Source organism: Paenibacillus sp. A3 (assembly GCF_001399685.1).
In the GTDB taxonomy this organism is placed as follows: Bacteria; Bacillota; Bacilli; order Paenibacillales; family NBRC-103111; genus Paenibacillus_G.
Genome location: NZ_JTHN01000142.1, coordinates 1 through 57,671, shown reverse-complemented (window position 1 = coordinate 57,671; position 57,671 = coordinate 1). Strand labels below are relative to the sequence as shown.

The window sequence follows — 57,671 nt, the reverse complement described above, 5'->3', positions numbered from 1 at the left end:
GCCGTTTTTCAGCGAGCGCTGCACCTGCTTCAATACCGGCCCGGCCGCCTGCAGGTCGGGATCTTGGGTGAAGGTGGCCGTCCGGCACAGCGCGTAGAAAATATGCCGCGCCATCGGCTCGCGGATTTCCTTCTCCGCCCAGTCCCGGAGGCTTGCCGTCTCCAGCGTATCCGTTGCGATCCGGCCCAGCTTGAACAGCAGACGCACCAGCTCCGTTTTCCCGCGCCACGAGAGCAGTGGGGAGGCCAGCAGCTTCACCGGGTCGGCCGGCATAGGAAAAACCCGGTTATGCCAGATGGCGAACGGGCTGGACGAAGCGCGGCCCCCTTCGAGCTGCACGCCCCATTCCTGCAGCACGGCGTGCAGCTCTCCGCCGAGATACAGCGCATGACCGCCGAGATTGAACAGCACGCCGCGTTTGTCCGCGGTTCTTGCCCGGCCGCCCATCCGGTTCGATTTTTCCAATAGAACGACCGATTTGCCCGCCCGTGCCAGCTCGATGGCGGCGATCCATCCTGCAAGTCCTCCGCCAATGACGGCGGCATCGTACCGTTTCCGATTCATCTTATCCCCTCCATTTTTACCTTTCTGCCAATTAAGGCGGGCGGGGGGCCGCTTTTGTGACAGAAGACGGAGGTCAAAGAAAAATTTTTTGGCCGGAGAGAAAGTTTTCCAGTTCGGCAGCGTCATACATAGTGTAACTGCCGCAAAAGGCAGATGCTGCGCAGCGAACCTTTTGGGACAGGGAGGGCCAGGATGGACAATGACATCGAAATCGTTGAGCGGATACTGAATGGAGACAAGCAGGCGTTCGCTCAAATTATCGATAAATACAAGGGAAGGGTATTTGCCCTGCTTCGGCGCATGCTGGGTCATTCGCCGGATACGCAGGACATTGCCCAAGAAGTGTTCATCAAAGCGTATAATCATTTGAGCGAGTATACGCCGGGGCACAGCTTTTCCGCGTGGCTGTACCGGATTGCGGCTAACCGCTGTATTGACGAGCTGCGCAAGCGCAAGCGCAGACCCGACATCACCGGCTTCGACGCCGAGTTCATGCAGGGGGACACTCCGGAAACCGCCTATCTGGAAAAGGAACGGAGACAGGCGTTGGAGCAGCGGATTATGGAGCTCGATCAGAGCCAGCGCGCGGTGTTTGTGATGAGATATGTGCAACATTTAAGTTATCAGGAAATGGCGGAACGGCTTTCGGTTCCCGTAAGCACGGTGCAAATGCGTCTGTACCGTGCCAGGCAGAAGCTGCGGGAGAGCATGTCCAATTCCGGAGTAGAGGGGGAGTTCATCTATGAAGTGCGTCAGAGCTGATCGGCTGGCCGCGGAACTGAACCATGAATTTTCTCCGTTGGAAACCAGGCAATGGGAGCGCCATTTGGAGAACTGCGCCGATTGCCGGAACGAAATGGAACGGCTGCTGACTTCGCTGGACGACTTTGATCGGGCACTCGAAGAAGTGCAGCCTGACGATGGATTTACCCAGGCCATATTGGACCGCTTGGACCCTTACGTGCCGGGCGAGCAGCCGCAAGCGACCGAAACGCCGGGCTCCGCACCCAAACGTATCGATTGGAAAAAGAGGAGTGTGGACATTTTGAAAAAAGTAACCATTGTTGTGGCCGGATTGGCCGTGGCTATATCGCTAGGCACCTTCGTATCGCCGACGTTCGCGGATTATGTGAAAAGCATTTTCAACAGCAGCAAAGACGCGGATCAAGGGATCAAGGAGGCCGTCAAGCAAGGCTTCGCGAAGCAGTTGGATCTCGGCGTAACGGAACAAGGCATCACGTTAAAGATCAAAGAGGTATTGGCGGATACGCTGCGTATTGCGGTCATGTGCGAAGCGATAGACCAGAACGGCAACAAAATCGATTTCGATATGTTAAAGCCCGGAGAACGGAAAAACAGATTACAAGAGTTCGTCCTTAGGGACAAAAACGGAACGCCTCTCTTCAAGCCTGAAGAAGGGGGATGGACGATGAGCAAAGAAGGCGATTATATGATGATTCGCCGGGAATTGACCGAGCTGACCGCCAAGGGAAGGACGCTGCCGGACGAATTGACCGCCGAGGTGCATTGGGCGAAGCTCGACGGGAAAGAAGGAAGCTGGAAGCTGACGGTTCCGATCGATTTGGCCGAAGCAAAGCGGGCGACGAAATCGGTAGCGGTTAACCAGCAGTATACGTCCCCGCAAGGGCTGAAGATCGACTTCAAGAAGGTCGATTTCGCACCTAGCGCTACGCTGGTGTCACTGGAGACCCAGCTCACTCCCGAAGTCCGCGAGCGGCAGAAGCAGATCATGAAGCAGAACGGTCTGTCCGAGGAGATGAATCCGGGCCCGGGCGGGTTCCAGACTTTCCGGCTTAAACAAGCCGTTCGGGAGTACAAAGTGGCATACGAGCTTGTCGACGAGCAAGGAAAGGTTGTGGCGGCGCAAGACGAAGGTTTGATGCTTGATAAAGACTTGAGCATTGACAAAAATACGATTGTGAACGGGATTACGGGCAGGGGGACGGACGAGGTCATGCAACTGTGGCATACGTTTGTGCCGATGAGCGGCGACCGGAAGCTGACGTTCAGGCTGCACTCCGTTTATACGAACGAGCTGGCCGATTTCAGCACGAAGCTGAAGCCTGCCCAATTGCAGCAAAAGCCGGTTCAGGCGGAGGACCAAGGAAACCGGCTAACCTTCAGCAATTTTGTCATGAAGACGGACCCGGCGGAAACCAAAATCGGGAATCAGACCGTCAGCGGCACAGGCGGGGTGATCGAGCTTCAAGCGGAGCTGGCGAAGGATATCGTCGCACTGGATATTTGGCAGGTCAAGGACGAGAACGGCAATGCGTACGATGCTTTGCTGCAAAAAACGTCAACCCGTAATCCGGACGGCACCGTCAGCCAGCAGGGCGTGCTGGTGATCCCGCAGCTTCAAAAGGAGCCGAAGGAATTAACGGTGACGTATAAGACAATGCAAAAGCAGCACCGTGATGTGAAGTGGGAAGTGCCGATCGTCGCGAACCCTTAACTTGGTAGTTGCCAATACAAAGCAATACAGAAGCTCGCCTCCGGCTCGACCGGGAGCGAGCTTTTTGACGTTGTCATGCGTTCAGGTTGCTTGAAAATAAAACGTTAGGTTTTTAATCGATAAGGCGTTAAGGATAATGAATCGAATATTAAGGGGGAATCCGTGTTGAGACCATTCGCTGCAAAAATTGTAATCATGGCCGTGCTTGCGATTGCCCTGGCAATTCCCGGACAAGCTATGGCAGCTCGAACGCCGCCACCGCCGGAAGTTGTCACTTCATTTACCCCGTTTGATCCCAATTTTAATTACCTCGAAAACGGTTCTGCCTACATAAGTTATAGCGGCAATGGGAAGGCAGGTCTATGGGGGGAAAGCATTGCGACCCGTAGAGTGGATACGGTCGGGATACAGTTGGTTTTACAGCGTTGGACGGGAAGTGAATGGATTGACGTATACACAGGGGGGAGAGCGGAGATGAGCAATGCATCGCGCATGAATGAGACCATCGACAATTTGTCCGTTTCGAGCGGCTATTATTATCGGGTGAAATCGTTCCATTGGATTACTTACGGTAGTACAAAGGAAGACGGTACTCGTTATTCCTCAACCCTGCTTATTCCAGATTAAAGAAAAAAGCGAACAGGGGGGGGGAGTCTTCCCCCTTAAGCTTGTTGAGAAAGTGAGCTTTTACAAAAATAGAGAAGCATACGGAGGTGGGGTATCTACTGGAGAAGCGATAGCGGCCGCCTTTGTCTTCGGGAAATGTCCGCTGATAAGCGGCTTCCAATCAAAATTTCCCGATGACAACAGCGGTCGGAAGTGGATACCCCACCCCATCGTAACCTCTATAATCCCGTTTGACCACTTTCTCAACAAGGGGGCCCCCTTGTTCGCTATTCACTGTAACGATGTTCCAATCTTTAACATGTCCTCTTTGGCGATTGGCCCGGATATATAGATTTTAACTCGGTCCTTCGTCAGCCATTCCAAGCTCGTTATACTGCCGTTACGATCCACGAATAAGACCGCCGGATGTTCTCCCACAAAAACGTCAATAAATTCGCCTGAATCGCTATGAATATCGGTTTTGATTGCCCCCGTTTTTCCTTCGATTTTTCGTTGACTGATCTTTAACAGCTCTCCACGTTCATCGAGGTATTCCAAGTAGACATCTTGATACGTTCCGTTCGGTTCCTTTGTTACGAATACGGCATCTAACCTGAATGTTTCAGGTACATAGGATGGAGTCAGGAGAGGGAAGGCCAATTTATTTTTTGCTTCTTCCAAACTCGTTTTCTCGGGAGCGAAGCTGCTGCCAGGGTGATTCGAAGCGGGCAGCTCTTCTTCCGGAGGCGGAGTTGTTTTCGCGTGTGTAGAGTCCCGAGCCGGCGGCGCTTCATAAAAAATTTCAATTATATTGCCCTGAACCTTTTTAAGCAGCGAGGCAATATTCGCGTAGGTTGTAGGGAAATTATCATTCATCAAAAAGTTGATGATCAGGGAGCAGGCAATAATCGCAGCCGTTAGCTTGATACGTCGGACGAACAGATTACGGCGGCCGATCTTTTTTAGCCTGTGCCGTACTTGCTGCCAGGAAGCCGCGCCATCGGGGATTTCGACACGGGCATGGTTACGTTTCAACAATTCCTTCAGCTTGTGATCATCATGCTCTATATGATTCATTTTGATCAACCCATTTTCTTGAGAAATAATAAAACAATTTCTTGCGGGCCCTTGTTAGGATTTGAGCGAGGGCTTGTTCCGATATCTGTAATTCTTGGGCGATTTCACGGTATGATTTTTCTTCGATATAAAATAAAAGCAACACATGCCTGTATTTGAAATTCAATTGATTAAGGGCTTCATGAAGCATTTCGTCACGGATTTTTTCCTCCACCTGATCGGCTACTGTGCGTTCTTCGGTTGGAGAAAAGTATTCACTGTCCTTAACGAGCTGCAGGTCGGATACATGCCGGTATTTTTTGTTTTTTTTAAAACAATCGTAAGCGGTATTCCGGGCCACTTTTTTGAGCCAAGCTTTCATATTTGAAGTGTTTTCCAGCTTTGGCGCTTTCTCTACCACTTTTAAAAATGATTCTTGTACAACATCTTCGGCTAAGGCGTGATCCCTGAACAAAAAGTATATGTCGTGATAGATCAGTTCCCGAAAAGAATGATAGATCAATTCTTGAGATGAGTTGTCCAGGTGATGGAAATTGTTACGCAAGAACGTGAGCCATTGCTCCATGTATATTCCTCCAACACCATTTCTCTTATATACAATTGTTTGAACGATCATTTTATGTAATAAGTTTCTTGTTTTTGTAAATTTTTTTCGTCAAATTTGCTCGGGATAGATCGTTATATGTAGTAGAAAGCGTGAAGTATCTGAAATTAGGGTAATGATACGGTGCGCGCCCAGAGAGAAGGCGGTCCATCACTTCTATAACGGAATGGAACTCCAAAAGCTGACGGTGGCATTTTTATCCTTTTCTCTACGGGGATTCGCACGACGAAGCTTATTCTAGGTTATGGGAGTTCGGGAAAATGAAAAAAACAGGCATTGTCCGACATTTGGATCATCTTGGACGGATTAATCTGCCAATTGAACTGCAGCGAACTTTGAATATAGACTTTGGCGATGCTATTGAGTTTTTCGCCGATGACGAAAAAAGGCAGGTGCTGATCCGGAAGTACCGCGCAGAGGAATGTATTTTTTGTTCCACCACCGAGCAGCTTGTCTTTTATCGTGGACGGTTTATCTGTAGGGCCTGCTTAAAGGAGCTAGACGGGAATAACGAACAAGTACCCGGAACGAAACGAAAACGGAATAAGGACACGATGCTCCGCCTGGCCGAAGTGAAGGAACAGTATCCATCTGCTTCGCAAACCGAATGGGGTAATTTGATTGGCATATCGCAGGGCAGGGTTAGCCAATTGCTCAAGCAATTGAAATAAGCTTCCCCATACGGGAAGCTCGTTTCAACACCCTTACGCCTAACGCCGTCCGGCATCCAGCTCCGCCCGGCTGGATACGTATGGCGCCGTCCGCGGCACACACGGCAGACGGATCGTCACCGACGTTCCGATGCCCAGCTTGCTGTAGATGCTCACGCCGTACGGCTTGCCGTAATGCAGCTCGATCCGTTGATGAACGTTGCGGATGCCGTACCCGGCTTCTTCGCCGTCGTCGAACTGCGAGATGCGCCGCAGTGTGTCCGGCGTCATTCCGACGCCGTCATCGATGATGCGGAACTCGATATCGTCGCCGATCCGGCGGCCGGCAACCCGGATATGCACCCGGTCGCCCGTCCAGGCATGCTTCAGCACATTTTCCAGGAACGGCTGCAGCACCAGCTTGACCATCTCGTAGCGCAGCAGCTCCGGCTCAATCTCGAACAAAACGTCCAGACGGTCGGTATATTTCACCTTTTGAATATCGAGATAGGCTTTCGCTTGCTCCAGCTCGTTCGCTACCGGAATTATGGTGCGCCCTTCGTTGAGCGAAAGCCGGTAGAACAGCGCCAGATTGCTGACCATCCGGTGCAACTGGTCGACTTGCCCGAACTTGGCCAACAAGCTGATCGAGGACAGCGTATTGTATAGAAAATGCGGATTGATCTGGGCCTGCAGCGATTCCAGCTCGGCTTCTTTCTTCTTGATGCCGGCGACGTACACCTGTTGAATCAGCCCGTCGATATGCTCCGCCATCGCGTTGATGGATTGCGAGATCGTCGAGAACTCGTCCTTTCCCTTGAAGCGTATCCGCTTATGGAAGCTGCCGTGACGGAACGAATCAAGCACCCTCACAATGCGCGACACGCGCTTGGAGAAGTAGCGGGACAGGAAGCCGCCTACACCCAGAAAGAGCAGAAAACTGGCCGATCCGATGACGGCGGTCAGCACTTTCACTTTCTTCGCATCCTTCTCGACCGATTCCTTCGGGATGCTGGCTACAAGCTTCCAGTCCAAGTCTTGGAACGGCTCGGTAATCGTCAAGTAATTGCTTTCCCCGACCTGGGCAATCCGGCCGGTCGTCCAAGCGCCCCGCTCGAACAAAATCTGCCCTTTCCCGTCCTCGATCCGAACCGACGTGCCTTCCCCGAAATCCGGAGAGACGGTTTCGAACATCTCCGTCAGCTTGACGGTGAGCCGCATGAAGCCGAAATCCAATTGGCGGCCGAAGGAAGCCGTATCCACGAGCCGCCGCAGGAGCGAAATATTGCCGAACTCGGCATCCCGGTCGATCTGCTGCCACTGCATGGTCACCCCGTAACGCTCCGGGGGAAAATCCTGATACCACGAATTGTCGGCGATCCGCTTCAGATACAGCATGTTGTAGCTTTTGCCGGCATAAGTCAGCGGGTCCGAATCATTATAAAACGAGTAGATTTCGGGCAAGGTTTCGTTTCGCAAGTAAACGACGAGCCAGATGCGGTGGTTCGTCGCCTTGATGACGCTATCGAACTTGGGCTCCAAATATTGCGTGACCGATTCGTAGCCGTAGTAGCCTTCGTTCAATCTCCTCAGCCGGGAAGCCACCGTCTCGTCGTAGTAGATCATGTCCGACAGGCGAACCGTATCCTTCATCCGGTACTCGATATTGTCCTTCATTTGGCGCAGCGCCGCCTGAACGTTCTCACTCGTCTGCTTGCGTACGGAATCCACAAATATCCAATTGGCAAAATAACCGAACAAGATCACATGAACCAAGGTAAGGAGCATATAGGACAGCATCAGCTTGTACCCGAAGGGCATATATCTTGCTTCCGCCTCGGAAGCGGCAGCGCTGCTTCGCCGGAGTGAACGGAGGGCAGACCGGATTCGACTATTGGCCATTGCGGAATTCCAGCGGGGTCATCCGGTACGTTTCTTTGAATTGCTTGCTGAAATAGGGCATATAGCGGTAGCCGACCCGATAAGCCACCTCATAAATGCGCAGCTTCGGATCGCGCAGCAGCTCTCCGGCTTTTTCCATGCGCAGCGCGACAAGATATTCATGGAACGTCTGGCCCGTCGCTTCCTTGAACATTTGTCCGAGGTAATTCGGCGAAAAGGAGAATTGATCGGCCACTTCCTTTAGCGTGAGCGGCCGCTCCAGTTCGCTGCGCATCATATCGATCATTTCTTGAATCAGCTTCCCGTTTTTGCCCATCCCGTCCGCGGTCTTGCCATCAACAGCTGGGGATGGGGCGGACTGTGCGCCGCCCGACAGCATCTGCCGGACCTCATGCTCCGCTTGCTCGCGCTTGCGGGCGTCATCCAGATCGCGCCGAATGCGTTCGAGCGATTGAATGAGCTCGTCCTCGTTCATCGGTTTCAGCACGTAGCTGTAAGCTTGCAAGGTCAGGGCTTCCTTCACATATTGAAAGTCTCTGTAACCGCTGACAAAAATGATCCGCACGTCGTGGAACCGTTCCTTCGCGCGTTTCGCCAGCTCGAGGCCGGACATGTTGGGCATATTGACGTCGGTGACCAGCACATCGATCTTCTGGGTCTCGATCAGCTCGCAAGCGGAGAACCCGTTCGTCACGGCGCCCACAATTTCCATCCCGAGCGACTCCCAGGGAATAAATGTCTTCATTCCTTCCAGATCCAGCGTCTCATCGTCTGCGATCAGCACTTTGTACATGTCGGTCCTCCTCTGCCTTGGATCTTCGAATGAAATGGGAAGCAGGTGCGCCGATAGCGCACCTATAGAATGTCGAGAACGTGGTCAATGGAGATTAGAGGTGCAACGAGGGGGTGGGGTATTCACTTCCGGTCGCTGCTCCACCCCGCAAAGTGAAGTTGAATCAGGGTAGCTTAGTCCGAGTACTTTGCAGGGACCCCGGGTCAGCGGGAAATATTGATTGGAAGCCGCTTAACAGCGGACATTTCCCGCAGACAAAGGCGAACGCTGGCGCTCCTCCAGTGAATACCCCACCTCCGTATGTATCTCTATTTTTGTACAGACCACTTTCTCGACAAGCTCAGGGTGCGCCGATAGCGCACCCTGCCTTGTCCGCATGGACTATTTCTTCTTCATTTTCTCTTCGTTTTCCTTCCAGCGTTTTGTCAAATAGTCGTTAAGCTTCTCGATGCCGAGCGTCTGCGCGTCCTTCTCGCCTTTATCGATGATCTCAATCACTTCTTGCTCGCTTTTGGCGAGAATCGCTTGGGCACGGACTTTCTTATACAATTCGGTCCAGCGCTCGCGAATGATCCCTTCCGGGCTGTCCTGCGGCGGCTCGATCCCGCGCATCGCCGTCAAGTCCATATGCGTCTTCCAGGTAATGGCGTCCTGGTATTTCGTTTCCCAGGAACGCTTCTCTTCCGGCAAGGAGAGCTCGGCCTTCACTTTGATTTTGTCGTTGTACGTCGAGTTGCCGACGAATTGCAGGTCGTTCGTCGCGTTCATATTCTTTGTGCGCTCTGCAGGCTCGCTGAAAAATTTGTCCGTCAAGTTCGGCAAACCTTCGCTGTCCAGACCTTTCCAATACATCCCTTCCGGACCCCATACGATTTGACGCATGCCGTCCGGGCTGGTCATCCAGTCCAGCACCGCAAAAATTTTCTCGGGGTCCTTGGCCGTCGCCGTGATCGCGGCGGCGTTCCAGCCCAGACGGTCGTAGTGGGCCACCATAATTTTGTTCTTGTCCAGTCCCGGCTTGTGGATCGGCCAGATCATGAAGTAGCCGGCATTCGGATCGGACTTGGAAAGCTCGGCATCCGCTTTGGAAGCATAGTCGGTGGCGGTAATATCGGCATACACGGCGACTCGGCCGGTGTTAAGCCTCTCACGTACTTGATCGACCGTTTGCGTCAGCGCGTCCTGCGTCATGAGCTTCTCGCGGTGCAACTTGTTGACGAAGATCATCGCTTCCTTGTACACCGGATCGGCGAAGAGCGACGTAAATTTGCCGTCCTTCGGCAAGGCGCGCAGCGTTCCCGCGTAGCTCGCCGGATTGTTCTCGGCGAAGGCGGAGAACAGCAGGTCGACGCCTTTGCCTTCCTTGGCCTGGCCCGGCTCGAACGGGATAATGTTCGGATATTTCTCCTTGACGAGCTTCAGGTAGTTGTACAGGTCATCGGTCGTTTCCAGCTTCGGCTTGCCGAGCTCTTCGTAAATTTTCTTGTTGACGACGTAGCCGGCGTTGCCTGTCGGCTTGTTCGTGTACCAGTTCGGGAACATGTACAGCTTGCCGTCTTTGGAGCGCAGCATGTTCAAAATTTCGTCGCCCGCCCACTTTTTCAGGTTCGGGTATTTGTCCAAATAAGGGTCAAGCGGCACGAGGACACCGTTCTCGCGCAGCCGCTCGAACTTGTCGCGGTCGCCCCAGATGACGTCGGGCAAGTCCTTGCTAACGATCATCGTGCTCAGCTTGGCTTCCGCGTTGCCCCCGGCGTTAATGGCGGTAATGTTGATTTTGTACTGCTCTTGTACGTGCTTGGAGAATACGTCTTTGCCCCAAGGAGGCATCGTGTACCAGCCGTAGTTGCCGAAGAGCGTGAAGCTGACCGGCTCGCTGCCGATTTTCCACGGCTCCGACGACGAGGCGGCCGGCGTCTGCGTCCCGGACGGCGCCGCCGCTTTGTTGTCGGCGGGAGCGCTGCCCCCGCCGGAGCATCCGGAAATAACCGTCCCCAGAGCCATGACGGCTGCCAGCGGACCCATTCCTTTTTTGACCCAATTGTTCATTGTCTGTATAGCCCCTTTCCCATTGTCATTTCAAGCTATGCTTAAAGCGGTGCGCTTTGAAGCCCGGACTATTCTTTCAGGGAACCGACAAGCACGCCCTTGACGAAAAACCGCTGCAAGAACGGATAGACAAGAATGATCGGAACCGTCGTAACCATCATAGTAGCCATCGTCAGCGACTTGGTCGTGTACGATTGCCGCTTGGCGAGGAAGCTTTGAGCCGCCGAGTCCTGAGTCAGCTCGGAAGCGATATTGGAATCGAGCGTCTGCTTCAGCAGCGCCTGAACCGGCAGCAGGTCCTGATTGTTGATATAGATGGAAGCGACGAACCAGTCGTTCCAGTGGGCGATCGCCGTGAACAGCGAGAGCGTGGCGACGACCGGGCCGGACAACGGCAGCACGACGCGCAGGAACGTGCCCCAGTAGCCGCAGCCGTCAATCCGCGCCGCATCTTCGAGACCGGCTGGAATTTGGCGGAAGAACGTCCGGAAGATGATCATGCTCCATACGCTGATGATCGACGGAATGACGAATACCCAGAACGAATCGAACAGGCCGAGACCGCGAATGAGCAGGTAGGTCGGAATCAAACCGCCGCCGAAATAAAGCGTGATAATGCAGAAGGTCATATAATAGCCCCGGCCGATCAGCTCCTTGCGGGACATGCCGTAAGCGAAGATGGACGTCGCCGCAATCGTCAGAAAGGTACCGACGAGCGTACGGGCGATGGAAACGCCGAAGCCTTTCAATATTTTAACGTCCTTTAACACAACTTGGTAATTTTCCAACGTGAAAACTCTGGGCCAGAACGTGATGCCGCCGAGACTGGTGTCCGAACCGAGGTTGAACGAGATGACCGCGGAGTTCCAGAACGGATAAAACGTTACGAAGGCCAGAAAGAGCAGCGCAATATGGATAACGATGCTAAAGACGCGATCTTCCAATGCCAGCTTCATCAATACATCCTCCTTACCACAAGCTGTTGCCGGTTTTTCTCGCGAGATAGTTCGCAAGAGTCAGCAGGCCGACGCTGACGATGGCCTTAAACAAGCCGACGGCTGTCGCGAACGAATAGCGGTTTAATGTAATCCCCATCCGGTACACGTACGTGTCCAGAACCTCCGATACGTCGCGCAGCGCCGGGTTGACGCCCAGCAGCAGCAAGTCTTCGAAGCCCGCATTCAGCAAGTTGCCGATGGCCAGAATGGAGAAGATCATCACGACCGGCAAAATGCATGGAAACGTTATCAAATAAGTCATGCGAAAACGGCTCGCCCCGTCGATGGCGGCGGATTCGTACAGATGAGGGTCGATGGAAGCGATTGCAGCCAAGTATACGATGGAGGCAAAGCCAATCTCTTTCCATACGTTCGTCGTGACGAGAATGGTCCAGAAATATTCCGTGACCGACAAGTAGGGAATCGGTTCGTCGATGACCCCGATGTTTTGGAGAAAAATGTTTACGCTTCCATTATCGGTCGAAAGCAGAGAGATCACGAAGTTGGCGACGATGACCCAAGACAGGAAATACGGCAAGTAGCTGACCGTCTGCACGACGCGTTTGAAAAACATATTTTTCACTTCGTTCAGCAGGATTGCAAGAATGATAGGCGCCGGAAAGCCGATGGCAAGCTTCAGGAAGCTGATGACGATCGTGTTTCGCATCACGACGCCAAGCTCGGGCGCTTGGAAGAAATCGACGAAATGCTTGAAGCCTACCCACGGGCTAGCCGCGAATCCTTTAAACACCGAGTAATCCTGAAATGCGATGATCACGCCGTACATCGGGAAATAGCTGAAAATCAAAATCAAGACGAGCGCGGGCAGCACCATAAGCTGCAAATCCCATTGCTTGAGCCAGGCCGCGACCTTCGTCTTCCCCGGCTTTGCCGCCGGACGATCCTCAGGGACCGCTGCCGCGGTTTGTTTCAAAAGGACCACCCTTTCCTGTGTATTGTCGATCTGTCTTTATCTTAAAAGGGATACGATGCGCGCGGCTACTTGCCTAATCAATGAAATGTTATATAAATCAATGATCAGGACAAAAAACAGCGGTCTCCCCGGGAAACGAATCGTCCCGGTTGGAGACCGCTGTTTTGACGTCGTATGTGGTATGTGGTGTTACTTGCTGCCGGTAAACGTAATGCCTTTAGATGAAGAAACGCTTGAAAAAGGCGTAAATGAGTAGCGCCGGCAGCGTGAACACCATCGACGCGGCCATGATGTTATTCCAGTAGCTGATGTACTGGCCCTTAAAGGTGTTCAAGCCGAGCGTCAGCGTAAACATCGACTTGTCGGAAACGAACATGAGCGGCTTCAGGAACTCGTTCCAGGCGCCCATGAACACGAAGATCATCTGCGCGGCGAGCGCCGGAACGGCCAGCGGCAGCGCGATGCGGAAGAAGATGCCGAACCGGCTCAGCCCGTCAAGCTGCGACGCTTCCTCCAGCTCCTTCGGGAAGTTGATGAAGAACTGGCGCATCATGAACGTGAACGTCGGGGGAGTCGCTCGTCATAGACGGCTCTTTCTCCGAAGCGGGAGCCAAAGAAGCGGTGTACAGGCTGCTTGCGCAGCAGCCGGACATCACGGCACTGTTCTGCATCAGCGACCTGATGGCGCTCGGGGCGTTGCAGGCCGTCCGCGGTAAGGCATGGCGATTCTTCGCGGAACCAAGCGGGTAAGGTCATCCAAACCTGGGTGGGCCCCATAGCTAGCGCGCAATCGGCAAAGGCCCGAATTACTTGGCAGCCCCTCTTCGAGCATAGAGGAATTACGATGCGCAAAGCGGCGTTTTTGAACCCGTTATCGAAGCATAGCGGAACAAAAAGTGACTTAATCGTGTCGAAAAATGTTCATGCTGCCTCGGGGGACGTGATCAGCGCACCTCAGATCCTCTATGGTCCGAGCAAACGGCTGATTGGCTGCGTTAGCGCATCGCAGTTCCTCTAATTTTTCGGCGCTCCCGGTAATCACACCGCTTCCGCGCAAACGGGCAGGCATCGTCGTTCACGCAGCAAAAGAACCTCCGAATCCACCGATATCGTGGAAACGGAGGTTCTTTTCATGTCCGAGTCCGGCTCGTGCTCATCCTTTGTCCCGTAAGGCATTCCACGAGATGGCGAACCCTTTCCGCCAGACCACGGCATTCAGCACGACCAGCAGCGCCATATACGCGTAGACCCCGCCGGTGACGAATGTGCTGGCCAGATGAACGCCCGCGAACAGAGCGAGGAGCAGCAGAAGCAGCAAGACAACGAGGCCGTCATTCTGCTTCACCGCCTCGAAGGACTCCGAGAACGGCAGCGCCTTGCGGAAGGTAAGGAAGCAAATGACCGTGTACAGCAGCACGCTTAGAGCAACGACGATTAAATCCGGAACGATGCGCGCCCCGAACAGCGCGATAAAAATAACGCTCTCGATCAGGTACACGGGCATAAACAGCCGGACGAGGAACGCTTTGATCGTCCCCCGGAAAATAGGCGCCGGACTCGACAGCGGCATCGTTTTGTAGAGCCAGGCGCCCTTGTGCTTGCCTGAGTAGCGAAGCATCATGACGACAGTAGGAATCAGCAGCGCGCAGAAATAAATGTTCAGATACCATTTGCTCGCTGCGATCTCGCTGAAAGGCTGGGTCCGCAGCACGTTGAAAAAGAAAATGAACGGAAACACGATCGAGAAGCCCAGCGAAGGATATACCTTGAGCTTGAACTCCCTTTCGTTGCCCATCATCAGCGAGCCGAACCGGAAAAAGGTGCGCTCCTCCCGTCCTGAACAAACAAACCTGGAAACGAAATTCAGCCACCGGCTGTGCTCCCTACCTTTTTTCGCGCTGTCGTTCGCCAGCTTCTGCAAGCTGCGCTCGAAGAAGGGCATCAGTCTAATGTAGATCAGAATCGAAACGATCGGCGTGGCGAGCGCCAGCAGCGTAAAGACGATGAAATGCGGGGTCGCCTGACCGCGAAGCAGCCATTCGAACGTTGCCCCGTACCACAGGGGAGGAATCAACGCCTGCCACCATTTTGGCTCGAATACGATCTGAAGCTGCATGAGGTCGAACGACCTTCCGATAAATTGATAGCCGACGGTAATTGCGATGGACAGGATGATTTGCACGTTATTGATCATGTCCTTCAGCTTTTCCCCGTCGAAAAACTTCAGAATCAGCATATACAAAAAGGCCGTCACAACGACGATCAGCACATCCGTCAGCACGATTTCGACCACAAACAAGAGAAAAAACAAAACGCCATGCTTGACCATGGCCGCAATCATCGGCGCAGCGCAGAGCGCCCCAGTCAAAAAGAATAAATAAATCAAAATATGCAGCGTCTTCGCCATGCCGATCGTCCGCCGGTTGACCGGCTTCGAGGCGATAATGTGCCGGTCCCGGATATCGAGCAGAACGGTAGAAAAGTCCGAAATCAAGGAAGTCATGACCAGGAACATCAACAGGCCCAACACAAAGCTCATCTGGAACATATAGTTATCGCCCATCACGACGAAGGGGACCATAACCAGCCCCATCAAAGCATACAAGCCAAGAGACTTCACGAAATTGTTCTGATCGCCCGCCCCGGTTCTCTTGCCGCTCTGATTAAAGATGGTAGGCATCCGCCTTCCGTCGATCGTCAGCTTGATCTGCAAAATTTTGCGCATCAACGGGTAATCGACGCCCAGCCTCTCGAACAGGGACTGGAACCGGTCCAGCACCTTAAGCGATACGAATTCCCTCATCGCCTACACCTCTTGCACGACGGAGACGAACCGTTCCGCAATCTCTTTATGCTCATGGAAGCCCGTCAGCCGGTTGAAGATCTCTTCGAGCGATCCTTCCCGGCTCTGCGCCTTCAACTCGTCGAAGCTTCCGTCCGCCACGATCTCCCCGCCGTCAAGCAGCACGATGCGGTTGCTGATCTTTTCGACCACATCCATGATGTGCGAGGAATAGAAGATCGTCTTGCCCTGTGCGGCCAGCTGCGCCAAAATTTCTTTCACCACCATGACGCTGTTGGCATCCAGTCCGCTCAAGGGCTCGTCCAAAAACAAAATGTCCGGGTTGTGCAGCAGGCTGGAGATGAGCAGCACCTTTTGGCGCATGCCTTTGGAATACGAAACGATCCGTGCATTATAAACGTCCTCCAACCCGAACAGGTCGATCAGCCGTTTGGCTTTCCATTCCGCCTGCTCGTCCTCCAGTCCGTACAAATTGCCGATAAAGGTCAAATATTCTTTCGCCGTCAGGGCGTCGTACACTTCGGCCGTTTCGGGCACATACCCGATCCGCTGCTTATAGTCCACACTGCCGTCCGAGATGTCTTTGCCGAAAATACGGATTTCTCCGGTGTAGCCCTCCACGAGGCCGAGCATCGTTTTGATCGTGGTGCTCTTGCCCGCGCCGTTCGGTCCGATATATCCGATGATTTGTCCCGGATACACGTCAAGATTGATTCCTCTGAGCACGTAGCGGTCTCCATACATCATTCGCAAGCCGCGAATGGACAGGATCGCTTCTCTTGTGGTTTCCATCAGCACACCTCTCATCCCCGGAACTCGTTCCCCAATAAAAAAAGCATGGCCGCTTCCAGGCTCTGGCCGGTTCGGTCATGCAATCCCATTGTATGATACGGTCCGTTTCAAGTCAATGAAAGCAAAAGCGGTTCAAAATGTGTTTTTCCCCTTATTTACCTGCCCATCCCGGCCGGATGAGTTGGACATAGAATAAGACATACCCGCAGGTTGTTTCGGGAATTTCCTCAAGGCGGTGGTTTATTCGATGGATTGGGAATATCATCCTGTACGGTTTGCCGCGGATCACGCCCCCGAGCTGCCGTTAACCTATATGACGAACGGCGCATGGTCCGGCCACCGCCGTTTCGCTTACGATCTTGTGCGTTTTGCCAAGCCGGGTCTTATTGCGGAACTGGGCACGTTTTACGGCACTTCCTTCTTCAGCTTTTGCCAGGCGGTCAAGGACGGGAATTTGCCTGCCCGCTGCTTCGCCGTCGATACGTGGCAAGGCGATCCGCATACCGGCTATTATGGCGGCGATCATATCTATGAGGCCGTGCAATCCGTGACGCTCCGGGAATTTCCGGGCATCGGCTATCTGGTTCGCTGCAATTTCGACCAGGCCCTGGCCGGGTTTCCCGACGGTTCGGTCGATCTGCTGCACATTGACGGCTACCATACGTATGATGCGGTACTGCACGATTATGCGACGTGGTACCCGAAGCTGGCGGAGAACGGTATCGTTTTGTTTCACGATATTGTTGTCCGGCTGGGCGATTTCGGTGTGTACCGTTTGTGGGAGAAGCTCATCGGCGAACATCCGCATCTCCAGTTCCCTCACTCCAACGGCCTCGGCGTCCTCTTGCCGAAAGGATGTCCTCCGGCATTCCGGGCGGTGCTGGAGCGTCAGGATGAGCTTGTCGCGCATTATGTCGACGGGACCTGATGAGTAGGCATTCGCATTTTTATGATGAATGGGAGGCGAGAAAAGATGTATGCAATCCCCGATCAAGTCTACAACAAAACCATCGATTGGGTGATGGACTCCACAGCCTTTGACCGAAGCCTCGTGCTGGAATTTTACAAGACGATCTATCCCGGGGAGACGCTTCATCTTGAGGCTCCTGGCGGATTCGATCCTCCGCGCTGGGGAAGCGAGTGTCATTTCGATCCGGCCTTCGTCGCCGTCGTCCCGAACGGACGCGTCATGACCGGGAACGGCTACGTGGTCACCCCGAACAACAAGCGGCTGCTCGATGTGGAGCTGTATTGCCCGGAGCATGACGGAAGGCTGCTGCCGCCTCCGGTATACTTAGCGGAAACGGTAGCTACATTGATCTGGGGATGGAATATGCCCGAGAAAGGCATTTTTACCCAAGCCGTGTACGGTCATTGGTTCTACGATATCCTGCCGCGCCTTCATTTGCTTGAGCAAAGCGGCATTCCGATCGACAAATACTTGATCGGTATGCTCCATCATCCGTTTCAGTACGAGTCTCTCCACATGCTCGGCTTTCCGATGCATAAGCTGATTCAGGTCGACCGAAGCGATTTTCACCTGTTGGCCGACAAGCTGGTCGTACCTGCTGTTCCCTTGATGGTAGGAAAAAGTCCGAGATGGGCATACCAGTTTCTCCGCCAGCGGTTGGGAGAAGGGCGGGCGATGGGGCAAGCCGGAGGCTATGAACGGATCTATGTCAGCCGGCAGGACGCTGCGGCCAGGTTCGTCGTCAACGAGGACGAAGTGATGAGTGTCCTGAGCGGGAAGGGGTTTACGAAGATCGTTCCGACGCCGCTGACGATGCAGGATAAGATCGCGATCTACTCCTCCGCCAGCGTGGTTGTCGCTCCGTTCGGCAGCAGCAATATCAACATCACCTTCTGTCCTCCCGGAGCGAAGCTTATCGAGCTGTCGCCGCGTACGGTCGTGGATAACTATTTTTGGAAAATATGCGGTCATGCCGGCGTCGATTATTACGAGGTCGTGTGCGACATCGAATATCCGCCCAAGCCCGCCGTAGGCGCGGACAATATCGTCGTCGATATCGACAAGCTGCTGAACGTGCTCAGTCTCGCCGGGATCTGATTCGCCAGCGATTAGCCGGCCGTATCGCAAAAGCGGAAAAAAGCATCCATGTCGCTCGACAGCAGCAAAGGGACGGCCCGTTCGATTTTGTCCAGCGGCCAGTTCCACCATTCGATGCAAAGCAAGCGCTGAATCGTCGCTTCGGGAAACCGGTACTTGATGACTTTAGCCGGGTTTCCCGCCACGATGGCGTACGGAGGAACGTCCTTGCTGACGACGGCGCCCGCTCCGACAACCGCGCCGTGCCCGACCGTAACCCCTGATAAAATCGTTGCCCCCGAGGCGAGCCATACGTCGTGCCCGATGGTCACGTTTCCTTTGGTCTTCGGATGTCCTGTAATAAAGGAGTACTTGGGCATCAAGGAGTTGAACGGATATGTCGTTACCCAATCGGGGCGATGCTCTCCACCGAGAAAAATCGTCACCCGGTCCGCAATGGAGCAGAACTTGCCGATGATCAGAATGCTGCTTTCGCCCCAAGACCGGATATCCGGATGACCGTAAGTGAATTCCCCGATATAAATTTTGCTATCTACCGTTCTCGAAGGCAGCTGGGTTCGCAGCGACTCGATCGGAGATTGGCTATCCATCTGCTCAGGCACCTCCTTCCGGGTCATGATATGCTAGGATATTCATACTTCGCTGCCCGTGGCACAGTGGCGAAGCTCATTTGGGCGAGTCGTCCCCCGATTTGCCACCGTTGCTATGACCGTTAAACAGCGCCTCCGTCAGCGTCCGCAGTTTATCCATCAGCTTGCCGAAGCCGAATCCGACGAGAAACGCGATGCCGATCTTCGCTTCCATCGAGGCGCTGGTCTGGAGCAGCATAATGCCGCTTTTGAACAGAACGATCGTCATCATGGCCGCCCCGGCGCACTTGATCGGACGAAGCAGGTACCACCAATACCAGCGCGGGGTCATGCTGTCGTAATATTCGAAGAACAAGCGCATGGCGTACATGGTGCCTCCGATCGCTCCGGCAAGCGCATAGTAAGCGTACTCCGCAACGGGGGGAAGAAGCTTGACCCCAAGCCAATGGGTGACGCTGCCGCTGCGGATGGCGCCGGTCATCCAGAAGCTTCCGACGAACCAGGCGAGCAGATAAACGAGCACTCCGAGCTTGAACCCGTGTTCCCGGGTTTTCATGGCTCCCGCCCCTTTCGCTTGCATACTTGTTCTAGTTCAACCTATGCGCTGTCCGGGAAAATGATGAAATGCGGAATTGATATAGAAACATTATCCAGATTTGGCGCGTCTAATGAATGGGGGAGAATGGGCCTTTGCCGCCTTTTCCCATCATACAGACGGAGTTGAATTATCGTAATGAACACGCCTTATGTTTCAAGAAAGCAGTGGCTGGAAAGCCGGGAGCAGGAGAAGGGGTCGCTGCTTTTCTATTCGGTGCTCGGATTCGTCCTGTTGTTTCTGTTCATCGCCCCGTTTCATCAGGGATTGTTTCTGATGTTCTCCTACGAAGCCAAGCCGGGGAACAACATCTTGTACAACTTCCCGCTGTACAGCTCCTATATTTTTGTTTACATCGCTTTGTTCCTGACTTCGCTGTTTTTGATGACCTCGTTTAAAGCGACCGGCAAGCGGGACATGCTGCTGCTGGCGGTATGGCTCATTCCGCTCGCCTATCTCGTTCCCGTGTTGACCCGTCCGGCGTCCATGTACTTGGCCCTGCAAGGATTGTACGCCGAGCTCATGTATGCGGCGTTTTTTGTCATCAGCTGGGTGCTGGCCCGGAACAAAAAAGGGGCGGCCCTCGTTCAGCACGGCATTCTGTATTCGGGGTACGCGCTGGTCATCTACGGCCTGCTGGTCTGGTATGGCAATATCCAAGCCCATGGCGTCATCATAGCCGACAGCAACGGCATGCGCCTAACGTCTTCTTTTACTTACGCCAACTCGTATGCCGCCTATCTGATTGCCATCATCTTGGGCGCGCTGTATATGATCGCCTCTTCCTCCAAATGGGTCGCAGCCGCAGGAAACGCCTTAATTTTGGCACCGGCTCTGCTGTCTCTCATCTTGACTTTATCCCGCGGCGGTCTCGTACTGCTGCCGGTCGTGCTGCTCGCTCTGCTGCCTTTTATCCGCTTGTCCGGGCAAATCGTCATGATCCTCAATCTGGGCATCGCGGCTGCCGCTGCCTTCATCCTGTCCGGACCGAGTACGCGGATCGGAGCGGAATTGTTCAAGACCTCGAACGCAGCACTGTCCGCGCAGGCTTGGCTGCAATTGGCGGCCGCATCGGTGGTGGTGGCACTGCTGTCGGCGGTCATTCACAAATACGTGCCTCCGGCGGTCCGGAAGCTGGAGGAGAAATTCAAGCTTCGCTATGCCCGGCTCTGGTTCCCGCTGGTGATCCTGCTGGTCGGCGGCATCGGCATCGCGGTCGTGCTGAACAGCCAGTGGGTGCTGAACCTGCTGCCCGAAAACCTGCAGCAGCGGATTGCAAGCATCAACTTCCAGCAGCACAGCGTGCAGGAGCGGGGGTATTTTTATAAGGATGCGATGCAAATCGTAAACGAGGCGCCGTTATTCGGGAAGGGCGGCGGGGCATGGGCTGCGCTGTATCAATCGCACCAAAGCTACGGCTACGCCTCGAACCAGGCGCATAACTTTTTGTTCCAGACCTTGACGGATATCGGCTGGGTCGGCGCGCTGCTGCTGTTTGCTTTTATCGGCTGTATCGTGTACTTTTACGTGCGCCATGTGATCAAGCATCACGAGACAGAGGACGGAAGGCGGCATTTCGTTTATTTCATCGTGCTGGTTGCCCTCCTTGCCCACAGCTTTATGGACTTCGATTTAAGCTACGGCTATTTGTCCGCTCTTGTCTTTATAGGCTTGGGAGGACTGCTGGCGGGCGCTGCCCTGCCGGGGGCCAAGGATCAAGAACTGCCCGTCGCATCGGGAAAAGCGAAATGGATTTACCCGGGTTTCGTCCTGCTGCTCAGCTTGTGCATGCTCGTCGTATCGATTCGACTGCTCAAAGCGAATAGCGAAGCGGGCAAGGCGTACAACGAGCTTTCGCAGGAATCCGTCCAATTGGAAAAGTTTATCGGCTTCATCGATAACGCCATGGAGCTTCATTCGACCAATGCGGATTACGCGCTGCTGAAGATTCGGATCCTGAACGACGTGTACAACCAGACGAAGGACAAGCAGTATTTGCAGGAAGCCCAGCTGATTGCCGCCCGGTACATGGACAATGAGCCTTATGCGCACGGCATTCACGAGAACCGATATCACTGGGCGGTTCAGGATAATGCCCAGCAGGCGCTGGCGATCGCGAGCGAGTCGATCCCGAAATACCCGTGGGATATGATGTGGTACGAACGGGCGATGGTGCTTACGTACGAGCTGGGGTACGCTGCGGGAGAGGGGAAGAAGCCGGCGGAACGAGACGCGTATTATCAAAAAGCCGTCGGCATTTATCAGCACGTGCAGGAAAAACGGGAGTCGCTGAAATCGATTCCGTCTTCGATCAGCGTGCCTCCTTTTGAGATCTCGAAACCGATGCTCTTGGTATTGGGAAGAATATACTACGACCAAGGCAAGTATGCCGAAGCGGCGGACATCCTGCGCCCGGCCTTGTCGGACAACATGGATTCCTCGGTGCAGCGGTATATCGCGCGCTGGTACGTGGCGGCGCTGCAGAAGCAGGGCAAGACGGATCAAGCGTGGGTGGACAAGCTGGTCGCCAAAGATCCTAACGAAGCCGAGGAGCTCAAGAAGCTGGGGGGTGCTTAAGGCAGCCGAGCCGGTCTGCGTTGGAGCATTAACGGGGAGAGGAGCCGTGGCGGCATGAAGGATTCGGGGCAGAACGCTGCACCGGGAGAGGACGGATGGCGGGAGAAAGCCGGTTGGGAGCGGGGAGAGCCGTTCGTGCGCTTAAGTCTGGCGGAGCTGAACGGGCTGTTGGAGCCGGCGTTCCCCGGAAGGTCCGTCGAGTTCGCGCAGTCGCTCGGAACAGGGCTGAGCAATTCGAATTATAAAATACGCATGCGCGGAGAGAAGCGACCCTATGTACTTCGCATTTATCGGGGCGATGCGGACGTTCTTCGCAAGGAGGAGGCCATTGCCCGGCTGGTCCGTTCCGCCGTTCCGGTCCCGGCCTTTCTCTACGCGGATGCCTCGTGCGCCCGCTTTCCGCGACCCTGGGCATTGCTTGAATGGCATGGCGGGGAACTGCTGTCGTCCCTGCGGCTGAACGCCTCTCAAGAAGAGCTCGCTTGCTCGGCGGCGGCGCTCGGCAGAACGCTGGCACGCGTGCATGCTTTTCCGTTTCCGGAGGCCGGTCTCCTCGGCCCGGAGCTGGGGATCCGCACGCCGATGCGGCTGGACGAAGCGATGTTCACCGGCTTCGCGGAGCAGAGCTTGATGCACGGCGAGGCCGGCTGCCTGCTAGGTCCCCGACGGGCCGAAGCGCTATGGGCACTGTGCAGGCGCCATGCCGGGCTGTTGGAGGAGCAGCCGGAGGTATATTCCTTGGTCCACTCCGACTTTAACGGTCGGAACGTGCTGCTGGCGCCGGACGGTTCCGGAGGGTATGAGGTAACGGCTGTGCTGGACTGGGAATTTGCCTTTGCCGGTCCGCCGCTGGTGGACATCGGCAATATGCTGCGCTATGAACCGCCGGGCTCCGAGTTCGAGCGTCATTTTATCCGCGGCTACGTGCAGGAGAGCGGGGTGCTGCCCGAACGGTGGGAGCTGAAGTCCAAGCTCGCCGATCTGATCGCGCTGATCGATCTGCTGAACGGGGCGGTGGAGGCGCCGAACCGGGCCGCCGATCTCGTGCGGTTAATTGACCGCTTGTTGGCGGAGTGGGCATAGCGTACGGTTTCATGTATGGCTGCAGGGCGGATCGGATACACTACGGGCGATCCCAAATCCCGGAAGGAGGCGTCCCAATGTCCCGAGACAATGCCAACAACAACGGCAAAAAGTCCCAGCCCGGCAACAACCGAGACTCGGAAGTGGCGGAGTCCAAAACGAAAAAATAACGGGAATTCGCAGCCAGCCGTTCGCGGCTGGTTTTTTTGGTAAAATGCGGCGTAAACCGTTATACTGGGAACGTAGGACAACCTTTCATTTTTGGAGGAATTTTAATGAGCACATTTGCCCAAAAGCTGGAAAAATATGCAACGCTGGCCGTTCGGGTAGGCGCCAATGTACAACAGGGACAAACGGTGGTCGTCATGGCCCCGGTTGCCGCCGCGGAGCTGGTCCGGCTTGTCGCTGTCAAGGCTTATGAGGCCGGCGCGAAGAACGTCATGGTCGAGTGGAACGACGAGGAACTGATGCGGATCAAATACAAGATGGCGCCGATGGAAGCGTTTCACGAGTATCCGATGTGGAAGGCACAGGGCTTGCAGGAGCTGGCGGAGAACGATGCGGCCTTCATTCAATTTTACGGGCCGAATCCCGACCTGCTCAAGGACGTCGACCCGGAGCGGGTCTCCACGGCGAACAAAACGGCCTCTACCGCTTTGAAAGGGTACCGCAGCCAACTGATGGCGCACCGCGCGTCCTGGACGCTGATGGCCTACGCAACGCCGGAATGGGCATTGAAAATATTTCCCGATCTTTCGCCGGAGGCCGCTCTCGATGCACTGTGGGAGCGTATTTTCGAAGCGACCCGCGTGAACGCGGACGATCCGGTCGAGGCTTGGAAGGAGCATAATGCCCGCCTGGCCCGGACCGTGAGCTACTTGAACGAGAAGCGGTACAAGCAGCTCGTCTACGAAGCGTCGGGCACGAGCCTGACCGTGGACTTGCCGGAGAAGCACCTCTGGCTCGGCGGCGCGAAAGAGAATGCCAAGGGCATTTTCTTCAACCCGAACCTGCCGACGGAGGAAGTGTTCACGATGCCTAGGCACGACGGCGTCAACGGTGTCGTCCGCAGCACGAAGCCGCTTAATCACGGAGGCCAGCTTATCGACGGATTCAGCCTGACGTTCAAGGACGGCAAAGTCGTCGATTTCTCTGCGGACAAAGGCTACGAGATGCTGAAGCGGCTGCTCGACACGGACGAAGGAGCGCGCAAGCTTGGCGAAGTCGCCTTGGTTCCGCACGAATCGCCGATCTCCAATACGAATCTGATCTTTTACAACACGCTGTTTGACGAGAACGCATCGAGCCATCTCGCCCTCGGACAAGCGTACCCCGTCAATCTGGACGGCGGCACGGAGATGAAGGAAGAGGAGCTGTCCCAACACGGGGCAAACAGCAGTCTTGTGCACGTCGATTTCATGATCGGCTCGGCCGATATGAACATCGACGGAATAACGCAGGACGGCGTGCGGGAGCCGGTATTCCGCGCCGGCAACTGGGCACTGCCCGTCTAAAATGCAAAACGGAGCAAGGCGCCGAGGCGCTACGCTCCGTTTTTTTTTTATTCATGAATGGGGTTGCGTTTGGTTGCTCTTTTGCATGGAGTAGCATTTACGGCACACCGGCAAATAGCTTTCGTTGCCGCCGATTTGAATCTGCGCGCCTTCAAATACCGGCTTGCCGTCGGCAAGACGCATATTCATCGTCGCTTTGCGGTCGCAGTACCAGCAGACCGTCTTGATTTCCTCGATTTTGTCCGCCAGCGCAAACAGATGATAGCTGCCCTCGAACAGTTGGCCGAGAAAATCCGCCCGCAGCCCGTACGCAATGACGGGAATGCCGAGCGTATCCGCAATTTCCGTAAGCTGCAGCACCTGCTGCTTGTTCAGAAACTGCGCTTCGTCGATCAGAATGCAGTTCGGCCGCTCGGCCGCCGCCATTCCGACCATGTCCAGGTTGTCGTCAATGACGATGCCGTCCTTCTGCATTCCGATGCGGGAAGCGACGACGCCGACCCCGTCCCGGTTATCCACTGCAGGGGTGAAGAGCAGCACTTTCTTTCCTTGCTCTTCGTAATTGTGTGCGACGCGCAGTACTTCGATCGACTTGCCGCTGTTCATCGTTCCGTAACGAAAATATAGCTTGGCCACGCCTCTAGTCCGCCTCTCCCTGAGAAATCACGAAGTTTATCATAGCACAAGTTGAGGGGGAGGTACAGGTTAACCCTTTTGGATGGGTAAATATGGTACAATGTGGACAACAAAGCTTGAAGAAGCGGTGATTTCGATGAAAAGCATAGGAAGCTATATTCGGAAATCAATGCCTGATCTTGAAAAACCGGAGCGGCCTTCCCCTCCGCCGGAGCCTCTGTATGCGCAGCGCCGGGGCAGCTCTAACACGGCGCGGCAGCTTGCTTCCGCTCCTGCCTTCGTCGCACAAATGCAGAGGAGTTTCGGAAACCGAGCGACGATCCGTTATTTGACCGGTTCACGGCAACCCCATGCCCATCCGCCGGTCCAATGCAAAATCAACCTTTCGCCCATGATCATCACATTGGACGGCGACTTTACGGAGTGTATTGCCGAATATAATGCGTTAGCGGACGATGCCCCTCTTTCCACGAAAATCAACACGCTTTCCGAAATGGAACGAGCCTGCTTCCACTGGTTTGTCCATCGGCAATCGGACGATCTCCAAGAAGACCCGGAAGCTCCCCATATGAGAATGCTCATGGACCTGCTTCACGATGAACGGCAAGCTTTGGTTAAGCAATCGGTGACGGGTGGCAACTCTACAGCCGAAGACGGTGATCTCCATCTCCCTATTGCTGGATTTGAGCAGCTGGACGAAGATAGCCAGCGGAAGGTACGCGAGATGTGGGATAAGCTGATCCAAGGCAGCGGAAGCATCCGAATCGTGGAGGAGAAGGGGCACGGAGACTTCAAGCTGCAGATGCTGACGGAATTCTCACGTATACTGGAAAGTCATTTCGGTCGGGGATTATTGGAACGAATCAACGAATCGGATAAAAAAATTGAACTTTCCCCTTTTTCCGTCGCCAAGGACGTCGGAGTGACTGCCGCCGCCTCGCCAGTAGGCGATAATAAGGAAAATGCCAAGCTGAAGAGGCTGTCTGGACAGCCGAAAGACAGGGACAAGTACAAGGAGATCAGACTTGACGGCTTGACCAAGCAGGAACGAATTTCCGCTCTGAACGACATGCGGAGGGAAAGGCCGGATCAGTTGGGTGTGGTGCTGATTTTGCAAGGGCGGCCGGAGCAGTATTACGCTTTTGGGGAAGGCACCGACGTGAAGGTGACGATGCCGTCCGACGTAAAGGAATCCTCTTTTTACTATGGGAATCGGCTCGTCGATACCGCGGGAAAGGAGCTGATTGCTCCAACATTCTCGACGTTAACCCACGAGCTCGGTCACGCTTTTCATATGCAGCAGGGGACGAAAACGGACAATGCCGGCGAATTAATGGAATGGATCGACGACCAGGACAATTTGGAAGCATGGTCCAATATGGAGGAGTACATTAATATCCAGGGAACGGAAAATCCGTTTCGAAACGAGTACGGCTTGGGCGAGCGGCACGGGCACGAGAATATCCCGCTTCTTCTCATGAACAAGCTGCAAGCGCGGCTTTTGGAAGCGGTTCGTTGGTTGGATGGGAATACCGATCTTGACAACGAGTACAAGCAGGAGATGGATAGCGAAATTACGAATCTGTCCGCCTTTGTCTATGCGAATTGGACGGACGAGCATAAATTGAAGCAGGGAAAGCAACAAGTGGGGAATCTGCCCTTACTTTTGAAGCAAATGTACGCTGAAGCGTTAGAAAGGCAGCGGTTGGACCGGATCGCATCGGACGAAGAGTCGAGAGGAATACGCCGATCCGCCCCGATAGCCATCCCCGGGTCCAGCGAGACGGAGCAAGATTCCTTCCGCCCGGGCGGGCCGGTTGAAAGCAACATGGACCGTTATGCCGAACAATTTGAAAGACAAAAGCAGCAATATAACATGCGAGCCAAATATTACAATAAATTGGGAATATAGGCCGTAAAGCTGAAAAAACGCTTATAGTCGAATCTTCCCTACGCTTCCGGCAGAGCTTCCCGTATGATGGGTCTATAGACAAACGCTAACGCGAGGAGGAACCGCTTTGAGGAACGCACCGACGGTAAGATTTGAAGCTATCGATCAGGACAATTGGGAAGATTGCGTGAAGCTGGAGGTGAAGGAGGAGCAGCGGAAGATGGTGGCTCCCAACTGGTTTTCGATTATTCAAGCCGCCTACGATAAATCGTACACGCCGCTTTCTATTTATCATGAAGATACGATGGTCGGCTTTTTCATGTACGGCAAAGACCCGGATGACGGGCTGTACTGGATCGTACGGCTGATGATCGACAAAAAGTTTCAAGACCGGGGCTACGGCGAGGCTGCGATCCGGCTGGGCCTGGAGCTGATCAAGCGTCAGGAGGATTGCTCTCCCGAGATTGTCATCAGCTATAAGCCGGACAATGAGGCGGCCGGGAAGCTGTACGAGCGCGTCGGCTTCGTACCGACCGGACGGATCATCGAAGGGGAGACGGAAGCGAGATACAAGGTTTTGAGATGAGCATGGGCGGACGTTTGCCCACAAAAAGGCTCCCTTATCGTCGGATGGATAAGGGAGCCTTTGCTTGTAGCAGCCACTTACGTGCTTTAAACCGGTAACGTTACCGTCACGGTCGTTCCCACGCCGGCTTCGCTTGCGATGGACATGCGGCCTTTGTGTTCGGTGACGATTTTTTGGCTCACCATCAGACCGAGGCCCGAGCCGTTTTCTTTCGTCGTATAGAAGGGTTCGCTGATCCGTTGGAGCAGCTCGGCAGGAATGCCGTCGCCCTCGTCCCGGAAGGTGATCGCCAGCATGCCCGGCTCGGCCAAGGCCGCCACAATCTCCACGGTTCCGCCCAGCGGCATCGCTTCGACGGCATTTTTTACAATATTGATGAACAACTGCTTCAATTGATTTTCTTCACAGCGAACCGCCGGCAGGTCCGGTTTGATCCGCGTCTTGAAACTGACGCTGTTCAGATTCGCTTGCGCTTCCAATAGGGAGAGGACGTCGGCGAGAATGGGGCCAATCCGCTTATAATGAAAGATGGCCGCTCTTGGCTTGGCCAGCAGCAGCATTTCGCTGATAATGTGCTCGATGCGCGTCAGCTCCGACGACATGATGTCCAAGTAATGTTCCTTGTAATGCCCTGCGCTCTTCATAAACTGCGTAAAACCTTTCAGCGAGGTCAGCGGGTTGCGGATTTCATGGGCAATGCCGGCGGCTAGCTGTCCGGCGACCGACAGCTTCTCCGAGTTGCGCAGCAGCTCCTCGGTAGCTTTGCTCTCGCTGATATCCCGCCCGATAATACAGATCCCGGTAATGTCCTGATCCTTGCCGACAACAGGTGAGATCGTCAGGCTCATATCGAGCGGCGTGCCGTCCTTGCGCTTGCGCTTCGTCTCGAAGCTGGAGATTTGCTTGCCCTGCAGCGCTTTGCGGAACAGCAGCTCCGACTCGATCCACAGCTCCTCCGGTATGTTCGGCGGACGCTCGCCGATCAGTTCCGCTTCGCTATAGCCGAACAAGTCGATGAACGCTTTGTTCAGCTTGGTCAGCCGCAGGTCCGCGTCGAGAATCGCAATGGTGTCCGCAGCATGCTCAATCATGGAATCGAGCTGCTGCTTGGTCGCACGGAGCGTTTCTTCCTGCTCCTTGTGCCGGGTAATATCCCGGATAAAGACGGACAAGCCGGGCTTGCCCGGATAGCAGCTGACTTCCAACCACTTTTTGACCAATGGATAATAATCCTGATAAAAGACGGGAACCGCTTCCTCGATTGCCCTCCAGCAAGCTTTGTAAAAGCCTGTGCCAAGCCATTCCGGCACCGTGCCCCGAATGCCGTGACCGAGCATATCCTCCCGGCTGAGCTGCAGAAGCTGCTCGGCGTTCCGGTTCACATAGACGAGCTCTCCGCTTCGGTTCAGCATAATGTAAGCGTCGGCAAACGTTTCGAGCAGCGAGGTCATACGGATGAGCGATTCCTGAAGCGCGTTTTCGGCATCTTTTTGTGCGGTAATATCCTGGGTTTGCATGTATATGTAAGCTGGTCCGCCGCCGCTGTCCTTAAGTTCGACCGCATAAACGCTCATCCATAAGGTTTGTCCGTCCGCGCTGAGCCAGCGCATCTTGGTTTCATAGCGGGAGAGCTGGCCCGATACGAGCTGGCTCATATGATGCATGCACAGGAGAAGCTCCCCGGGATGCACTAAGGTCTGAAGATTCATCTGCTCCAGTTCTTCCGTCCTGTAACCGAGCTTCGTGCCGAGCGATTCGCCGGCCATCAGCAGGTTGCAGTCCTGGTCGAGCAGGAGGGAGCCGGTGTGGGGGCTGGCGAAGCTTTTCAGCGCCAGATCGACAAGCATTCGTGAAAAAGTCCCATCCGCTTTGGTTTTCAATTGCTCCGGGACGAATGGCGATGCGAGCAAATCGTTCATGAATGAGACTCCCTCCACTTTTTTAGGCTGAAAGTTAACATTCGTCAAAAATCAACACAATTCCTTTTTTTTGCAGGTCCCGTTTTTTTGCGAGTGGCAAAAATGGGGCGAAAAGGCTATAAATATATGAATTGCTATAATAAGAATGAGATGATAAGATAAAACAATAATATTTACCAACAATTTCATGGAATTGCTACACATGGTCTGCCATGAAGACAACGAAATAAAGGGCGAACGGCGTCGCAGGACGCAGTCGCCCTTTTCGCAGCTTTACGGCAGGTATCGTTTGATGTCCGGACATGTCGTTTTTAGTCAATTACAATAATGGAAAATTTAGATGTAACTTTCGTTTGGCACGTCACGTCCAAAGGTATTATCGCGTTAAGGTAAATCCAAGGAGGCGGAAGTGAAATGGCAGGAAAGGACCTGAAAAGCTTGTTGTCGCCGCAGGAGCTTGAAGCATTGACGCATAGCCCCGAGGGAAACGGATCGGGAAGCGACGGGCGTGCGGAGCCGGAGAGCGAAACGGAGCCGAAGCTGGAACTGGAGCGGCTCCGGCTCGAAACGGCCCGGCTGGATCTGACGGTCGCCCGGCTTATCGAAAGAGTGGAGCAGCTAGAGCTCCGGCTGGAAAACCGCTCCGCGTACGAAGTGGTCGGGGGCGTCCCCGAGGCGTTCGCGGCAGGCGAATGGCATGCGCAGGAAACCGCTGCCGCGAAATCCGTTACGGCTCCGCCCGCCCCGGAGGAGCCGACGCTTTCCCGGGTGAGAACGTACGGCCGCAAAAAGCGGGACCGCTCCTAAGGAGGGCGGACCGCCTTTTACGGCCGATGCCCGGGGTTGGGAGCTGCGGAATTCCTCAGCAACCGAAAGGAGCGCCACGCCATTACGACTGCGGCATTCGCGGCGTCAGGAACCGGCCGATTTCCTCCGGCAGCACCTCCGTATCCCACGGATGGAAGTAATAGTTGTTGTCGTCGCGGAACAAGCTCTGTTTATGCGCAACCGGTTCGCCGGTTTGAAACACGATACGGTACTCTTTCGGGTCTCCGCCGGTCATAGCCGGCTGGTAGTTTTCTTTCTTTTGCCCGTGTCCGAGCAGCTCCATGAACAGCCCGGTGTCGGCTCTTTCGAGCGAACGGAACCGCTGCCAGGCGTCCGCTTGCTTGGAATAGACATACACGTCGATTCGCGTCACCCGCTCGGACGGAAGATCCTTGTAGCTCCAGGAGCGGGCAAGCTTGCCATCCGCGTTTCTTGCGCTGTACAGCATGTAGCCGCCCACTTCGTTGTCCGCCTTGGCGGCAATCAGCGAGTGATCTGGGTACCCTTTGACGGCATAAAGGCGCGTGCCTTCCTGTAAAAATGCCGCATCCCCGTCCTTGGTCGCATAGCTCGGGTTGGTGACGGCTCCCTCGACCCTGAACTTCACGGTGCCGACGACCTCATCCGTCACGGCGTCCGGGGAGGCGGCCACCGCTTCATAGACCCCGTTATATTCCTTTCCGTTCAGCTTGACGAAATCCACCCAATCGATAACGGTATTTCCCGTCTTCCATGGGTCCGTTTTGGCATTGCAGGCAGGCAGTACGAGCAGCAGCAGGCACAACAGCAAACGCCAAACCATCGTCGTCACTTCCTTTCGTCCGGTTAACCGGGCAGGGTGTGTACAACATAATGGACGCACGTCTTCGTCGGAAAGTTGCGCAGAGGCAGGAGCGAAGGCGTCCCCTTACGAAACCCTTACCCGGCTGTGACCGCAATAAAACCGGCCGGACCTCGGAAGCAAGGCGCCGGCCGGCGAATCGTTCAATGGCGGTGGGAGGCGGGGCGCCTTTTCGCGTTCCGGCAGCGCCGCTTGCCCCGGGCCCCGGTCCGGGCTGTACAAACGCGCTTGGCACGGTAAGGAACCGCCGAGCAAGCCGTATTCGCCTGAGGAAGGAAGCGGATCGAACCGGCGATGCGGGGAGCGTCCTGATTGACCATTCGCTTGAGCAAGCGGATGGCCGCCCCATACCTTTTGTAATCGTAGTCGTTCGTCTTCGGATCATAGAAGGCTTCCGAAAGCTCCTCCGGGGTCATATAGGCGAACACGCGGCCATCGTGCTCCGCGAGGAAGACCAGCGGCGAATCGCCGTAGCCTTCGCGGCTCCATTCCTGGCGCGTCATATGGAACACCAGAATGGCCAGCACGTCGTCATACACTTTGCCTTTGTACCTGAACCGGAAATGCAGCTCGTACTCCGTATCACGGTTCTGTCTCCGCCGGTCGATGACCGCGTACGTCCTCCACCACGCCGGGAAACGGAGGGTAAATCCGTATCTCGTGTTGCGATACAGGAAATGGCTCGGCTTGTTCACGTCGCTCGGGTCCCCTTTCGAACCTAAGGTTGTGTTACTACTGTATTCGTAGAAGCCCCGGATTATAATCCCGCGTCGTCAAAGCCCGAAACGCGCCTGTCAGTCACGGCTTAAACCAGATGTTTTTGAACTGAACCCAATCCAGCGCATCCAGCGAAATCCCCTTGACGGATTCATGGTAGATCGTTTTGAGCCGTTTGAAATATAAAAAGTGGAGCACTTGCTTGGCGGTCAAATGCGCTTCAATCGCCTGCAGCAGAGCCGAACGGCGGCTGGACGAAGGCTCGCGCAGCGCCTCCTCCATCAGGGCGGAGACTTTGGCTTTGACCGAGGGCTCCAAATGCCGCTGCATGCTTTTGTACAAGTCGATCAGCCGGAGCTCCGCATCGTTGTCGAGCATGATGGAGAACAGCAGCAGATCGGCGTGCAGCCGCTGCTCGCTCTTGAATTCCTCCACGGACAGCAGCTTGATCTCCACGGCAAAGCCGGCTTCCTGGAGCAGCGCCTGCACATGCAGCGCATCCGGCTCATAGTGCGTGATCGTGCACAGCGTCAGCCGCTGGCCGTCATAGGCGGAGCGCTTGAGCAGCGCGCGAATCTGATCGGTCTCGTGGGCAAGCGGCTCCGCTTCCGGCGCCGTGCTTCCATGCCCGTGGCCGATGAAGCTGTCGGCCGTATAGATGGCGTCGCCGCCGATCCGCTCAAACAGCTTGCGGCGGTTCAAGGCGGCGCATACCGCGCCCCGCAGCGCAGGGTCGCTGAGCGGCCCCTGCTTCAGCAGGTTGAAGGTCAGGAACCGGCACGTCGCCCCTGGCTGCTGCACCTGCTGCCAGGTTTCGGAAGCTTCGTCGGGCAGACGATAGTTGTGGATAATCTGAAAGCTTTCCAGCGTCCGCTCGCTGCCCTGCACCTGCATGTCGGGAATATGCCACAGCTCTACGCGGTCGAGATGCGCCCGGCCTTGGAAATAAGCGGGGAAAGCGTCGAGCACGCACATGGACGCATCCAAATGCGTCAGCTTGAACGGGCCGGTGCCGACGGGAGCGAGCGCAAACCGGTCTCCCAGCTCCTCGCACAGCTCGGCAGGGACGATGGAGGCGCGGTTCGTGCCGGCATATTGAAGCAGCAGCTCGCAAGGCTCGGACAGCCGGATGATGACCGTGATCGGGTCCACCGCTTCCACGCTGTCAATTTGCCGGTGGACCCAACTGTACAGTGCGCCGGTCGCCAGCCGCTTGAGCCTCTCGAACGTGTACTTTACGTCGTCTGCGGTTAATTCCCTGCCGTGGTGGAACTGGATGCCTTTGCGGAGATGAAACGTCCAGATCGTCCGCGCTTCGTTTACCTCCCAAGCGTGAGCGATATGCGGCTCGATCGTTTGGGTCAGCCGGTTGTAGCGCACAAGCGGATCGAACAGCTGGTGCACGAGGTGGGCTTCCGTCCGGAAATTGGTCGTGGCGGGATCGAGCGACAGCAGCGACTGGGTGAGCGGGAACCGCAGCGTATCGAAGCGCTTGCTACCCTGCATTTCGCTGCTGTAACCGAAATAGCCGGCCAGCCAGCGGTGGAAGCTGTCCCTTAGCGCCCCTTCGGGCGAAGAGACGTTCAGCTGCTCAAGCGCGCCCCGCAAATCTTTGCGCTCGACCAGGTCTTGCGCAATCGAGAGTATGAGATCCTCGGCAGGTTTGTAGAACGTCAGGGCGGACTTTTGACCGCGCCCGCGCTTCGGCAGCCAATCGAGCCAGGCTTCGCTTTGCATTTTTTTGAGCAGCAGCACGACATTGCGGTGCGTGCAGCCGAGAACGGCCGCCAGCTCGTCGAGATGGACAAGGTGCGGCTGCTGCTCGGCGATATGCGGGTACTGTTCGCGAAGGCGGATATAGTGGTTTGCCAGCTTCATAAGACAACCTCCGGGGGTTCGGAAAAATATGAAATTTATATTTCAAAATTTACTCTTTTTATTCGTGTTTTTCAAGTTACAATAAACGTGGATGGGCAATTCGACAAAATTATAGCGAAATGGAAAATAGTTCAATTATGAGGAGGAATTCGGATGTACTGTCCTTCATGGTCCGACCAAGAGCAAATTCGAGGGGTAAAGCGGCTTCCGCTTACGGTCGCCTGGGGCGATCAACTGCTGTCGGAGGCCGAAGCGGCCGTGAACGCGGCGCATACCGACGAGGAATTGCGGAGAGCGGTTTTCGCGCTGGCCCGGCTCGCCTACGGGCGCATTCACGGAAAGGACCTGCTCAACCTGCTGCAAGTCGACGACGAAGACATTTTACGAGACCTCGCGGGGGATATCGATCCTATAAACCAAGCAAGTCCTTACGAATTGCGGCAGTGGGCCAACCGGTGGAGCCGGCAAATCCGGCAGAGCACGCATGAGGCGGCCCTGCTGCAATAAGCTTAGAGGAGGCTGGGGAAGCTCATGAAGACGGAATCCGTTCCGGTCCGGAGCGAAGGAAAGCTGCTGGTTGCCGCGCTCGGCTGCGCGGTCGTCCATCATTACTTGTTTTACGGAAAAACGTGGGGCGTCTCGTTTCCGCTGTTTGTGATATTATTTTACGTTTATTATTACTGGGCTGTCCGGGAGAAGCGGGAGCTTCGGCTGGAGCCGTCCATGGCGCTGGCCGTTCCCGTGCTCTTGCTCTCCTTTACTTACGTGGCGCATTCGAACCTGCTTCTGCTCGTTTTTAACGCTTTGGCGGTGCCGCTGCTGATTGTGGCGCACACGACGTGGCATATGTCGGAGGGACGGCCGAAGACGCCGTTCATTGTCCGCCTGCTTGATCAGGTGTTCGTGCAAACGCTCAGGTACGTGCCTCAACCGGTCCGCGTCGCCTTTCGGTCCCTATCGTTCAAAATGAAAGCAGGCCGCTCCCAAGAGCTGATGAAGGTGCTGATCGGACTGATCGTTTCGATCCCGCTGCTTCTTGCGGTCGTTGCCTTGCTGGCTTCGGCCGATTCCATGTTCGACCGCACGCTGGCCCGGCTTCCGGCACTGGCAGGCGACCTGGAGCTCGGCTTGACGCTATTTCGCATTTTATGGATCGCCTGCATCGCGACGGGACTGTTCGCTTACGTGCGGGGCTTGCTTCAACCGAAGCCTTGGCCGTCCCGGTCCGCGGAGGAACACTTTGCCGCCGGCTCGGAGCCTCCGGCAACCGCTCCGGCAGCCACTCCGGCGAATGCTCCAGCGGCCGGCGTCACGCCATCGGCGACTGTGCCGCGCATCGATGCGACCGTCGCAGCCACCATTCTGGTTGTGCTGAACGCCGTGTACCTGCTGTTCGCCTTCGTGCAGTTTTCGTACTTTTTCGGAGGCGGGGCCGCCGAGCTGCCGGAAGGCATTACTTACGCATCCTATGCGCGAAAAGGCTTTGCCGAGCTGGTTGTCGTCACGCTGATCAATTTGACCGTTCTGATGATCATGCTGTACGGAGTGAAGCGCCCGGGTCTCGCCGCCTGGCGGTTTCTGCGCGCGCTGCTCGGAGTGCTCGTCGGGTGCACCGGCATTATGCTGAGCTCCGCCTACTTGCGCCTCTCGATGTACGAAGAGGCCTACGGCTATACCGTGGCCCGGCTGCTCGTGCACGCGTTCATGCTCTTTCTGCTTGTGCTGTTCGTACTGGCACTCGTCAAGCTGTGGCGGGAGCGGCTGCCGCTGCTTCGCTGCTACGCGGCCGTCACCGTGACAGCGTATGTCATCGTCAATTACTTCGGCATCGATGCGGCGGTGGCGCGGGGCAACATTCAGCGCTACGAGGCGACAGGCCGGCTCGACGCCGCCTATTTGGGCAGCCTGGGCTACGAGGTCGTTCCGCTGCTGTTGGAGCTGAAACGGAAGTATCCGGACGCCGAAGGGGTAGACGAAGCGCTTCAGAGCTTCCGAAGCCGCATCGAGAGCGGAAAGCCCGCCTCGTGGACGGAATTCAACTGGTCCGAATGGAGAGCTGCGAAAGCGCTGGAGGAATAATAGCGCTCAGGTCCCCCGAGGCATCGAAATTTATTCGACTAGGCAAAAGGAAAGTAAGAACGCTTGTCGAAATTTACACCTATGACGCAGACATCCAACAAAAACGCCCTCAAAGTGAGTGCCGTTATTTTATTGTTCCTGTCCGTTCTCTTCGGCCTTCGCTGGCTTTGGTTTCTGGCCTATGGTTCTCCGGAGCATCCCCGCGCGGTTGAAGGCGTGCTGGATCTGCGGGGCTGGAATTTGGAGCATTCCCGCACCCTTATGCTGGACGGCGAGTGGGAATTTTACCCCGGCGCCTTCCTTTCCCATGAAGACCTAAGGAGTCCGTCCGCGGGCCGTCCGAATGTCGTCCAAGTTCCCGGAGACTGGAGCAAAGGCATGCCGGAAGGCTCGGAATCGTCGTTCGGCTACGGGACGTACCGGCTGCGCATTCTGGTCGATCAGCCGTTAAGCCAGCCTTACGGCTTCTGGATTCAGGAGATCATGGCCTCGTCCGTTATCGAAATTAACGGCCGGAAGGCAGCCGAATTTGGCCGGCCTGCGGAGAACGAGGAGGCGTACGAACCGCGAAAAGTCTCATACACCGCAACGTATGACCAAAACGATGTGAAAGAAATCGAACTGCTTGTACGCACAGCCAATTATGAAAGCCCCGTGAACGGAGGTATTTTAAAGCCGATTCGTTTCGGCTCGCAGGCAGCCATCGACTATGAACGCTGGTATTCCATCGGGTTTCAGCTCGTGACCTTCATCGTGCTGCTGCTGCACGGCTTGTACGCCATCATTTTGTATTTGTTCAACCCGCGGCATAAGGTGCTTCTTATCTTTTTCCTGCTGCTTGCGGTCGCGGGCATTTCTGTCGTTTCCGATAACGATAACCTGCTGATGATCTGGCTGCCGCTTAATTTCGCTTGGGGCTTGAAAATCAGGCTGCTTTCCTACTTGTGGCTGCCCTTCTTCATGGTGCTCCTGGCCAGAAACTTTGACGGCCATGCCTCCGGTACCCGATGGTTTCGCGCTTATGGCGCCTTGCTGGGGCTCTACTCGGTGTTTGTGCTTGCCGCCCCCACTCCGCTCATTTACGAATCGTTGTACGTAAAAGTGTTTTCTTTGCTTTATTTGGCTCCCGTCGTCTGGTTTTTGGTTTTGCTCGGCCGCAAGGTGGCCAGAAACGATCAAGACGCCTTGTTCCTGCTGTTTGCCGCAATGAGCATCGGATCCAGCATCGCTTGGGGATATACCGCAGCGGTGAGCGTCTACTATCCGATCGACATTATCGCAGCCATCATTTGCTTCTCGGCCTACTGGTTCAAGCGGTTTTTCCGCAACGCCGAGGAGAACGCCAGGCTGAACGAACAGCTGCGAGCGTCCGACAAGCTGAAGGACCAGTTCCTTGCCAATACGTCGCATGAGCTGAGAACGCCGCTGCATGGCATTTTGAATATTGCCCGGACCGTTGCGGCCAAAGAAAAGCATGCCATGGACCGCGCCAGCTCCGAGAACATGGAGCTGCTGATCACGATCAGCCGCCGGATGTCGCAGCTGCTCGATGACCTGCTCGACGTGGCGCAGCTTCAGGATAAGCGCATTGTGCTGCAGAAGGAGCCGCTGCGCATTCAAGCGGTTGCCTCCGGCGTCGCCGGGATGCTGCGGTTTATCACCGACTCCAAGCCCGTTCAGCTAAAGATTGAGATTGCGGATGCGGTGCCGCCGGTATGGGCGGATGAAAAGAGACTTGTGCAAATTTTGTTCAATCTGGTACATAACGCCCTGAAATACACGGACGAAGGAACGGTAGTCATTTCCGCCGAAAAGAGCGGAGAGCAGGTCGTCGTTCGGGTCTCCGACAGCGGCATCGGCATGGATGAGGAGACGCAGGCGCGTATCTTTTTGCCGTATGAGCAAGGGCCTCACGGAAGAAGCGGCAGCGGGGGAATCGGCCTTGGCTTAAGCATCTGCAAGCAGCTGGTGGAATTGCACGGCGACGCGCTGACGGTCCGCTCCGAACCGGGGCGGGGCTCCGTATTCAGCTTTGCGCTTCCGATGGCCGTTTCGTCGGGCTTTCCGCCGGAGCACGCTCCGCAACGACAGATTGTTGAAGAGGAGAAAGCGGGGAGCGGCTTGAGCCTATCCGGGGATCTAAGCGGCGTGTGGCCTGACTTGCCGACCGCAGCGCCTTCCTTTGCCGGGGAAAAAATGAACATTCTCGCGGTCGATGACGACCCGGTCAACCTGAAGGTACTCGTCGGCATCCTCTCTACGGAGCAATACCATGTCAGGACCGTTTCGTCGGGCCGGGAGGCGCTGGAGTTGCTCGACACGGAGTCTTGGGACTTGCTGATTGCCGACGTCATGATGCCGCATATGTCCGGCTACGAGCTGACACGGCAGGTGAGGACTCACTATTCCGTTTCGGAGCTGCCGGTGCTGCTGCTGACCGCCCGAAGCCAGCCTGCGGACATTTATACCGGATTTTTGTCCGGGGCCAACGATTACGTGACCAAGCCGGTCGATGCGCTCGAACTGAAATACCGCATCTGGTCGTTAACCACGTTGAAGCAATCCGTCAACGAACGGCTGCGCATGGAAGCCGCTTATTTGCAGGCGCAGATCCATCCTCATTTTCTGTTCAACACGCTGAACTCGATTATCGTGCTGAGCGACATCGATACGGACAAAATGCGCGATTTAATCGACGCCTTTGCGTCGTATTTGCGGATCAGCTTCGATTTTCTGAATTCGGGCAGGCTGGTGGAGCTTACCCATGAGCTGGAGCTTGTTAAAGCCTTCCTGTATATCGAACAGGAGCGGTTTGGCGACAGGTTATCCGTCGTGTGGGAGGTGGAGCCCGATATGGATTTGATGCTTCCTCCGCTGACGATCCAGCCCCTTGTCGAAAATTCGCTCAAGCACGGCCTCCTTCGCCAAGGGAAGGGCGGTATGGTAATTATCCGGATTGTCCGCCGCGAGGGTTCCGTGCTTATTGAAATCAAGGATAACGGCATCGGGATGGAACCGGAATGGGCCGATCAACTGCTGAATCTAACGACGAAAAGCAGAGGCGGAATCGGGCTGTCCAATACGAACCGGCGGCTGAAGCAGCGCTATGGGAAAGGCTTATCCATCCACAGCAAGCCCGGCGAAGGCACGACGGTATCGTTCGCGATCCCGGATCGGGACGCGCAGGGCGGGACTAAGCACGAGAACGAATCCGTATTGTTAAAATAAGTTCTTTTCCCGAAACCCCGGGTCGCTGCTGCGATTCGGGGTTTTTCATGCTTACCTCCGTCCGGCTTTATAAATTTCTTAGAATTGGCCGCTATGATAAGAGCAAGCCGGTCATCCGGCAGAACGATCGGACTTACGAAAGGAGCCTTATCATGAAACCAACTTCAACCAACGAACGAATCGTTCTCCTCGATATCGTCCGGGGGATCGCCATTCTCGGCATCCTGTTGGTCAATATGACCTTTTACAGCAGCTCGCTGCAGGCCATTCAAATGCAGATCGAGCAGTGGCCCGGCGTTTGGGACCAGGCGGTGAAGATGCTGGAAAGAATTTTTGTCGACGGAAAATTTATGGCCATGTTTTCCTTCCTGTTCGGGTACGGGATGATGCTGTTTAAGGAACGGGCGGAGCAGAAAGGGAACCGCTTCGGACGGCTGTACGCCAGAAGGCTTCTGGCGCTTCTTGTCTTCGGGCTGATCCACGGAATTCTGATCTGGTTCGGGGACATTCTGGTGCATTACGCGCTGCTCGGATTTATTTTGCTCTTGTTCCATAAACGCCGGCCCAGGACGCTGCTGATCTGGGCCATCGGCCTCCTGCTGCTGATTCCGGCCGTCTTGGTTGCGACGGGAGCGCCGGCTACCCCCAAGCTCTCACCGGAAATGATCGCACGCGCACAAAAAATGATCGCACACGATCAACTGGTCTACGGCAGCGGCACGTTTGCCGAAATCGGCAAGCAGCGGTTCGGCGACTGGGTCATGAGCTTTTTTAACCAGATTGTGTTTTATCCGCAGATTCTCGGCCTGTTCCTGCTCGGCGCTTATTTTGCCAAACGCCGCGTGTTTCACGACATTCCGGCTCATGCCGGTTTGCTGCGCAAGCTGTGCTGGTGGGGAGGTGGCTTCGGGCTGATCACGAATATCGCGGCTGTCCTGCTGCCGGATCAAGCCGCCTTCGCCGGGGCGAAAAACTTGTTTGTCTTGCTCGGGGTGCTGCTGGGCTCGCCACTGCTCAGCTTAGGCTACATCGCTTTGGTCGCTTTATGGTTCAAGCGGTCTTCGCAGCATAGCCCGTTGTCGCTCTTCGCTCCGGTTGGCCGGATGGCATTTACCAATTATATCCTGCAGTCGATCGTTTGTACGCTGCTGTTTTACGGGTATGGGCTGGGCTGGTACGGGAAGGTAGGGCCCGCGGTAGGCTTGCTGCTGGCATTGGCCGTGTTCGGCGCGCAGATGGTGTGGAGCCGCTTATGGTTCAAGCGGTTCTCGATCGGACCGCTCGAATGGCTCTGGAGAGGGTTCACGTATTGGAACAATCCTTCGGCTTCGGTAACGAAATCGGCACGATAACGAAAAGAGATGGCACCGCTAGGCGGAGGCCATCTTTGAGCTTGTCGAGAAAGTGGGTTTTAATAAAAATAGAGATGCAAACGGAGGTGGGGTATCCACTGGAGTAGCGATAGCGGCCGCCTTTGTCTTCGGGAAATGTCCGCTGATAAGCGGCTTCTAATCAAAATTTCCCGATGACAACAGCGGTCGGAAGTGGATACCCCACCCCCTTCGTAACCTCTATTGTCCCATTTGACCACTTTCTCGACACCCTAAGAGATGGTCCCGCTAGGCGGAGGCCATCTCTTTTAGCGTAACGCATATTCGTGCGCCGCCTTCCGGGCGGTTGAACGCGGCGACATGACCGCCATGCTTCTCCGCCAGCTTCTTCACAATATACAGTCCAAGTCCCGCATGGCCTTTTTCTTCAGAACGGGACGGATCCCCCTGGTAAAATTGCTCGAACAGATGTGCGAGGTCGTTCACGCTGAAGCCCCGCCCCGTATCCTGCACCTCGAAGTGCAGCCGCCCGTCCCGGTAGCCGATCCGCCAACGGATTTCGCCGCCCTCCGGGGTGAAGCGGAGACTGTTGGCCATCAGGTTGTCCATGATTTGCTCCAGCCGGAGGAAATCGATGCGCAGCGGTTGAGCGGGCGACAAGCCGTCGGTGTCCAGGAGCAAGGCAACTTGCTTGCTCTCGCACAGCAGCTTGTAGTCATCGCGTTTACGCTCGAAGAACGGAAGGGGCTCGAAGGCGACGGGAGATAACGTGAAATCCGGACGTTCGATATCCGATATTGTCGTCAGCTCGTCCAGCAGCCGGGCCGCCCGCTCCGTATTTCCCTGGATCGTCCGCAAATAGCGGGGGAGCCGATCCGGGCGCTGGGCCGTCCCTTCCAGCAGATTGTCTACGTGCCCCTGAATGATCGTCAGCGGCGTGCGCAGGTCGTGGGTGATCGCGGCCACCATGTCGCGGCGCTGCTGCTCCATCTTCCATTGGGCCGTGAGCGAATCGTGCAGCGCGCGCCGCATCTCCTCGAAAGCGGAGGCCAGTTCGGCCAATTCCTTGGAGCCGCCGACATCCGCCAACGTAAAATCCAGATCGCCCTGCTGAATCCGGCGGGCTCCGTCGGTCAACCGGCTGACCGGAGGCTTTAGCCGGGTTCCGAGCCTTCGGGCGAACAGAAACGTGAACAGCATAATGAAGACGAACGGAGCGGCCAAATTCGTAACGATGAGCAAAAACGTAGCCATCGGCTGGTCCGCGTTGCTTGTAACCAGACTTAAATCGTAGCGGAGAACAAATACGCCGGCGAGCCCGCCTTGGGCATCCGTTACGGGATAGTACAGCACGATCTTCCCGTTGACACGCTCGTTCGTGTTCAGCTTCGACAGCAGCTCCTCTTTGGAAGAAATGTATCTTTTATCTATCGTGCCGTACAGGAATTTTCCCTGGGCATCGAAGATCTGATACTGAATGCCGGCCGCAGGGATACGCTCCTCCAGAGCCGTCCGGGCGTCGTGCGTCAAGAGCGCTTCCTTTTGCCCGAGGGCGTATTCGGTAATTTCGGGAATTTGCTTTTCGTAGTAGTTGGCCGGGCGAACGGCCTTCTCGTTCGTAAAAATATAATAAGTGCTTGCGCCCCAGACGGCGACGGAGCAGACGAAGCTCAGGAGCAGCACGAGCAAAAAAGCGACGCCGAATTGACTGCGGAACGTCAGCTTGTTCATGATGCACCGGCTCCCATTTTATAGCCGACTCCCCAGACCGTGGCGATATACTCCGTATGCGGGTCCGCCTCCGCCAGCTTGGACCGGATCTTCTTGATGTGCTCGGTCACCGTGGCCGAATCGCCTTCCGCTTCAAGGCCCCAGACCTTCTCGTAGATGCGGTCCCTCGACAGCACCTGATTCGGGTGCATCATCAGCAGCTGCACAATCTCGAACTCCCGGGCGGTTAACGGAATCGACCGGTTCCGGTAATGCAGCTGGTAGGCGTCCAAATCCAGCATCAGCTCGCCGAAGTGCAGGATCGAGCGTCTCGCCCGTGTCTCGCTGCGGCGCTCCCGGCGCAAATGAGCCTGCACGCGCGCTTTCAATTCCCGGATACTGAACGGCTTCACCAAATAATCGTCTCCGCCGACCATCAGCCCTTGAATACGGTCCGTTTCGCTTCCGCGCGCGCTCAGAAACAAGATCGGGCACGTCACGAGCGGACGTATGGAGCGGCATACCTCCCAGCCGTCGAGTCCCGGCATCATCACGTCTAGGATGATCAGATCGGGCTGCTCCTTCAAAAGCGAGAACACTTCCTCGCCGCCCGAAGCGGTCAGCACGGCGTAGCCTTCGTCCGTCAAAGCGTCCTCCATGAACGTCAGAATGTCCCGTTCGTCGTCTGCGATTAGGATTTTTTCCATGATTGTTGTCTCCTGTTCGTTGGCTTTCGTACGGTCAGGACCCGTATTTGTTCCTGTAATGCGCCAGCGCCAGCAGCGGCCAGATCAGGTTGTAGCTGTGATAGCGCACGTAAAAATCGCCGGGCAGCGCCGCACCGGTAGGATACTTGGCCGGCCAAGAGGCGTCCCCGGCCTCCAGCATGTCCGCCAGCGCACGCGCCGCCCGGTTGATGGCGTCGGTCGGCGCCGGATGCACGGCGATCAGCGCATCGAGCGCCCAAGCGGTCTGCGAGGGCGTGCTGGCGCCCAGCGGGATGTAGATCTTGGCCCGGTCGCTGCGGCACGATTCGCCGAAGCCGCCGTCCGGGTTTTGGATGCCGGTGAGCCACCGCACCGCTTGCTGCAGCTCCGGCTGATCGGGCGGAACCCCGGCGGCCGCGAGCCCCGTTACGGCGGCCCAGGTGCCGTAAATGTAGCAGATGCCCCAACGGCCATGCCAGGAGCCGTTTCGCTCCTGACGGCCGAGCAGCCACCGGACGGCGCGCCGGATGAACGGCTGCTCTTGGCGGAGACCCGCCCAAGTGCCCAGATATTCCAGCGTGCGCCCGGTCAGGTCCGCGGCTGAAGCGTCAAGCGCGGCTGCCTCTGCGCCGTCGACGGGAAGGGCGGCGAGCAGCGGGGAATTTTTATTCCGCTCGAAGGCCGGCCAGCCGCCGTCGTCGTTCTGCAGCGACAGTACCCAGTGAAGGCCGCGGCTTCTTGCTTCGCCATACCCGGCCTCGGGCCGCCCCGGACTGCGGCGCAGCGCCCGCAGCGCGGCGGTCGTATCGTCCACGTCCGGCACGATCGTGTTGACGTCGGAGAATCCCCAGCCGCCGGGAACGGGGTTCTCGACATCGGCGCTCCAATCGCCGAGCTTCGTATGCTGGCGCGAGAGCAGGTAGGCGTCCGCCCGCCGAATCGCCGGGTGCGAGGCCGGCAGCCCCGCTTCCTGCAGCGCATGGCTAAGGAGCGCCGTATCCCAGACGGTGGAGGGCGAGTTTTGAATATGAAGCTGCCCCTCGGGTTCGCAGGCGAGCGAGATCAGCCCTTGTACCGCTCTTACGATAACGGGATGCCGCTCGTCGTACCCGAGCGCCAGCAGCGCGTACACCATCAGGTACGTGCAGGACGCATAGCTGTACAGCGTCCCGTTCGGCTCGATCCGCTCAAGCATATAGCGCTCGGCATGCCGGAGCGCCAGCCGGCGGAGCTCCTGCGGCAGGTAAGGCAGCTTATGAAGGGCGCGTTGAATGTCGTTCCACCAGCCGGAGAGGCGCCGGTCTTCCCCGATATCCCTTCCCTCGGCATGCGCCGACCAGCGCTCGCGGGCAGGGAGCAGCTCGGACAAGTCGGGCGTCCCCGCCGTTTTGACCGTGAACTGCCGGACGCCCAATATCGCAACGGGCGCCAGATGCACGCGCGCGTAGTTGGAAAACCGATAAAAGCTCAGCGGCAACGACCGGGGAAGCAGCAGCAATTCAGGCGGAAAGGGGAACGGCCGCGGCCAAGGGTACTGACCGATGACAGCCAGCATCAACTTGGTCAACAAGCCGCTGACGTTCCGCAGGCCGCCCTTCGATAAAATAAACCGTCTCGCCCGCGTCATCGCCTCGTCGGAAGCAGGAAGACCGGCATACCGCAGCGCCGCATAAGCCTCAACCGTCGCCGACAAATGCCCGTCCCCGTCGTCGTAAAACCATTTCCACGCGCCGTTCGCTTCCTGCTTCGATAAAATCCGGTTTGCTAAACGTCGTACAAGGTTTTCGTCCTTTACGTTTAACGAGCTTAACAACAGAATCAGGTACGCGTCCGTCAAGATCCCGTTTTCAAAGCAAAAACGCCACGTCCCGTCCTGCGATTGCCGCGTCAGCAGCATCTGCATCAAACGATTGGTGGCGGTTTCGACGATCCGGTGGAGGCTGCTCATGCTCATCATCCTTTCCCCAACATTGTATGGGGCCTCCCGGCAAATCATGCGCGGGTTCGGGAGGAAGCGGGATGAGCATGCGGGCCTCCGGTCGGCGGCGGTCAGGAGCCCGCGGCGATTTTCGCGGCCGTATAGTCGCGAATGGTTTCGGGGATGTACCGCAAGGAAGACAGTGTGAAATAGGCGCCGGACGGCTCCACGTCCACTTCGACCTGATTGTAGGCCCACTCCAGCTCGGCAGGCATGAAAATGGCGTGAATGCCCGCCTTGAGCGCCGGAATAATGTCGGTGCGAAGCGAATTGCCGATCATCCAGGTGTTGTTCCGGTCGAAGCCGTTCGCGCGGATGAGCCCGTCGAGGTATTCGGCGTTTTTATGGCGCGTGACATAGATCCGGTTGCCGAAGAACCGTTCCAGCTCCGCTTCTTTCACCTTGCGCATCTGAACCGTCGGGTCCCCTCCGGTGTACAGATGAAGCGTATGGCCGTCCTCCTGGAGCATGCGGAGCGTCTCTTCCATGTAAGGATACGGCTCGATGCTGTGACCGTAGACGGAGGCGCCGAGTTCGATCAGCCGTCTGACTTCCGCGTCATTTTTGGTCCGGCCGGTCAAATCGGTGTAATATTCGTACGTATCGACGAACGATTGGGGGAAGTGGTCCGGGGCAAAGCCGCTGACAAGCACCCGCTCCAAATCGATTTCCGATTGTTTTTTCTTGATTTCCCCGATGGACAGATGGTAGCCGTGAAACCACGCCTCCATTTGGTCCGCGAATTGGTCGATTACCATATCGAAAAATTTGTTGCAATACAGAAGTGTATCGTCCATATCAAACAGTATCGTCTGCTGCACTTTGGTCATAGCGATTTCTCCTACTCTCTCTAGGCTTTTTGTTGCGGAAAAGATGCCCTGGCGCCGGCTGCGCCCGGCCTGCGAGCAAAAAAGGGCTCGCCTTCACTCAGACACGTTTTTCACGAATCCTGTTAACAATTTTAAGAGGAGGGGATTCGTGAAAAAAACTCGCGGCGATCCCTTTTTTGCTCTTCGGCCAAAGTTGGCCTGAACGAAGGCAATCAACCCTAACAACAAAAAGCATTTCTCTTCATTATAGCATGGCTATGACAAGAGACGCATCCTCCTGCGCGGCATGGCCCATCTCGCTCTGGCCTTGGAACACGGCCCCGGGCTCGATAATTAGCGTAGCGGCGCGGACGGTGCCGACCAGGCGGCCCGTCGGGGTGATGCGGACGATGCCCTCCGCCTCTACGCGTCCGTCCAGCTTTCCGGCGATGACCACGTCTCGGGCGCGCAGATCGGTGGAGCGAACGATCCCTTTCTCTCCGACCGCCACCTCGCCTGAGGCTTGAAGTACGCCTTGAAACTCGCCTTCGATGCGCACGTCGGCTTCCGAGCGGAACGCTCCTTCGAGGACGCTTCCCTCGCCGATCAGCGAAACGGAGCGCCCGGAACGTGAAGACCAGCTTCGCCAACCGTTCATTCGAAACATCACTTGTTCCTCTCCTTTTTTCGATTATTGCTGGGCATATAGGGAGCAGGATCGGTGCTTTTGCCGCTAAGCAGCACCTCGTAATGAAGGTGGGGTCCGGTGCTGCGGCCGGTTGTTCCCAGCTGACCGATCGCCTGTCCTTTATCGACCTTATCGCCCCGACTCACCTGTGCGCTGTTCAGATGCATGTACCACGTCCGCAGCCCTTTATCGTGCTCGATCACGACGTTATGCCCGTGCAGCTTGTCATAGGCGACCGAGTGGACGACGCCGCTCGCAACCGTATAGACCGGATCGCCCAGCTTCCCCGCAATGTCGATGCCGCGATGGAAGCTGAGCTTTTTCGTAAACGGGTCTTTGCGGTAGCCGTAAGGGGAGGTAACGATCTTGGATAGCGTAGGCCATATATCGGGCGTACGCTGCCGCCGCTCCTGCTTCTCTTGAAGCTGCCGCTTCGTTTGGCCGAGCCGGGAGGCGAGCTCCTTCATCTCGGCGTGCAGCGCCGTGTAACTGGCCCCCGTCGCCGCAGCCAGCTCGTGCGTCTGCCCCTCGGTGACGGGGAACGCTTCGCCGCCCATCCCCCCTGCGCCGGCAGCAACGGCTGCGGATACCGGCTGCCCGCCGGCTTTCCGGCGCTCGACGCTGCCGGGAGCCAGCTTGTGCAAATCCTGCTCGAGCCGCTTCATCCGCTCCATTTGGCTCCGGACTTCCGCGGCTTGCTTCGAAAGCGCATAAATATCGTTTTGCAGCTGTTCGATGGCTGCGTTTTTCCGGTGTAAATCTTGCTCCAGCTGCGACGTCCGCCCCTTCATCTCCACCGATTTCAGCGAAACGGAAACCGTGGAGTGCAGGCTGCGAATCGAGAGAATGCAGGTTGTCCCGAACAGCAGCAGCATAAGAGAGGCTGCGAACCATAGGGCGGCGCGGGACAGCTTAAGGCGAACCACGCTTCCGTTCGCCTCGGGAATGATGACGAACGTCAGCTTGCTTTGAAACCACGTGAACTTCATGACGGCTCCTTTCGGTGGATCAGCCTCGGTCCGAGGCTATTATTCGGCGAGGCCGGTCAAGAAATGTCTTCCTTTCTCATACACATACCTAATAGCAAAAGTTTGGTGTATGATGGAGGGATTCGCTTGTCATTTTTACATACAACCCGCATGGACCTGCTGGAACGTCTGACGCTTCATCTGAAGCGGGATATCGCTCTGCTGGCCGAAGGCTTCGACAGCGGAGCGGGCGTGCTGAATCAGGTCGGCAAACGGTTTATCCGGGTGGATGAGCGCTACTTCGTGCCCGCCTCTATGCAGGAAATCGTCCTTTTTGATGTCCGGAAGAAGGGGGCTGGCCCCCTCGTAAACGTCCAGACAGCGTATGCGGACACATTCGAGGCGTTTCTGCTCCGTACCGGGACCGATTTTATCGAGCTGCTCGTTAACCGGGCTGGAGAAGAGGAGGAACTGGTCATTCTCATCCCCTTGAGCCGGATCGTTTGGATCGAGCTTGCCCAATCATGACGTCTGCGCCGAATTGGGGGAGCTCCTCGCTGCGAGGTCTTTGGCTTTCCGCATCTCCATGTGCGTGACGAACAGCAATAACGCCAGGACGATTGCATAGCCGAAGCCGGCCAGCTTGCCGATGAGCGCATAGTTCCGGCTGAAGCTAAGGCCCGCGCCGACGAAAACAAATCCGAGAGCGATCAGCATGTTGCCGGCCTGCAGCCAGGTGCGTCCCGATATCGCGCCCAGACGCGAGCCGAACTGCTTCCCCGGGTGGCGCTTTCCCCTTTTGGACATCCCGTTTCGGTCATGTCCCTGACTTTTCCCCGAAGCTCCTTCCGCATCGCTCTCGGGGCTTCGTTTCGGGAATCTTCGCATGAGCAGCAGCATAGCCGCCAGCAGCACCGGTTGATAGCTGAGCACAAACACGGGCGAGCTGTAATTACCGAAGCTGAATACTTCCGGCGTGCTCTTGAAAGCGAGAATCGTGGTCAGCAGCAAAAACAAGCCGACCGGGGAATTGATAAGCGTGTAATCTCTTTGCCGGATCAGGCTGATGATCCCGATCAGGAAGGCGAGATAAATGAAGATCATCTTGCCGACGATAATCGGGAACCAGATGTTCAAAATAAACAAATCCACCCGGTCAAGAAAATCCGTAATTTGAATGTGCTGGACCAAGCTGTAATTCGGGTAAATCAGGTTGCCGGGAATGTTCGGTCCGAGGACGGCCACTTCCATAAAGAGGAAAAGCGAAAGCAGCGCCGTAGCTATCAGCGAACCGTGCCGAAGGGCGGAGTGAATCTGTCTGGAATTCCAGATCATATGCAAAAACGCCCCGGCAATGATGATATCCCCATACCAGCCGATACTGAGAAGGCCTGCGTATCCGAGATGCGTAGGCGAAGTCGTCAGTATCGGCTGCAATAAACGGAAGCTCATTTCGTTGGACAAGAGGAACGGCAGCATGAGCGTGAGCGCGAAGAACACGGGAAAAAACAAGTCGTTGACCCGGGAGATCACTTCCGCACTGGTCCGGCCGTAAAACATAAGCATCACGACGAGGAGCAGCAAGAGCATTTCCTCGGGCGTGTTCGGGAGAAGAAGCGTGCCGATGAATTTGCCGAACATCCGCAGATCGCGCAGCAGGACGAACCATAGGTGAATCAACAGCACCATGTTCGCGAGCATGCCGATCCAGCGCCCAAACAAAATAAAATTGATCTCGAAAAGATGCTTTCCCGGAAACCGCATACTGAGCTGTGCAAAAACGTATGCGATGAAAAGGATATAGATGGTGGGCAGCAAATAGACGAACCAGGTATCCATATGCGCAACCCGTACCAGATCGTGCTGGATGCTGAGCAGCCCTCCGCCGATCAGCAGCGATCCGACCAGCCAGGCGAGCTGTCTTTGGTTAATGACTTGCGTGTTGACAGGCATGCGTTCACCCGCTTTCCTCCATCGCCTCGTTTACTGAGGATGGATAATTGAGAAAACCCACGGCGACACCCGCTCGATAAAAAAACGTGTCGGCATCGGAGGCTGATAGCCCGACGCCACGCAGAGAAAGAGACCCAGCGTCACAAGTGTAATGAACGTGTACAGCCGTGCCGTTGCCTTCGGTTGTCTCGCCCAATGCTTCAAGTTCAAAAATAAATGATACGCCATCAGCACCATGAACCATACGAGAAACTGGGAGTTCATCGGGTACGCTCCGCTTTCGTCACGTTTTCGTAGATCAGACCTGTTTCCGTAAGCACGCTTTTGACCTGTATGCGGAAATCGGCATCCTTCATCCCGGCCGGCCAGCGCGAAGCGTATTTCCTCTCCCAGAGCCTCGGATGCTCCCGCCACAAATACGACCCGAATTGTGCGGAATCGGTGCGATTGCCGATCATTTTGCGGATCGCTTTCCGCATTGCTTGTTCGATGTAACGGTTCATCGCTGCCTCCACCTTTTGAACCTTGCCGGTTTGGCTGAGGTCGTACATGCCCAAGCTTTCGGTGACTTTCGCCTTGGCTTCCGTGCGGATGTCAAATCGAAGCTTCCCGCGTACCGTATGGGCCCGAATCTGGCTTTTCGAATCGAAGATGCTCAGCGTAATCGTATACCGGTCTTCAATTTTTACGGTGGCGGTCGCGTGCACGGGCATGTTAATCAGCCAGGCGAGCCCGCTTGCCTCCGCATTTTCGAACACCCCGGTCATTTTGTCATCGCGAAATTGCGTATAGCCGAGCAGCTCGATTTCCTTCGATTTCTTCGTGTTTTTGGAAGTTTTCTCCGATTCTTTCACGCCCATATAGACCGTTACGGCATCGCTGCCGGGACTGCTGAGCGCGAGGGCGATTTGCTTCATGTTAATATTGATGACGGTCCGGGCCTTTGCAAGCTCCCGGATCGCTTCCGACGGGAAACGCTCGAATTGCGGCGTTGCCTGCAGCAGCTCATAAGCCTTTCCTTTGGTAACGACCATATAAATCGTCATCCGGCTTTCCGGAGAGCGGGGCGTCGTATCGAAGAGGTCCCGAATCCCCAGCTTGGCAAAATCCTCGCCGATCAACAAGGTTCTGCGGTGCGCGAGAAACATGCGGCGGGACATCCGCTGCTGCAGCCGGGCCTGCGCCTCCCGAAACGTGGTGCCGACTTCGGAATCGATGTAGTAGCTTTTGGTTCCGGCCGTCCCGCCTCCGCCACCGGACGCTCCTCCCATATTGCCGGGGAGCGGCAGCAGCACGCTGTACCGGATCTTCCCGTCTGGCTCCACATCCACCGCGGTCGTCAGAATAAAGGCAAGGTCGTTGATCTCCGTCCGATCCCAGCACCCGGTCAGGCAGAGCAGGGAGAGCAGAACGAGGGACAGGCGAATCTGGCGCGATCTCATTCCACAGGCTCCTTTTCTTCCTCTATCGCATGGTCGATGGTTTTGCCCCGCTGGCCGGATTGCTCTGTAATTTCCTGCGGCAGCGACTCGTCGAGCCTCCGGCTGTCCTGCAGGGGCATAAAGGAAGGACGCTGTCCCATCGCCCACCAAGGCGCGCGGAAGAGAATATCCTTCAGGTCGCCGGAGGATAGCGGTCCGATCGGCGATAAATAAGGAATGCCGAAGGAGCGGAGGTTGGCCAGATGCCCCATGATCAGCATGATCATAATCAAGATGCCGTACATCCCGAACAGCGAAGCGGCGATCAGAATCGGAAACCGCAGCATCCGTACCGCGATCGCTCCGTTGAACCGCGGGATCGTGAACGAGGCAATCCCGGTTAGCGATACGACGATCACCATCGGCGCCGATACGATGCCTGCCTGCACCGCCGCCTGTCCGACGACGAGCGCTCCCAGAATACTGACCGCCGACCCGATCGCTTTAGGCAGCCGGATGCCCGCTTCCCTGAGCGCCTCGAAGGTCACTTCCATGATCAGCGCTTCGACGACAGCCGGGAACGGGATCGCTTCCCGGGCGGCGGCAACCGACAGCAGCAGAGACGTAGGGAGCAAGTCCTGATGATAGGTTGTAATAGCAACGTATAAGGCCGGCGTCAGCAGCGACAGCACCATGAACGTATACCGCAGCCAGCGAATCAGCGTAGCCACCTGGTACCGCTCGTAGTAATCCTCGCTGGCCTGCATAATTTCGGCGAAAACGAACGGCACGATCAGGGTAAACGGCGTCCCGTCCACCATTATGCCGACGCGCCCCTGCAGCAGAGCGGCCGCGACGACATCCGGCCGTTCCGTATATTGAAGCTGCGGAAAGGGCGAATACGTCGAATCTTGAATCAATTCTTCGATATAGCCTGATTCCAGGACGGCATCGATTTTTATTTTTTCGAGACGCTCGACGACTTCATGGACGACGCTCGGGTCCGCCAGATCGTCCAGATAGGTAACGACCACATTGGTGTTGCTTTCCCGTCCGAGCGTCATCGGTTTCATTTTTAAATGCGGCGTTTTCAGCTTGCGGCGGATCATGGACGTGTTCGTGCGGATATTTTCCACGAATCCCTCGCGAGGGCCGCGTACGACCGACTCCGTATCGGGCTCGTTGATGGATCTTTTCTCCATCCCCCGCATGCCGAGCAGCAATGCCTTGTTGTTGCGCTCGACGATCAGCCCCGTGTCGCCACCGAGTACAGAAAGCAGCATATCCGCATAATTGTCCGCCTTCTGAATCTGGGAGACGGGCAGCGTCATATCGGAGATGTTGTCGATCAGCTCCTCTCCGCCTTCCAGAATCATCAGCGACTTCATCGTTTCGTTCACCAGCTCCGTCTTGGCCATGCCGTCGACAAAAAACAAAATCGCGGGCAAGCTTTGCTCGATGCGGAACTCGCGAATGACGAAATCGGAGCAGTCCTTGAACAGCTCCTCCAAATAATTTTTGTTGTCTTCAATGCTCATAAAGACAGGCACGGAGCGCAGCTCGTCGATAAAACGGTATTCCGCTTTCCGCAGCGGGTGTTCCGGGGCGTCCTGCCCTTTTTTCTTGCGGTTTTTCAGGTGGATCATGACACTCCTTCCTGCCCGCGGCATCTTATCCAAGCATTGCCGGAGCGTGTCTTGTATATTTTCCACCATTTGCGAAATTTTATGACAAATCGTTGGGTTCCTGTGCCATAATGAGGAATAGGCGGGTGGACGGAGGTAAGAGCTAGAACAGATTGGCAAGCGCCTGCTGTTTTCAAAGGAGGGATGACGGCGTGCTGTGGCTCGTCATCGCACTGACCTTATTCATCATTCAGATTCTCACGATACTGGTCGGGGAGTTTCGCCGCCCGGCCAAGGCGATGGCGTGGCTTTTCATATTATTTCTCATTCCGGTCATCGGTTTTGTGATGTATTATTTTTTGGCCAAAGAATACACGCAGCGGAAAAAAGTGAAGCGCAACGGGCTGCGGCTTGTGAACGATATCCGGCATCTGGGCAAAAAGCAGCATTCGGCGGATTTTCAGCCCGAGGAAGACCGGCTGCGCGGCTGGCGGCACGAGCCCAGGCTGTTCTCGCTGCTCAATAACATTCCCGGCGCCCTCATTACGATGCATAACGAGGTGCGGGTGCTGACCGATGCCACCGCGGCGTATCCGGCGATGCTGGCTGCCATGGAGCAGGCAAAGGGGCACATTCACTTTGAGTTCTACACCATTCGCAATGACGGCATCGGCCGGCAGTTTCATGAACTGCTGGTCCGCAAGGCGCAGGAAGGCGTGAAGGTGCGCTGCATCTTCGACGGCATCGGCAGCTACCAGCTCGATAGCCGGTTCGTGCAAGAGCTGAAGCAGGCCGGATGCGAGGTATACTTCTTTTTGCCGGCGGTGATTGCTTTTTTTGACAAGCGGATGAATTACCGGAATCACCGGAAAATCGTCGTCATTGACGGAGTCCGCGGCTTTCTCGGGGGAATCAACATCGGAGACGAATACCTGGGGACGAATCCCAAGCTGGGGTATTGGCGGGATACGCATTTGGAGCTGGAAGGCGATGCGGTGTATTCGCTGCAACATACGTTTTTGAGCGATTGGATGTTTGTGAGTAGGAAGCGACTGGCGGATTCGGAATTTTTTCCCGAGCACGATTGCGCAGGCCGCAAGCCCGTACAGATTATTTCAAGCGGACCGGACGCGCATTGGGATGCCGTTCTGGAGATGTTTTTCGCATCCATCACGGCGGCCAAACGAAGAATTTACATTACCACCCCGTACTTCATCCCCGATCCGAGCATTACCATGGGGCTGAAGACGGCGGCGATCAGCGGGGTGGACGTCCGGATCATTCTCCCGCAAAAAGCGGACTCGCGCATCGTGAACTATGCTTCCCTGTCGTATCTGGAAGAGCTGATGCAGGCCGGAGTCCGCTTCTATGCGTATCAAAAAGGCTTTATCCACGCGAAGGTCATTCTGATCGACGATCTGCTCGCTTCGGTCGGTACTGCGAATATGGATATGCGCAGCTTTTACAACAACTTCGAGCTGAACGCCGTATTGTTCGACAAAGAGACGATTCACCGGCTGGAAACCGATTTTATTCTCGACTTGAAGGAAAGCCGTGAGGTGAAGCTGGAGGCGTTCGAGAAGCGCTCCCGCTGGCAGAAGGGGAAGGAAGTCATTGCGCGCCTCCTGTCGCCACTTTTCTGATAAGCGGCGCGGCGCCGGTTTCCAGGGCTAACGAATAAAGGACAGCACGTGATCCAACTGCTGCGGGGGGACTTGAGCGATCAGGTCTCCTTTTTGCTGCAGCCGCTGCATGATGTTCAGCAGGTGAAAGTCCCGGGGATCGGGGCGGAGCGCCACTTCGTCCCAAGTCAGCGGGGTCGACACCGTGGCGTCCTTGCGGGCCCGCGGCGTATAGGGAGCGGACAGCGTTTTGCCGTACCAGTGCTGAAGATAATCGATGTAAATCAAGGTGCCGCGGTCTTTTTTGAGCCGCTCGACGGTGAACAGCTTCGGGTATTTTTGCACCGCGAACGTGGCGACGAACTGTCCGATCCGCCGGAGCTGCTCGAACGTATAGCCGCGCTCCCGGGCAATCGGGACGTAGATTTGTACGCCTGTGGCGCCGGACGTTTTCGGCACGGACCGGATGTTCATGCCGTCCAGAATACCGCCGATAATATGGGCCGCCTCCATAATGCGCGGCTCGGGATCGACGCTCGGGTCAATATCGATCACCCATTCGACAGGCAGCGTCTCGCCAACCCGGTGGAACGAGGGATGGAACTCCAGACAAGCCAAATTCCCCAGCCACAGCAGCGTCGGCAGGGAATCCAGATGAACGTAGCGGATCGATTCCAGCATCGCCGTCTTGACGAAATCGGGTGTCGGCTCCGGGGCGTTTTTCTGATAAAACGACTTGTCGTTCCAGCCATGGGGAAACCGGATGGTCGTCAGATAGCGGTCGCGGCAATACGTCAGCAGGTAGGGGGACAGCTCGGCGAGCTTTTGCAAATACATCGCTTTCGTAATTTTCTTCTCCGGCCACAGCGGCTTATCCGGATTCGTCACCGTCAGCTCCCGGCCTTCGACGACCAGCGTGCCTTTCGTTTTCGGATATTTGGCTGGTGCGGGCATCGGCCATCCCTCCTGTTCCTGAAATATATTAGTTAGTATATACTCGCGCTCCCCTTTTCATAAGGCTGTCGGGCAAAAATACGTTGTGTAGACGGCGAGGGCAAACTGAAAGTTCGCTGAATCATCCCGAACGCTTCCGTCAACCGGCCGGGATTGGTGTACAATGAAAGAGAGGTGACACCATGCAGCCAATCAAGGGTGTGAAAATATTAATCGTCGACGACGAACCGAATATTGTCCAGTTTTTGGAGCTGGGCCTGCAAAACGAAGGTTTTGAGGTTTTTACCGCGCCGGACGGGTTTACGGCCGTCACGTTAGCCAAGCAAGCCCGGCCGCATATCGTCATTCTGGACGTCATGATGCCCGGCATGGACGGGTTTGAAGTATGCCGGATGCTGAAAAAAACCGAGCACGTCGCTATTATTATGCTGACGGCCAAGGAAGAAGTGGAAGACCGGGTCAAGGGGCTGACGCTGGGGGCCGACGACTATATGGTCAAGCCGTTCAGCTTCGAGGAGCTGCTGGCCCGGATTTATGCGCGGCTGCGCAACCAGTTTCCCCATCTGTTCGCGGAGGTGGCGTACGGGCTGTTTCGCATCGACGACCGCCGCAAAGAAATCCGCTATGACGACCGGGTGCTGGAGCTTTCGCCGACAGAATACGAGCTGCTGTCTTTTCTGGTCGTCAACCATGGTCTTGTCTTGAGCAAAACGGTCATTTTGGACAAGGTCTGGGGTTACGATTTCGGCGGGGAGGACAATATCGTCGAAGTGTACATCCGCTCGCTCCGCGATAAATTGAACGACAAGGAGCACCGGATCATTCGGACCCTGCGGGGGTCAGGCTACCGGGTGGATCTCGGATGAGGGGGGCGTGGCACCGGATCCGCCGTGTCTTCGCGCCCCGCTCGCTTCGTCTTCAGCTCCTCTCCCGTTCTTTGTTTATTTTGGCGGGATTGCTGCTGTTGATCGGCGTTCTGCAATATGTGTTCATGGAGCAATTTTTGATTAAAAATAAGGTCGCCAGCATCCAAAGCCAATTTTTTTCCATTCCGCTGGATATATGGGCGAATCCGAATTTCGACAACGGCCGGGCAAGAGGTCCTTTTCTGCCCGAAGCTTCGCTGGCGTTCGTCGGCCCGGGCGACAGCTTCCGGGTCGTCACGAACAATCCCCGAGCCGGATCGGTGCCGCGGCTTTCCGCCGAGGAGTACCGGGAAGCTTTGGGGCGGGAGCAAAGGCAGCCGCACTATCGGATCGTCAAGGGCGACAAAGGGATGGATCAACTGGTCGTTCTGCAGCGGATCGGTCCGCGCGGGCGGCTTGCGCAGATCAGCACAAGCATGGAGCCGATTCGGGATGTGCTGCTCAGCCAGCTTTGGACCTTCCTGGCATTGGCTGGAGCCGCGCTGGGGATGGGAGTTGCCGCATTTCTTCCCGTTCTGCGCAGAACTCTCGTCCCGCTTTCCAACATGATCGAAACCGTGGAGCAGATCGATGCGGGGAAGTTGGACGAGCGGCTGCCGGCGCATCAAGGCCAGCTGGAGATCGACCGGCTCTCCCGGTCGTTCAACCGGATGCTGGAGCGGCTGGAAGCTTCGTTCGAAACGGAGAAGGAAGCGAAGGAGCAGATGCGGCGCTTTATTGCGGATGCCTCGCACGAGCTGCGTACGCCGCTTACGTCGATTCACGGCTTTCTGGAAGTGCTGCTGCGCGGAGCGGCCCAGAAGCCGGATCAACTGGACAAAGCGCTCAGAAGCATGTACGGCGAGTCGGAGCGTTTAAACAAGCTGGTCCGGGACCTGCTGCTTTTGGCCCGCTTGGATCGACATCCGACCGTCGATTTGAAGGAAGAATCGCTGAGCGATATCGTCGATGAAATGGAACCGCAGTTGCGGCTGCTTGCCGGTGCAAGGAACGTGCAGTTCTCCGTTCAGCCTGACGTGTTCGCCTGCATCGACAAAGATAAAATCAAGCAAGTGCTGCTCAATTTGTTTCATAACGCCGTTCAGCATACGGATTCAGCTGAGGGTCTCATCCGCGTTTCACTGGAGCAAACGGAGGAAGAGGCCCTGCTGACGGTCCAGGATAACGGCAGCGGCATCCCGGAGGAGCATGTGCCGCGCTTGTTTGAACGGTTTTACCGAATCGACTCGTCGCGCGCCCGCATTTACGGAGGGGCGGGGCTGGGACTGTCGATTACGAAATCGATCGTGGATCTTCACGGGGGAACGATTGAGGTGAACAGCAGGGTCGGCGAGGGCTCCAGGTTTACCATTCGTCTTCCGATGAGCGGAGGCCCGCAAGCGGACGAGTAATCGTCCGATGATGAGCTTGTCGAGAAAACCGCTTCGCGTAGAAATTCTCTGCATACGCCGGTGGGGTATATCCCTCCAGCCGCTCTTGAAACCCGTGAACTTGATTACAATTAGCGGTATTTTCACGGGTTTCAAAGGCGGACGTAAACTCTTACGGGATATACCCCACCTCTATTTGGTTCAGAATTTCTTCGTATGGATCTCTCGCCCCTGGGGGCTTGTCAGCCCTCTTTTTTGCGTCTATATAATAGTAGATAAAATTCGGTCCAGGTTTGCGACCGAGCGGGCGGCGCCGGATTTTTGCTCGTCG

49 protein-coding genes and 1 pseudogene (1 of these 50 running past the window's edge) are annotated in these 57,671 nt (G+C 56.0%); 21 read left to right on the top strand and 29 right to left on the bottom strand.

All coding sequences use genetic code 11. The annotated features are described in order from the left end of the window. Window positions 1-564: the 5' end (the start) of an NAD(P)/FAD-dependent oxidoreductase gene (locus tag QJ48_RS21615; protein WP_054975571.1), read on the bottom strand. It extends 765 nt beyond the left edge of the window; only the first 564 of its 1,329 coding nucleotides appear in the window; the start codon lies at window positions 562-564; its stop codon lies beyond the left edge, outside the window. Between the two features lie 192 nt (window positions 565-756). Between QJ48_RS21615 and QJ48_RS21610 the strand changes: the two genes are divergently transcribed. The 3 genes from QJ48_RS21610 to QJ48_RS21600 all read left to right on the top strand — a co-directional run bounded on the left by QJ48_RS21610 (window position 757) and on the right by QJ48_RS21600 (window position 3,667). Further along, entirely contained in the window at window positions 757-1,326 is a 570-nt protein-coding gene (locus QJ48_RS21610) for an RNA polymerase sigma factor (RefSeq protein ID WP_054975570.1), read from the top strand. After that, the gene (locus QJ48_RS21605) at window positions 1,307-3,040 is read left to right on the top strand and encodes a DUF4179 domain-containing protein (protein WP_054975569.1); all 1,734 of its coding nucleotides are present in this window, start codon (window positions 1,307-1,309) and stop codon (window positions 3,038-3,040) included. The genes QJ48_RS21610 and QJ48_RS21605 overlap by 20 nt, the downstream gene beginning before the upstream one ends. A gap of 165 nt (window positions 3,041-3,205) precedes the next feature. Further along, a complete protein-coding gene (locus QJ48_RS21600) occupies window positions 3,206-3,667 on the top strand; it encodes a hypothetical protein (protein WP_054975568.1) in 462 nt (153 codons plus the stop codon). A gap of 270 nt (window positions 3,668-3,937) precedes the next feature. Here QJ48_RS21600 and QJ48_RS21595 read toward each other — a convergent pair whose 3' ends face one another. Together QJ48_RS21595 and QJ48_RS21590 are read right to left on the bottom strand one after the other, a co-directional pair. Further along, window positions 3,938-4,723 (bottom strand): DUF4367 domain-containing protein, encoded by a 786-nt coding sequence (locus tag QJ48_RS21595; RefSeq protein ID WP_054975567.1) that lies wholly within the window; start codon window positions 4,721-4,723, stop codon window positions 3,938-3,940. Next, window positions 4,704-5,288, bottom strand: a complete 585-nt coding sequence (locus QJ48_RS21590; RefSeq protein ID WP_054975566.1) for an RNA polymerase sigma factor — start codon at window positions 5,286-5,288, stop codon at window positions 4,704-4,706. Before QJ48_RS21590 ends, QJ48_RS21595 begins: the two co-directional genes overlap by 20 nt. A 299-nt stretch (window positions 5,289-5,587) precedes the next feature. On the opposite strand from QJ48_RS21590, the gene QJ48_RS21585 reads away from it, so the two are divergent. Beyond that, window positions 5,588-5,998 (top strand): AbrB/MazE/SpoVT family DNA-binding domain-containing protein, encoded by a 411-nt coding sequence (locus QJ48_RS21585; RefSeq protein WP_054975565.1) that lies wholly within the window; start codon window positions 5,588-5,590, stop codon window positions 5,996-5,998. 39 nt (window positions 5,999-6,037) lie between these two features. On the opposite strand, the gene QJ48_RS21580 is transcribed toward QJ48_RS21585, so the two are convergent. From QJ48_RS21580 to QJ48_RS21555, 6 genes and pseudogenes are all read right to left on the bottom strand, one after another. Continuing rightward, window positions 6,038-7,798 carry a sensor histidine kinase gene (locus QJ48_RS21580; RefSeq protein ID WP_054975564.1) on the bottom strand — a complete coding sequence of 587 codons (1,761 nt, stop codon included), beginning with the start codon at window positions 7,796-7,798 and terminating at the stop codon, window positions 6,038-6,040. A gap of 70 nt (window positions 7,799-7,868) precedes the next feature. Beyond that, complete coding sequence (locus QJ48_RS21575) at window positions 7,869-8,672, bottom strand: response regulator (RefSeq protein WP_054975563.1); 804 nt, start codon at window positions 8,670-8,672, stop codon at window positions 7,869-7,871. Between the two features lie 381 nt (window positions 8,673-9,053). After that, window positions 9,054-10,721, bottom strand: a complete 1,668-nt coding sequence (locus QJ48_RS21570) for an extracellular solute-binding protein (protein ID WP_054975562.1) — start codon at window positions 10,719-10,721, stop codon at window positions 9,054-9,056. Window positions 10,722-10,789: 68 nt separating this feature from the next. After that, window positions 10,790-11,680, bottom strand: a complete 891-nt coding sequence (locus tag QJ48_RS21565) for a carbohydrate ABC transporter permease (RefSeq protein ID WP_054975561.1) — start codon at window positions 11,678-11,680, stop codon at window positions 10,790-10,792. Window positions 11,681-11,690: 10 nt separating this feature from the next. Then, on the bottom strand, window positions 11,691-12,554 hold the full coding sequence (locus QJ48_RS21560; protein ID WP_237763009.1) for a sugar ABC transporter permease: 864 nt from the start codon (window positions 12,552-12,554) through the stop codon (window positions 11,691-11,693). 288 nt (window positions 12,555-12,842) lie between these two features. After that, window positions 12,843-13,218, bottom strand: a pseudogene (locus QJ48_RS21555) (carbohydrate ABC transporter permease); the annotation flags it as partial. A gap of 17 nt (window positions 13,219-13,235) precedes the next feature. On the opposite strand from QJ48_RS21555, the gene QJ48_RS38895 reads away from it, so the two are divergent. Beyond that, window positions 13,236-13,403: a hypothetical protein gene (locus tag QJ48_RS38895; RefSeq protein ID WP_272948147.1), complete on the top strand. Its 168-nt coding sequence runs from the start codon at window positions 13,236-13,238 to the stop codon at window positions 13,401-13,403. A 403-nt stretch (window positions 13,404-13,806) separates the two neighbouring features. Here the strand turns inward: QJ48_RS38895 and QJ48_RS21550 are convergent, their stop codons facing one another. After that, window positions 13,807-15,456 (bottom strand): hypothetical protein, encoded by a 1,650-nt coding sequence (locus QJ48_RS21550; RefSeq protein ID WP_054975559.1) that lies wholly within the window; start codon window positions 15,454-15,456, stop codon window positions 13,807-13,809. A 3-nt stretch (window positions 15,457-15,459) separates the two neighbouring features. Further along, on the bottom strand, window positions 15,460-16,248 hold the full coding sequence (locus QJ48_RS21545; RefSeq protein WP_054975558.1) for an ABC transporter ATP-binding protein: 789 nt from the start codon (window positions 16,246-16,248) through the stop codon (window positions 15,460-15,462). Between the two features lie 247 nt (window positions 16,249-16,495). Here QJ48_RS21545 and QJ48_RS21540 point away from each other — a divergent pair, with 247 nt between their 5' ends. Beyond that, complete coding sequence (locus tag QJ48_RS21540) at window positions 16,496-17,176, top strand: class I SAM-dependent methyltransferase (RefSeq protein ID WP_054975557.1); 681 nt, start codon at window positions 16,496-16,498, stop codon at window positions 17,174-17,176. A 45-nt stretch (window positions 17,177-17,221) separates the two neighbouring features. Continuing rightward, window positions 17,222-18,316: a DUF563 domain-containing protein gene (locus QJ48_RS21535; protein WP_054975556.1), complete on the top strand. Its 1,095-nt coding sequence runs from the start codon at window positions 17,222-17,224 to the stop codon at window positions 18,314-18,316. 11 nt (window positions 18,317-18,327) lie between these two features. On the opposite strand, the gene QJ48_RS21530 is transcribed toward QJ48_RS21535, so the two are convergent. Continuing rightward, on the bottom strand, window positions 18,328-18,906 hold the full coding sequence (locus QJ48_RS21530; RefSeq protein WP_054975555.1) for a CatB-related O-acetyltransferase: 579 nt from the start codon (window positions 18,904-18,906) through the stop codon (window positions 18,328-18,330). Between the two features lie 76 nt (window positions 18,907-18,982). Next, on the bottom strand, window positions 18,983-19,462 hold the full coding sequence (locus QJ48_RS21525) for a hypothetical protein (RefSeq protein WP_054975589.1): 480 nt from the start codon (window positions 19,460-19,462) through the stop codon (window positions 18,983-18,985). A 177-nt stretch (window positions 19,463-19,639) separates the two neighbouring features. On the opposite strand from QJ48_RS21525, the gene QJ48_RS21520 reads away from it, so the two are divergent. From QJ48_RS21520 to QJ48_RS21510, 3 genes are all read left to right on the top strand, one after another. Next, entirely contained in the window at window positions 19,640-22,078 is a 2,439-nt protein-coding gene (locus QJ48_RS21520; RefSeq protein WP_054975554.1) for an O-antigen ligase family protein, read from the top strand. Window positions 22,079-22,132: 54 nt separating this feature from the next. Continuing rightward, window positions 22,133-23,161 (top strand): phosphotransferase family protein, encoded by a 1,029-nt coding sequence (locus QJ48_RS21515; RefSeq protein ID WP_054975553.1) that lies wholly within the window; start codon window positions 22,133-22,135, stop codon window positions 23,159-23,161. A gap of 275 nt (window positions 23,162-23,436) precedes the next feature. After that, window positions 23,437-24,675 carry an aminopeptidase gene (locus QJ48_RS21510; protein WP_054975552.1) on the top strand — a complete coding sequence of 413 codons (1,239 nt, stop codon included), beginning with the start codon at window positions 23,437-23,439 and terminating at the stop codon, window positions 24,673-24,675. Window positions 24,676-24,726: 51 nt separating this feature from the next. Here the strand turns inward: QJ48_RS21510 and QJ48_RS21505 are convergent, their stop codons facing one another. Continuing rightward, complete coding sequence (locus tag QJ48_RS21505; protein ID WP_054975551.1) at window positions 24,727-25,311, bottom strand: thymidine kinase; 585 nt, start codon at window positions 25,309-25,311, stop codon at window positions 24,727-24,729. 136 nt (window positions 25,312-25,447) lie between these two features. On the opposite strand from QJ48_RS21505, the gene QJ48_RS21500 reads away from it, so the two are divergent. Both QJ48_RS21500 and QJ48_RS21495 read left to right on the top strand, forming a co-directional pair. Then, window positions 25,448-27,223, top strand: a complete 1,776-nt coding sequence (locus QJ48_RS21500) for a hypothetical protein (RefSeq protein WP_157261712.1) — start codon at window positions 25,448-25,450, stop codon at window positions 27,221-27,223. A gap of 106 nt (window positions 27,224-27,329) precedes the next feature. Next, a complete protein-coding gene (locus tag QJ48_RS21495) occupies window positions 27,330-27,788 on the top strand; it encodes an N-acetyltransferase (RefSeq protein ID WP_237763007.1) in 459 nt (152 codons plus the stop codon). An 86-nt stretch (window positions 27,789-27,874) separates the two neighbouring features. On the opposite strand, the gene QJ48_RS21490 is transcribed toward QJ48_RS21495, so the two are convergent. Next, window positions 27,875-29,707 (bottom strand): PAS domain-containing sensor histidine kinase, encoded by a 1,833-nt coding sequence (locus QJ48_RS21490; RefSeq protein WP_054975549.1) that lies wholly within the window; start codon window positions 29,705-29,707, stop codon window positions 27,875-27,877. 414 nt (window positions 29,708-30,121) lie between these two features. On the opposite strand from QJ48_RS21490, the gene QJ48_RS21485 reads away from it, so the two are divergent. Then, complete coding sequence (locus QJ48_RS21485) at window positions 30,122-30,514, top strand: hypothetical protein (RefSeq protein WP_054975548.1); 393 nt, start codon at window positions 30,122-30,124, stop codon at window positions 30,512-30,514. Between the two features lie 82 nt (window positions 30,515-30,596). Here QJ48_RS21485 and QJ48_RS21480 read toward each other — a convergent pair whose 3' ends face one another. From QJ48_RS21480 to QJ48_RS21470, 3 genes are all read right to left on the bottom strand, one after another. After that, window positions 30,597-31,337 carry a hypothetical protein gene (locus QJ48_RS21480; RefSeq protein ID WP_054975547.1) on the bottom strand — a complete coding sequence of 247 codons (741 nt, stop codon included), beginning with the start codon at window positions 31,335-31,337 and terminating at the stop codon, window positions 30,597-30,599. A gap of 182 nt (window positions 31,338-31,519) precedes the next feature. After that, window positions 31,520-32,071: a hypothetical protein gene (locus QJ48_RS21475; RefSeq protein ID WP_054975546.1), complete on the bottom strand. Its 552-nt coding sequence runs from the start codon at window positions 32,069-32,071 to the stop codon at window positions 31,520-31,522. Between the two features lie 103 nt (window positions 32,072-32,174). Then, on the bottom strand, window positions 32,175-33,971 hold the full coding sequence (locus QJ48_RS21470; RefSeq protein ID WP_054975545.1) for an ABC transporter substrate-binding protein: 1,797 nt from the start codon (window positions 33,969-33,971) through the stop codon (window positions 32,175-32,177). 153 nt (window positions 33,972-34,124) lie between these two features. On the opposite strand from QJ48_RS21470, the gene QJ48_RS21465 reads away from it, so the two are divergent. The 4 genes from QJ48_RS21465 (at window position 34,125) to QJ48_RS21450 (ending at window position 40,630) form a co-directional block, all read left to right on the top strand. Beyond that, window positions 34,125-34,478 (top strand): hypothetical protein, encoded by a 354-nt coding sequence (locus tag QJ48_RS21465; RefSeq protein WP_054975544.1) that lies wholly within the window; start codon window positions 34,125-34,127, stop codon window positions 34,476-34,478. A gap of 24 nt (window positions 34,479-34,502) precedes the next feature. After that, window positions 34,503-36,050 (top strand): DUF4153 domain-containing protein, encoded by a 1,548-nt coding sequence (locus QJ48_RS21460; protein ID WP_054975543.1) that lies wholly within the window; start codon window positions 34,503-34,505, stop codon window positions 36,048-36,050. 63 nt (window positions 36,051-36,113) lie between these two features. Beyond that, window positions 36,114-39,278 (top strand): ATP-binding protein, encoded by a 3,165-nt coding sequence (locus QJ48_RS21455; RefSeq protein WP_054975542.1) that lies wholly within the window; start codon window positions 36,114-36,116, stop codon window positions 39,276-39,278. 152 nt (window positions 39,279-39,430) lie between these two features. Further along, window positions 39,431-40,630 carry a DUF418 domain-containing protein gene (locus QJ48_RS21450; protein WP_054975587.1) on the top strand — a complete coding sequence of 400 codons (1,200 nt, stop codon included), beginning with the start codon at window positions 39,431-39,433 and terminating at the stop codon, window positions 40,628-40,630. 267 nt (window positions 40,631-40,897) lie between these two features. On the opposite strand, the gene QJ48_RS21445 is transcribed toward QJ48_RS21450, so the two are convergent. From QJ48_RS21445 to QJ48_RS21420, 6 genes are all read right to left on the bottom strand, one after another. Next, the gene (locus QJ48_RS21445; protein ID WP_054975541.1) at window positions 40,898-42,340 is read right to left on the bottom strand and encodes a cell wall metabolism sensor histidine kinase WalK; all 1,443 of its coding nucleotides are present in this window, start codon (window positions 42,338-42,340) and stop codon (window positions 40,898-40,900) included. After that, window positions 42,337-43,026: a response regulator transcription factor gene (locus QJ48_RS21440; RefSeq protein WP_202813842.1), complete on the bottom strand. Its 690-nt coding sequence runs from the start codon at window positions 43,024-43,026 to the stop codon at window positions 42,337-42,339. The genes QJ48_RS21445 and QJ48_RS21440 overlap by 4 nt, the downstream gene beginning before the upstream one ends. Window positions 43,027-43,060: 34 nt before the next feature. Then, complete coding sequence (gene shc, locus QJ48_RS21435) at window positions 43,061-44,974, bottom strand: squalene--hopene cyclase (RefSeq protein ID WP_054975539.1); 1,914 nt, start codon at window positions 44,972-44,974, stop codon at window positions 43,061-43,063. 101 nt (window positions 44,975-45,075) lie between these two features. Next, window positions 45,076-45,834 carry an HAD family hydrolase gene (locus QJ48_RS21430; protein ID WP_054975538.1) on the bottom strand — a complete coding sequence of 253 codons (759 nt, stop codon included), beginning with the start codon at window positions 45,832-45,834 and terminating at the stop codon, window positions 45,076-45,078. Between the two features lie 244 nt (window positions 45,835-46,078). Next, window positions 46,079-46,480, bottom strand: coding sequence for a polymer-forming cytoskeletal protein (locus tag QJ48_RS21425; protein WP_157261713.1), 402 nt, complete (start codon window positions 46,478-46,480; stop codon window positions 46,079-46,081). Further along, window positions 46,480-47,490: a M23 family metallopeptidase gene (locus QJ48_RS21420; RefSeq protein WP_054975536.1), complete on the bottom strand. Its 1,011-nt coding sequence runs from the start codon at window positions 47,488-47,490 to the stop codon at window positions 46,480-46,482. Before QJ48_RS21420 ends, QJ48_RS21425 begins: the two co-directional genes overlap by 1 nt. A 126-nt stretch (window positions 47,491-47,616) precedes the next feature. Between QJ48_RS21420 and QJ48_RS21415 the strand changes: the two genes are divergently transcribed. Next, entirely contained in the window at window positions 47,617-47,997 is a 381-nt protein-coding gene (locus tag QJ48_RS21415; RefSeq protein WP_193394478.1) for a hypothetical protein, read from the top strand. Here QJ48_RS21415 and QJ48_RS21410 read toward each other — a convergent pair. From QJ48_RS21410 to QJ48_RS21395, 4 genes are read right to left on the bottom strand one after another with little or no spacing between them, the layout of a single operon-like run. Continuing rightward, complete coding sequence (locus QJ48_RS21410) at window positions 47,992-49,422, bottom strand: endospore germination permease (protein WP_054975534.1); 1,431 nt, start codon at window positions 49,420-49,422, stop codon at window positions 47,992-47,994. The genes QJ48_RS21415 and QJ48_RS21410 overlap by 6 nt on opposite strands. A 30-nt stretch (window positions 49,423-49,452) precedes the next feature. Continuing rightward, window positions 49,453-49,686 carry a hypothetical protein gene (locus QJ48_RS21405; RefSeq protein ID WP_054975533.1) on the bottom strand — a complete coding sequence of 78 codons (234 nt, stop codon included), beginning with the start codon at window positions 49,684-49,686 and terminating at the stop codon, window positions 49,453-49,455. Beyond that, a complete protein-coding gene (locus QJ48_RS21400; protein ID WP_054975532.1) occupies window positions 49,683-50,864 on the bottom strand; it encodes a Ger(x)C family spore germination protein in 1,182 nt (393 codons plus the stop codon). The genes QJ48_RS21405 and QJ48_RS21400 overlap by 4 nt, the downstream gene beginning before the upstream one ends. Next, window positions 50,861-52,489 (bottom strand): spore germination protein, encoded by a 1,629-nt coding sequence (locus tag QJ48_RS21395; protein WP_054975531.1) that lies wholly within the window; start codon window positions 52,487-52,489, stop codon window positions 50,861-50,863. The genes QJ48_RS21400 and QJ48_RS21395 overlap by 4 nt, the downstream gene beginning before the upstream one ends. Window positions 52,490-52,680: 191 nt before the next feature. Between QJ48_RS21395 and cls the strand changes: the two genes are divergently transcribed. Continuing rightward, window positions 52,681-54,111 carry a cardiolipin synthase gene (gene cls, locus QJ48_RS21390; protein ID WP_054975530.1) on the top strand — a complete coding sequence of 477 codons (1,431 nt, stop codon included), beginning with the start codon at window positions 52,681-52,683 and terminating at the stop codon, window positions 54,109-54,111. 27 nt (window positions 54,112-54,138) lie between these two features. Here the strand turns inward: cls and ligD are convergent, their stop codons facing one another. Continuing rightward, on the bottom strand, window positions 54,139-55,044 hold the full coding sequence (ligD, locus tag QJ48_RS21385; protein WP_054975529.1) for a non-homologous end-joining DNA ligase: 906 nt from the start codon (window positions 55,042-55,044) through the stop codon (window positions 54,139-54,141). Between the two features lie 182 nt (window positions 55,045-55,226). Here ligD and QJ48_RS21380 point away from each other — a divergent pair, with 182 nt between their 5' ends. Then, complete coding sequence (locus QJ48_RS21380) at window positions 55,227-55,910, top strand: response regulator transcription factor (protein ID WP_054975528.1); 684 nt, start codon at window positions 55,227-55,229, stop codon at window positions 55,908-55,910. After that, on the top strand, window positions 55,907-57,361 hold the full coding sequence (locus QJ48_RS21375; RefSeq protein ID WP_054975527.1) for a cell wall metabolism sensor histidine kinase WalK: 1,455 nt from the start codon (window positions 55,907-55,909) through the stop codon (window positions 57,359-57,361). The genes QJ48_RS21380 and QJ48_RS21375 overlap by 4 nt, the downstream gene beginning before the upstream one ends. Window positions 57,362-57,671: the final 310 nt, after the last annotated feature.

Coding starts and splice junctions, on each gene's coding strand:
- QJ48_RS21610 (WP_054975570.1), top strand. CDS start 757: ATGGACAATGACATCGAAATCGTTGAGCGGATACTGAATGGAGACAAG.
- QJ48_RS21605 (WP_054975569.1), top strand. CDS start 1,307: ATGAAGTGCGTCAGAGCTGATCGGCTGGCCGCGGAACTGAACCATGAA.
- QJ48_RS21595 (WP_054975567.1), bottom strand. CDS start 4,723: ATGAATCATATAGAGCATGATGATCACAAGCTGAAGGAATTGTTGAAA.
- QJ48_RS21590 (WP_054975566.1), bottom strand. CDS start 5,288: ATGGAGCAATGGCTCACGTTCTTGCGTAACAATTTCCATCACCTGGAC.
- QJ48_RS21585 (WP_054975565.1), top strand. CDS start 5,588: ATGAAAAAAACAGGCATTGTCCGACATTTGGATCATCTTGGACGGATT.
- QJ48_RS21580 (WP_054975564.1), bottom strand. CDS start 7,798: ATGCCCTTCGGGTACAAGCTGATGCTGTCCTATATGCTCCTTACCTTG.
- QJ48_RS21575 (WP_054975563.1), bottom strand. CDS start 8,672: ATGTACAAAGTGCTGATCGCAGACGATGAGACGCTGGATCTGGAAGGA.
- QJ48_RS21570 (WP_054975562.1), bottom strand. CDS start 10,721: ATGAACAATTGGGTCAAAAAAGGAATGGGTCCGCTGGCAGCCGTCATG.
- QJ48_RS21560 (WP_237763009.1), bottom strand. CDS start 12,554: ATGGTGCTGCCCGCGCTCGTCTTGATTTTGATTTTCAGCTATTTCCCG.
- QJ48_RS21550 (WP_054975559.1), bottom strand. CDS start 15,456: ATGAGGGAATTCGTATCGCTTAAGGTGCTGGACCGGTTCCAGTCCCTG.
- QJ48_RS21545 (WP_054975558.1), bottom strand. CDS start 16,248: ATGGAAACCACAAGAGAAGCGATCCTGTCCATTCGCGGCTTGCGAATG.
- QJ48_RS21540 (WP_054975557.1), top strand. CDS start 16,496: ATGGATTGGGAATATCATCCTGTACGGTTTGCCGCGGATCACGCCCCC.
- QJ48_RS21535 (WP_054975556.1), top strand. CDS start 17,222: ATGTATGCAATCCCCGATCAAGTCTACAACAAAACCATCGATTGGGTG.
- QJ48_RS21530 (WP_054975555.1), bottom strand. CDS start 18,906: ATGGATAGCCAATCTCCGATCGAGTCGCTGCGAACCCAGCTGCCTTCG.
- QJ48_RS21525 (WP_054975589.1), bottom strand. CDS start 19,462: ATGAAAACCCGGGAACACGGGTTCAAGCTCGGAGTGCTCGTTTATCTG.
- QJ48_RS21520 (WP_054975554.1), top strand. CDS start 19,640: ATGAACACGCCTTATGTTTCAAGAAAGCAGTGGCTGGAAAGCCGGGAG.
- QJ48_RS21515 (WP_054975553.1), top strand. CDS start 22,133: ATGAAGGATTCGGGGCAGAACGCTGCACCGGGAGAGGACGGATGGCGG.
- QJ48_RS21510 (WP_054975552.1), top strand. CDS start 23,437: ATGAGCACATTTGCCCAAAAGCTGGAAAAATATGCAACGCTGGCCGTT.
- QJ48_RS21500 (WP_157261712.1), top strand. CDS start 25,448: ATGAAAAGCATAGGAAGCTATATTCGGAAATCAATGCCTGATCTTGAA.
- QJ48_RS21490 (WP_054975549.1), bottom strand. CDS start 29,707: ATGAACGATTTGCTCGCATCGCCATTCGTCCCGGAGCAATTGAAAACC.
- QJ48_RS21485 (WP_054975548.1), top strand. CDS start 30,122: ATGGCAGGAAAGGACCTGAAAAGCTTGTTGTCGCCGCAGGAGCTTGAA.
- QJ48_RS21480 (WP_054975547.1), bottom strand. CDS start 31,337: ATGGTTTGGCGTTTGCTGTTGTGCCTGCTGCTGCTCGTACTGCCTGCC.
- QJ48_RS21470 (WP_054975545.1), bottom strand. CDS start 33,971: ATGAAGCTGGCAAACCACTATATCCGCCTTCGCGAACAGTACCCGCAT.
- QJ48_RS21465 (WP_054975544.1), top strand. CDS start 34,125: ATGTACTGTCCTTCATGGTCCGACCAAGAGCAAATTCGAGGGGTAAAG.
- QJ48_RS21460 (WP_054975543.1), top strand. CDS start 34,503: ATGAAGACGGAATCCGTTCCGGTCCGGAGCGAAGGAAAGCTGCTGGTT.
- QJ48_RS21450 (WP_054975587.1), top strand. CDS start 39,431: ATGAAACCAACTTCAACCAACGAACGAATCGTTCTCCTCGATATCGTC.
- QJ48_RS21445 (WP_054975541.1), bottom strand. CDS start 42,340: ATGAACAAGCTGACGTTCCGCAGTCAATTCGGCGTCGCTTTTTTGCTC.
- QJ48_RS21440 (WP_202813842.1), bottom strand. CDS start 43,026: ATGGAAAAAATCCTAATCGCAGACGACGAACGGGACATTCTGACGTTC.
- shc (WP_054975539.1), bottom strand. CDS start 44,974: ATGAGCAGCCTCCACCGGATCGTCGAAACCGCCACCAATCGTTTGATG.
- QJ48_RS21430 (WP_054975538.1), bottom strand. CDS start 45,834: ATGACCAAAGTGCAGCAGACGATACTGTTTGATATGGACGATACACTT.
- QJ48_RS21425 (WP_157261713.1), bottom strand. CDS start 46,480: ATGTTTCGAATGAACGGTTGGCGAAGCTGGTCTTCACGTTCCGGGCGC.
- QJ48_RS21420 (WP_054975536.1), bottom strand. CDS start 47,490: ATGAAGTTCACGTGGTTTCAAAGCAAGCTGACGTTCGTCATCATTCCC.
- QJ48_RS21410 (WP_054975534.1), bottom strand. CDS start 49,422: ATGCCTGTCAACACGCAAGTCATTAACCAAAGACAGCTCGCCTGGCTG.
- QJ48_RS21405 (WP_054975533.1), bottom strand. CDS start 49,686: ATGAACTCCCAGTTTCTCGTATGGTTCATGGTGCTGATGGCGTATCAT.
- QJ48_RS21400 (WP_054975532.1), bottom strand. CDS start 50,864: ATGAGATCGCGCCAGATTCGCCTGTCCCTCGTTCTGCTCTCCCTGCTC.
- QJ48_RS21395 (WP_054975531.1), bottom strand. CDS start 52,489: ATGATCCACCTGAAAAACCGCAAGAAAAAAGGGCAGGACGCCCCGGAA.
- ligD (WP_054975529.1), bottom strand. CDS start 55,044: ATGCCCGCACCAGCCAAATATCCGAAAACGAAAGGCACGCTGGTCGTC.
- QJ48_RS21380 (WP_054975528.1), top strand. CDS start 55,227: ATGCAGCCAATCAAGGGTGTGAAAATATTAATCGTCGACGACGAACCG.
- QJ48_RS21375 (WP_054975527.1), top strand. CDS start 55,907: ATGAGGGGGGCGTGGCACCGGATCCGCCGTGTCTTCGCGCCCCGCTCG.